The sequence below is a fragment of the Oceanobacillus jordanicus genome (genome assembly GCF_022095695.1).
In the GTDB taxonomy this organism is placed as follows: domain Bacteria; phylum Bacillota; class Bacilli; order Bacillales; family Amphibacillaceae; genus Oceanobacillus_B; species Oceanobacillus_B jordanicus.
Genome location: NZ_JAIFZM010000002.1, coordinates 57502 through 115172, shown reverse-complemented (window position 1 = coordinate 115172; position 57671 = coordinate 57502). Strand labels below are relative to the sequence as shown.

General features: G+C 37.4%; 43 protein-coding genes and 1 pseudogene (2 of these 44 only partly in view). 16 read left to right on the top strand and 28 right to left on the bottom strand.

Annotated elements, in window-relative coordinates; all coding sequences use genetic code 11:
* The 4 genes from K3T81_RS02665 to K3T81_RS02650 all read right to left on the bottom strand — a co-directional run.
* Window positions 1-103, bottom strand: the start of a protein-coding gene (locus tag K3T81_RS02665; RefSeq protein WP_238018070.1) for a hypothetical protein. 314 nt of this gene lie to the left of the window's left edge; 103 of the gene's 417 nt are visible here — the first part of the coding sequence; it begins with the start codon at window positions 101-103; its stop codon lies off the left edge, out of view.
* Window positions 104-336: 233 nt separating this feature from the next.
* Window positions 337-1299, bottom strand: a complete 963-nt coding sequence (locus tag K3T81_RS02660) for a formylglycine-generating enzyme family protein (protein WP_238018069.1) — start codon at window positions 1297-1299, stop codon at window positions 337-339.
* A gap of 17 nt (window positions 1300-1316) precedes the next feature.
* A complete protein-coding gene (locus K3T81_RS02655; RefSeq protein ID WP_238018067.1) occupies window positions 1317-2702 on the bottom strand; it encodes a sulfatase family protein in 1386 nt (461 codons plus the stop codon).
* A gap of 145 nt (window positions 2703-2847) precedes the next feature.
* Complete coding sequence (locus K3T81_RS02650) at window positions 2848-3579, bottom strand: WecB/TagA/CpsF family glycosyltransferase (RefSeq protein WP_238018065.1); 732 nt, start codon at window positions 3577-3579, stop codon at window positions 2848-2850.
* 354 nt (window positions 3580-3933) lie between these two features.
* Here K3T81_RS02650 and K3T81_RS02645 point away from each other — a divergent pair, with 354 nt between their 5' ends.
* Window positions 3934-4986 carry an LCP family protein gene (locus K3T81_RS02645; RefSeq protein ID WP_106897945.1) on the top strand — a complete coding sequence of 351 codons (1053 nt, stop codon included), beginning with the start codon at window positions 3934-3936 and terminating at the stop codon, window positions 4984-4986.
* 124 nt (window positions 4987-5110) lie between these two features.
* Here the strand turns inward: K3T81_RS02645 and K3T81_RS02640 are convergent, their stop codons facing one another.
* The gene (locus K3T81_RS02640; protein WP_106898578.1) at window positions 5111-6154 is read right to left on the bottom strand and encodes a glycosyltransferase family 4 protein; all 1044 of its coding nucleotides are present in this window, start codon (window positions 6152-6154) and stop codon (window positions 5111-5113) included.
* 27 nt (window positions 6155-6181) lie between these two features.
* A complete protein-coding gene (locus K3T81_RS02635; RefSeq protein WP_238018064.1) occupies window positions 6182-7291 on the bottom strand; it encodes a glycosyltransferase family 4 protein in 1110 nt (369 codons plus the stop codon).
* Window positions 7292-7503: 212 nt separating this feature from the next.
* On the opposite strand from K3T81_RS02635, the gene K3T81_RS02630 reads away from it, so the two are divergent.
* From K3T81_RS02630 to K3T81_RS02605, 6 genes are all read left to right on the top strand, one after another.
* Window positions 7504-8766, top strand: coding sequence for an O-antigen ligase family protein (locus K3T81_RS02630; RefSeq protein WP_238018062.1), 1263 nt, complete (start codon window positions 7504-7506; stop codon window positions 8764-8766).
* Entirely contained in the window at window positions 8756-9811 is a 1056-nt protein-coding gene (locus tag K3T81_RS02625) for a glycosyltransferase (protein WP_106897948.1), read from the top strand. The genes K3T81_RS02630 and K3T81_RS02625 overlap by 11 nt, the downstream gene beginning before the upstream one ends.
* Window positions 9812-9880: 69 nt before the next feature.
* Window positions 9881-11014 carry a polysaccharide pyruvyl transferase family protein gene (locus K3T81_RS02620; protein ID WP_238018060.1) on the top strand — a complete coding sequence of 378 codons (1134 nt, stop codon included), beginning with the start codon at window positions 9881-9883 and terminating at the stop codon, window positions 11012-11014.
* Window positions 10977-12134: a hypothetical protein gene (locus K3T81_RS02615; protein ID WP_238018058.1), complete on the top strand. Its 1158-nt coding sequence runs from the start codon at window positions 10977-10979 to the stop codon at window positions 12132-12134. Before K3T81_RS02620 ends, K3T81_RS02615 begins: the two co-directional genes overlap by 38 nt.
* Window positions 12135-12157: 23 nt before the next feature.
* Window positions 12158-13573 carry a lipopolysaccharide biosynthesis protein gene (locus tag K3T81_RS02610; protein WP_238018056.1) on the top strand — a complete coding sequence of 472 codons (1416 nt, stop codon included), beginning with the start codon at window positions 12158-12160 and terminating at the stop codon, window positions 13571-13573.
* Window positions 13574-13616: 43 nt separating this feature from the next.
* Window positions 13617-14336: a glycerophosphodiester phosphodiesterase gene (locus K3T81_RS02605; protein ID WP_238018055.1), complete on the top strand. Its 720-nt coding sequence runs from the start codon at window positions 13617-13619 to the stop codon at window positions 14334-14336.
* A gap of 423 nt (window positions 14337-14759) precedes the next feature.
* Here the strand turns inward: K3T81_RS02605 and K3T81_RS02600 are convergent, their stop codons facing one another.
* The 11 genes and pseudogenes from K3T81_RS02600 to K3T81_RS02550 all read right to left on the bottom strand — a co-directional run bounded on the left by K3T81_RS02600 (window position 14760) and on the right by K3T81_RS02550 (window position 33016).
* On the bottom strand, window positions 14760-15908 hold the full coding sequence (locus tag K3T81_RS02600) for a CDP-glycerol glycerophosphotransferase family protein (protein WP_238018054.1): 1149 nt from the start codon (window positions 15906-15908) through the stop codon (window positions 14760-14762).
* Window positions 15909-15938: 30 nt separating this feature from the next.
* Window positions 15939-17210: a CDP-glycerol glycerophosphotransferase family protein gene (locus K3T81_RS02595; RefSeq protein WP_238018053.1), complete on the bottom strand. Its 1272-nt coding sequence runs from the start codon at window positions 17208-17210 to the stop codon at window positions 15939-15941.
* Between the two features lie 25 nt (window positions 17211-17235).
* Complete coding sequence (locus K3T81_RS02590) at window positions 17236-17970, bottom strand: SDR family oxidoreductase (RefSeq protein ID WP_238018052.1); 735 nt, start codon at window positions 17968-17970, stop codon at window positions 17236-17238.
* 2 nt (window positions 17971-17972) lie between these two features.
* A complete protein-coding gene (locus tag K3T81_RS02585; protein WP_238018051.1) occupies window positions 17973-18659 on the bottom strand; it encodes an IspD/TarI family cytidylyltransferase in 687 nt (228 codons plus the stop codon).
* Between the two features lie 733 nt (window positions 18660-19392).
* Window positions 19393-20151, bottom strand: a pseudogene (tagH, locus tag K3T81_RS02580) (teichoic acids export ABC transporter ATP-binding subunit TagH); the annotation flags it as partial.
* A 14-nt stretch (window positions 20152-20165) separates the two neighbouring features.
* Window positions 20166-20993, bottom strand: a complete 828-nt coding sequence (locus K3T81_RS02575; RefSeq protein WP_238018050.1) for an ABC transporter permease — start codon at window positions 20991-20993, stop codon at window positions 20166-20168.
* Window positions 20994-21029: 36 nt separating this feature from the next.
* A complete protein-coding gene (locus K3T81_RS02570) occupies window positions 21030-22547 on the bottom strand; it encodes a glycosyltransferase (RefSeq protein WP_238018049.1) in 1518 nt (505 codons plus the stop codon).
* Window positions 22548-22582: 35 nt separating this feature from the next.
* On the bottom strand, window positions 22583-23794 hold the full coding sequence (locus K3T81_RS02565; protein ID WP_238018048.1) for a CDP-glycerol glycerophosphotransferase family protein: 1212 nt from the start codon (window positions 23792-23794) through the stop codon (window positions 22583-22585).
* Between the two features lie 121 nt (window positions 23795-23915).
* Window positions 23916-26036, bottom strand: coding sequence for a bifunctional glycosyltransferase/CDP-glycerol:glycerophosphate glycerophosphotransferase (locus K3T81_RS19555; protein WP_238018046.1), 2121 nt, complete (start codon window positions 26034-26036; stop codon window positions 23916-23918).
* Between the two features lie 572 nt (window positions 26037-26608).
* Window positions 26609-29743 (bottom strand): peptidoglycan recognition protein family protein, encoded by a 3135-nt coding sequence (locus tag K3T81_RS02555; RefSeq protein WP_238018044.1) that lies wholly within the window; start codon window positions 29741-29743, stop codon window positions 26609-26611.
* A 78-nt stretch (window positions 29744-29821) separates the two neighbouring features.
* Window positions 29822-33016 (bottom strand): GW dipeptide domain-containing protein, encoded by a 3195-nt coding sequence (locus tag K3T81_RS02550; protein WP_238018043.1) that lies wholly within the window; start codon window positions 33014-33016, stop codon window positions 29822-29824.
* A gap of 416 nt (window positions 33017-33432) precedes the next feature.
* On the opposite strand from K3T81_RS02550, the gene tagD (K3T81_RS02545) reads away from it, so the two are divergent.
* The 7 genes from tagD (K3T81_RS02545) (at window position 33433) to csaB (ending at window position 42600) form a co-directional block, all read left to right on the top strand.
* Window positions 33433-33837, top strand: coding sequence for a glycerol-3-phosphate cytidylyltransferase (gene tagD / locus K3T81_RS02545; RefSeq protein WP_036578379.1), 405 nt, complete (start codon window positions 33433-33435; stop codon window positions 33835-33837).
* 121 nt (window positions 33838-33958) lie between these two features.
* Window positions 33959-35011 (top strand): CDP-glycerol glycerophosphotransferase family protein, encoded by a 1053-nt coding sequence (locus K3T81_RS02540; protein ID WP_238018041.1) that lies wholly within the window; start codon window positions 33959-33961, stop codon window positions 35009-35011.
* Window positions 35012-35215: 204 nt separating this feature from the next.
* Complete coding sequence (locus K3T81_RS02535; RefSeq protein ID WP_238018040.1) at window positions 35216-37300, top strand: S-layer homology domain-containing protein; 2085 nt, start codon at window positions 35216-35218, stop codon at window positions 37298-37300.
* A gap of 39 nt (window positions 37301-37339) precedes the next feature.
* Window positions 37340-38074, top strand: coding sequence for a WecB/TagA/CpsF family glycosyltransferase (locus K3T81_RS02530; protein WP_238018039.1), 735 nt, complete (start codon window positions 37340-37342; stop codon window positions 38072-38074).
* The gene (locus K3T81_RS02525; RefSeq protein ID WP_238018038.1) at window positions 38071-39642 is read left to right on the top strand and encodes a putative polysaccharide biosynthesis protein; all 1572 of its coding nucleotides are present in this window, start codon (window positions 38071-38073) and stop codon (window positions 39640-39642) included. Before K3T81_RS02530 ends, K3T81_RS02525 begins: the two co-directional genes overlap by 4 nt.
* Window position 39643: 1 nt before the next feature.
* Entirely contained in the window at window positions 39644-41503 is a 1860-nt protein-coding gene (locus K3T81_RS02520; RefSeq protein ID WP_238018037.1) for a DUF5693 family protein, read from the top strand.
* Window positions 41503-42600, top strand: coding sequence for a polysaccharide pyruvyl transferase CsaB (gene csaB, locus K3T81_RS02515; RefSeq protein WP_238018036.1), 1098 nt, complete (start codon window positions 41503-41505; stop codon window positions 42598-42600). The genes K3T81_RS02520 and csaB overlap by 1 nt, the downstream gene beginning before the upstream one ends.
* Here the strand turns inward: csaB and K3T81_RS02510 are convergent.
* The 7 genes from K3T81_RS02510 to K3T81_RS02480 form a co-directional block, all read right to left on the bottom strand.
* Complete coding sequence (locus K3T81_RS02510; RefSeq protein ID WP_238018035.1) at window positions 42597-43973, bottom strand: ArnT family glycosyltransferase; 1377 nt, start codon at window positions 43971-43973, stop codon at window positions 42597-42599. The genes csaB and K3T81_RS02510 overlap by 4 nt on opposite strands.
* A 3-nt stretch (window positions 43974-43976) precedes the next feature.
* Entirely contained in the window at window positions 43977-44318 is a 342-nt protein-coding gene (locus tag K3T81_RS02505; protein WP_238018034.1) for an EamA family transporter, read from the bottom strand.
* Window positions 44315-44686, bottom strand: a complete 372-nt coding sequence (locus K3T81_RS02500) for a DUF2304 domain-containing protein (RefSeq protein WP_238018033.1) — start codon at window positions 44684-44686, stop codon at window positions 44315-44317. The genes K3T81_RS02505 and K3T81_RS02500 overlap by 4 nt, the downstream gene beginning before the upstream one ends.
* A 3-nt stretch (window positions 44687-44689) precedes the next feature.
* Window positions 44690-45412, bottom strand: a complete 723-nt coding sequence (locus tag K3T81_RS02495; protein ID WP_238018031.1) for a glycosyltransferase family 2 protein — start codon at window positions 45410-45412, stop codon at window positions 44690-44692.
* Window positions 45413-45427: 15 nt separating this feature from the next.
* Window positions 45428-46600, bottom strand: coding sequence for an acyltransferase (locus K3T81_RS02490; protein ID WP_238018029.1), 1173 nt, complete (start codon window positions 46598-46600; stop codon window positions 45428-45430).
* A gap of 80 nt (window positions 46601-46680) precedes the next feature.
* Window positions 46681-47730: a glycosyltransferase family 4 protein gene (locus tag K3T81_RS02485; protein ID WP_238018027.1), complete on the bottom strand. Its 1050-nt coding sequence runs from the start codon at window positions 47728-47730 to the stop codon at window positions 46681-46683.
* Between the two features lie 139 nt (window positions 47731-47869).
* A complete protein-coding gene (locus K3T81_RS02480; protein WP_051558093.1) occupies window positions 47870-48598 on the bottom strand; it encodes a glycerophosphodiester phosphodiesterase in 729 nt (242 codons plus the stop codon).
* A gap of 179 nt (window positions 48599-48777) precedes the next feature.
* Here K3T81_RS02480 and tagD (K3T81_RS02475) point away from each other — a divergent pair, with 179 nt between their 5' ends.
* Both tagD (K3T81_RS02475) and K3T81_RS02470 read left to right on the top strand, forming a co-directional pair.
* On the top strand, window positions 48778-49170 hold the full coding sequence (gene tagD, locus K3T81_RS02475; protein ID WP_238018025.1) for a glycerol-3-phosphate cytidylyltransferase: 393 nt from the start codon (window positions 48778-48780) through the stop codon (window positions 49168-49170).
* On the top strand, window positions 49163-50317 hold the full coding sequence (locus tag K3T81_RS02470) for a CDP-glycerol glycerophosphotransferase family protein (RefSeq protein WP_238018023.1): 1155 nt from the start codon (window positions 49163-49165) through the stop codon (window positions 50315-50317). Before tagD (K3T81_RS02475) ends, K3T81_RS02470 begins: the two co-directional genes overlap by 8 nt.
* Before the next feature lie 139 nt (window positions 50318-50456).
* Here the strand turns inward: K3T81_RS02470 and K3T81_RS02465 are convergent, their stop codons facing one another.
* The 4 genes from K3T81_RS02465 to gndA form a co-directional block, all read right to left on the bottom strand.
* On the bottom strand, window positions 50457-51917 hold the full coding sequence (locus K3T81_RS02465) for an APC family permease (RefSeq protein ID WP_161463856.1): 1461 nt from the start codon (window positions 51915-51917) through the stop codon (window positions 50457-50459).
* Window positions 51918-52255: 338 nt separating this feature from the next.
* Window positions 52256-52477 carry a hypothetical protein gene (locus tag K3T81_RS02460; protein ID WP_238018021.1) on the bottom strand — a complete coding sequence of 74 codons (222 nt, stop codon included), beginning with the start codon at window positions 52475-52477 and terminating at the stop codon, window positions 52256-52258.
* 132 nt (window positions 52478-52609) lie between these two features.
* On the bottom strand, window positions 52610-56383 hold the full coding sequence (locus K3T81_RS02455) for a S8 family serine peptidase (RefSeq protein WP_238018019.1): 3774 nt from the start codon (window positions 56381-56383) through the stop codon (window positions 52610-52612).
* Between the two features lie 333 nt (window positions 56384-56716).
* Window positions 56717-57671, bottom strand: the 3' portion of a protein-coding gene (gene gndA / locus K3T81_RS02450; RefSeq protein WP_238018017.1) for an NADP-dependent phosphogluconate dehydrogenase. The gene runs 455 nt beyond the window's last position; 955 of the gene's 1410 nt are visible here — the last part of the coding sequence; its start codon lies off the right edge, out of view — the gene reads right to left on this strand; it ends in the stop codon at window positions 56717-56719.

Genomic DNA, 57671 nt, shown 5'->3' with positions numbered 1-57671 from the left:
AGTATTCTATATCATTTCGCTTTGCTTTTAATTGCAATTCTAGACGATAAAGTGTTTCCTCTATCGCGGAGATTTGTCTATTAATTACTAAAAGAGAACTCATGTTTACACCCCATCAAACTAAGTTTCTATTGTGATTGGTTCTATTCCCCTCATTATAAGGGAGGTATCTTTGTTTGATAAGAGCATATATTACTGAATTTTCCCTCATATTCTGCAATATGGGGTAGAAAATTGTAGGTATATAGAATCATATGCTTCATATATAGGCAAGAGCCAAGGATCTCTTGGCTCTTTGTTTATTATGCTTGACTCATAGGGATAATCTGCATTATCTTATACATCCATTACACAACGAAAACCAATATTCCCTGTCGAGCTATCAGGGCTATTCGCAGTTCTGGCGGCAACCCGGTAGCGATTGCAATAGCTCTCATGACATAGATAAGAGCCGCCGCGCATGACTTTGTTAGTCCCCGTACCTGCGCCTGATGGATTATCCTTTCCACCACGCTTATGGATATTAGTCGCAAACCAATCGGAACACCATTCCCATACATTCCCTGCCATGTTGTATAATCCATGGCCATTTGGTGGAAAAGAGGCTGCCGGGGCTGTTCCTACATACCCATCTTCTTCTGTATTTTCTTTAGGAAAATCTCCTTGCCAGATATTACATTGATGCTTTCCTTCTGGAGTAAGCTCGTCTCCCCATGGGTATGTTTTCTGCACGAGACCACCTCTGGCGGCGTACTCCCACTCCGCTTCTGTAGGAAGTCTTTTCCCAGCCCACTCACAGTATGCCATGGCGTCGTTCCAGGAGACATGGATGACAGGATGGTCCATACGATCGGCTATTCCCGATCCCGGCCCCTCTGGTTGATTCCATGTTGCTCCTTCTACAACAAGCCACCACGGTGTCTGCGCAACTTTTTGTTTCACTTTTTCTGCCGTGGTCTCACTAACCAGTTTATAAAAAACGAATGACCACCCATATTGCTCCGCCTCTGTTCGATAACCCGTTTCTTCTACAAATCTAGCAAACGATGCGTTCGTTACCGTTTGGGGATCGATATAAAAAGAATTCACCTTGATATTACGAATTGGCCCCTCCCCATCCTCTGGAAACCCTGCCTTTTCCTGTGTTCCCATCAAAAACTTACCGCCCTTAATGAGGATCATGTCCTCCTGGGGAACAGTACTGCCTGTTGTCCTGAAAGGCGTAAGGACAGGATCCGACTTTTTTATACTTTCCCCTCTAGATGCTGCACAGCATCCGCGAACTTCTGTATTCTTCATTTATTTCACCTATCCTACTAGACCGTTTCATTATATTGTTCTCTTAATCTCTTAAGCTTGTCCTTCAATTCGATTACCGTCTCCGCGTATGCCGAATTATCATACTCATTTTTTAATTCAAGCGGATCTTTCTCAAGATCAAACAGCTCCCATTCCGGCTCCATTGGTTTTGGAACTGCTCCAATGACATCAAGTGGATCACCATAATAATAGATAAGCTTGTACCGATCTGTTCGTACCCCATAATGGGCGGTTACATTATGAATCGTTAAATGTTCCCAGTAACGGTAATACACTGCATCGCGCCAGTCTTCTGGTTTTTCACCTTTGGCAATTGCTCGGAAACTTTCCCCCTGCATCTTCTCTTTTGCCTCCACCCCACAGTAGTCCAAAAAGGTTGGCGCAAAGTCGTTGTTAATAATCATGTCCGTCGATACCTTACCTGGCTTAATCTCTTGCGGATAGCGCATTACAAACGGCATTTGCAAAGATTCCTCAAACATAAACCGTTTATCATACCACCCATGCTCTCCCAAAAAGAATCCTTGATCAGAGGTGTACACCACAATCGTGTTTTCTGAAAGGCCTTCTTCATCAAGATAGTCGAGCAGACGGCCAACATTATCATCGATCGATACGACACAGCGTAAATAATCTTTAATATAGCGCTGGTATTTCCAATCCTTTACCTCTGCAGGAGTGAGCCCCTCCGGTGGTTTTCCTTTTACATCCTCTTCATTCAAGTCTTCAATGCGCATGTCCGCAATTTTTGCTGCATTTGCTCGGTTAGCATAATCATCATGATACGTCTCTGGTACTGGAAACTCCCTATCGGCAAATAAGTCTTTATATTTCTCAGGTGGATTCCAAGGTCGATGTGGCGCTTTATGATGCACCATCATCATGAAAGGCTTTTCATTTTTTTGTTTACTTAGCCATTCTAATGAGAGATCGGTCACAATATCTGTGGCATATCCCTCTCTCTTTTTATCTTCCCCCATTTCGTTCATAACAGGGTCGTAGTAGTCTCCCTGATCCGGAAACACATTCCAGTAATCAAACCCCGTTGGATCACTATACCCGCCTTGCCCTAAGTGCCATTTGCCAATAATGGCTGTTTCATATCCGTTTTCCTGTAGGAGCTTCGGAAACGTCTGCTGTCTTCCATCAAACGGCTCTGACAATCCGCGCACCCCATTTTCATGGCTATAATTGCCTGTCAAAATTGTTGCCCTGCTTGGCGCACATAGTGAATTGGTACAATACACATTGTCAAAACGCTTGCCCTCACTCGCGATACGATCAATGTTTGGCGTCTCAACTATAGTCTTGTTGTACGCACTAATTGCTTGTGCCGCATGGTCATCACTCATAATGAATAAAATATTCGGTTGTTGTGGCATGTATATCCTCCTTTTTTGTAAACGATTACATATTAAAATAAAACAATACGCTTCCCTTAATATGTTAGCACAGTTTCATACTCTCTTTAAGTAATTAATAGAAAAAACCTGCTACAAAACTTACAGCAGGCTCTCTTGAAATTACTTATTTTTTTAGATAAAAACGAAATATAAACTCAAACACTTTAATAATTCGTTTAAACCGATATGGCTGCTTTATAAGACGATATAGCCACTCCAGATTCAACTTAATTATCCAATCAGGTGCGCGCTTTACATTTCCTGCTAATACATCGAAACTTCCACCAACACCCATAAACAACCCTTTAGAAAATTCATCAATATGCTTGGAAATCCACTCCTCTTGTCGTGGAAGCCCTAAAGCAACAAAAATTATATCTGGATTGCTGTCTTTAACTTTTTTCACAATAGCAGGGTCCTCTAATTCAAAATAACCGTGATGATGCCCTGCAATTTTGAGGTTAGGATATTTCCGCTCCGCTTCTAGTACAGCTTTTTCATTAACATAGTCCTTCGCTCCAAGAAAAAAACAACGTAACCCTTGGACTTCTGCAAAAGAAAGAAGGTCCATCATAACGTCCAAACCAGAAACCCTTTCTGGAATCGGCTCTTTTATATGCTTTGCTGCTAGTAAAATCCCCGCGCCATCTGGAATTACATAGTCAGCAGAAAGCACGATTTGCTTGTATGTAGGATCTTCCCTTGTTTTCATTACAATTTCCGGATTTCCTGTCACGATAAAACATTTTTGTTGTTTGTTGAGACGTGGGAATATGTAATGATGCAAAGCATCCTTTTTCCTCTTATTCAGAAAAGGGATATCCATTATTTTCACAAAATCCTTCGAATCTACCATTTTATGTGCAACCTTTCATCCCTATTTAACGTCTAATACATATAACTTACAAAATTGTAATACAAATGTTGTTTACTAAACCACGTATTCATAGTAAAATTAAGCTTAGTTTTGTAATTAACTAAAGTGCGTATTCAAAAAGGAGGATAAAAAGGACCGAGAAGTTCGAGGCGGCGTAGCTTTGAGTACCGGAACGTATGCAATTAATACGTGAGGAACGGAAAGGCAAGCCAACGAAGAAATTCGATGTGTCATTTTTACCGGATTTTTTGAACAACAACTAAAATTCTTAATAAAATTATGATAACATTAAATGTTACGTTTTTCTATTTTAAAATAAGGGTGAATAAAAGTATGTCACATAATAAAACAAACCAAACACGTGTGGTAAGAAGGACGAAGAGGAGAAGACTAAAAAAGCGTGCTTTCTTTATCCTCATCCCTCTCCTCGTTATTCTTGCAGGGGTATCCTATGCATCTTACTTGTATATAAAGGCAGACAGTGTATTTTCAAATTCCTATGAAGATGATGGAAGAGAAAAGTCAGAATTAAGGGAAGCAGCCGTAGACCCTACAAAAGATAACGTTTCCGTGTTAATTATGGGTGTGGATGCTAGTAACATTCGCCAAAATGCAGACAACTCTCGTACCGATACATTAATGGTTGCTACACTAAACAAAAAGAATGATAGTGTGAAGTTGCTTAGTATTCCGCGTGACTCTTATGTCTATATTCCGGAAATCGGCCGGGAAGACAAAATAAACCACGCTCATGCTCGTGGAGGAACGACGGCTACGATTGATACAGTGGAAAATCTATTAGAAATCCCGATAGACTACTATGTGAAAGTCAACTTCGAAGCCTTCATCGATGTGGTAGATGCGGTAGATGGTATAAATGTAGATGTCCCTTATGAATTAAAAGAGCAAAATTCTAAAGACCAGGCAGGAGCGATTCACCTACTTCCAGGCGAGCAGCAACTGAACGGGGAAGAAGCACTTGCGCTTGCTAGAACAAGAAAGCAAGATAATGATATTGAACGTGGAAAAAGACAACAAGAAATTATTAAATCGGTAGTAAGAAAGGCAGCTTCTCTTAACTCCGTATTGAAATACGATGATGTGATCGATGCTGTGGGAAGTAACATGACGACGAATATGACCTTCAGTGAAATGAAGAGCTTTATATCTTATGGAACAGCAGGAAAAAACTTGAATTTTGAAACGTTAAGTCTTGAAGGAAATGATTACCAACCAGGAAACGTTTATTATTGGCAGTTAGATCAAGTTGCTTTGCAAGAGACAAAACAAACATTACAGAGCCATTTGGGCATAACCCCAAGTAGCAGTACAGTCAACAGCACAGACGGTACGACGACTTCGGAGGAAAACTCGAGTCCATATTAAAGAAAACTCCCATTCGCTCATCAAGCGAATGGGAGTTTTCTTATTTCGTCGTTGCTTTCTGGCCTAAAGACATTTAACCATGTGAAAAAGGAGCTGACAGCAACAAGGCTGTCAGCTCCTCTGTTTATTTTTGCCGAAATCCTTTAAATAAATTTGTTAATGGCTTGTAGTCACTATTTATTAGTTCCAGATTTTCTATTAACGCCTGAAGGGTTACCAGAGCGACGGTAAAGATTAGAATTGAACCCCATACTGTCGTCATGGAAAACAAAATGGCTGCCAAGCTGAACATTGCGCTTAGCGCATAAATAAACAGTACGGTCTGTTTGTGTGTCATCCCGAATTTCACGAGACTGTGATGTAAATGAGAACTGTCCGGGCTCGACATCGGTTGTTTATTAATATACCTTCGTACCATGGCAATTAAGGTGTCCGAAATCGGAACCCCTAATATAAATATCGGGATAATAAAAGAAACAATCGTGACATTTTTAAACCCTAATAACGCCAAGACAGAAATCATAAATCCGAGAAATAAAGCCCCAGTATCCCCCATAAATATCTTCGCCGGGAAAAAATTATACCGTAAAAAGCCAAGAACACTAAAGAAAAGAACTAAAGCCACGGTCGCTACATAAAGATGCCCCATCATGACTGCCATTACCGTGATAGTAAAAAGCGCAATGGATGATACACCTGCTGCAAGTCCGTCTAGCCCGTCAATAAAATTAATCGCATTTGTAATTCCCACGATCCAAAAGATCGTAATGATTGTACTTAAAATACCGAACTCGATCTGCCCACCAAATGGGAGATTAATAAATTCAACCTGTAGCCCTCCCCAGAAGACCACGATACAGGCTGCGGCAATTTGCACGATAAATTTCAACTTTGCAGAAAGATCAAAGATATCATCCAAAAAACCTAACCCTACCATTAGCGAGGCTCCCACAACAATAGAAAGATGGTATTCACTTATTGGTTGGAGAATAACCAACCCTATTAGAAAGCTCATATAAATGGCTAATCCACCCAATGTTGGGACAGGATCCGTATGTACTTTACGGTGGTTTGGTTTATCGGTTGCATTCAATTTTTTCGCGTATTTAATAACAATTGGTGTTATGATTAACGATAGCAGCGTACTAATAAAGGCTAATAGCACTATTTTTACCACTTAGCCCACCTCTTCTAGTCAGTCTATTTTTTTCATGCTTAGATATACATTATATATGTTTTCTGCTAACTTCTCCAATGTAAATTTTTGTGCTGCGTGAGATTGTAGCTTCGAACCTATTAAAGGTAACATTCCCTTTCGATACATAAATAATGCATCAAGCAATGCTGCGTGTAGTTCTCTGACGTTATTCGGCTTAACCCGCCAACCATATGACTTGTCCATAATAAGCTCCCCAATTGCTCCAACATCTGTTGCGATAACAGGTGTTCTGGCCTTAGCAGACTCCAATAATACCAAGGGAAAGCTCTCACTAAAAGAGGTAAGCATGGTGACATCTGCCATTTCATAGAAACAATCAATATCTTCCCGATGTCCGACAAAGTGAATATGCGATGCAATGCCCAAATCAATCGCCTGTTTTTCCAACTTCGCTCTTAGTCCCCCATCCCCTGCAAGCATTAAGTGACAATCATTGTTATTAAGTAGAAGCTTTGCGAATGCCTTTAATGCCAATTCATGTCCTTTTACGGGCTCAAGCCTTGCTACCATCAATAACAGAAAATCATTCTCTGGTATACCAAATTCTTTTTTCGAATATGTATTTCGATCACATTCACTAAAATCAATGCCATTTAACGTCGTTACAATTTTTCCTGGAGTAATACCAATCTCAGATAAGCTCTTTTTAAAATTATCCGATATCGCAATTAGTTTATCTGCGCGTCTCACTGCATTTATATGTACGCGCGAGAGCAATCTACCATACATTCCACGCCCCATAAAATCGTGAAGTGGGTGACTATGTATTGTCGTAATCCACTGAAATGGCACTAACCTTTTTAACATGTTGGCATAAACATTAGCTCGCGGTCCGTGTGTATGGATAAACGTTATTTCTTGCTCTATGATATATGCTCTTATCTTACGTATTAATGGCAGACTAAGCCTTGTATTACAAGTAAAATAAACGGTATTTATACCTTCTTTCTCCGCTCTCTCCAATAACTCGCCACGTTCTAATACTCCTAGTATAAACTGATCTCGATTTAATTCCTTCATAAGCCCAAGAATATGATGCATACCTCCGCCAGTTTCATTCCCAGCGTTTAAATGTAACACCTTCATGTTAATAGCCACCTCTGTTGAGTTATTAATACATCAATATAACCAACTGGTGGAAGAATTATAATGGCGCTGAATAGAAACGTGAAAGTTGACCATTACTGTATGGAGGGCATATAGCATGCAAGCGTGTTTAACTTTGCACATTTGGTATGAGCTTGATTACGTTTACCTTAAAAATATTGTTTAAAAAGATTATAGCTGAGGACATGAAAATGAATTATTTCCCAATAAAAAAAGGTTCGATAAACCAAGTGCTGTTTATACTTTTTCTGATCCAACCTTTATTAGATTTGATGACAGCCTTCACACAAGAATTACCTATTTCCGTTGGTGCATTTGTACGAACTTTACTTATGGCTGGACTGTTCATCATGCTGAGCATTTGGCATATAAAAAGGGGAAAAAGCCAACTTCTTTTATTTCTCCTGCCTTTTACTGTAATCCTAATCAGTCTCTTGATTAACTACCTATATAAGCCCCAGATGAATTTGTTTCAGGAGATTAATTTTGCAATGAAGACTTCCTATTTCCTGACAATGGCAACAACAGCAATCTTGTTAGTAGGACTTTACATATCTAAACAGAACTTATACCGCGTTTCTGAACTTATCAGCCTTATTATTGGCATCGCTTATTGGTTAGCTATTATCACGAATACGAGCCGGGAGAGCTATAATTTCACAGGAGAGGGGTACGCTGGCTGGTTTTTTTCGGCAAATGAATTAAGTGTCATTATTCTATGTTTGCTAGGTATCCTGTTAACTAAAATCACACATTTCAAGCCAAAAGCTATAACCTGGGTTGCCTTCATTTTGCTGCTTGCCATGGTACCGACTATTGGTACGAAGACAGCCTTTTTAGGAGGAATTGTCTTAATCGTAAGTGCCTTCCTTTGTATTATGAAAGAAAATATTAGATTTTGGCAGGATAGAAGGCATCTTCTGCTATTGTTTCTATCTTTCTTACTCATTGTACTGATTCCGCTCAGTCCAATACGTGAAAATACCGAGCAGATAACAGGGCCAAACTATCAAGAACAGCCTCCCCTGCAATTGGAGCAATCAGGAAATAGGGCTGGTTTGCTGAATCGAATACTGAGCTCACGTGATATTTACCTTCGAGAAACCTATCAGGATTTTAAAAATGCCAGCCACATAAGACAAGCATTTGGCCTAGGGTATGCGGGAGATTATGAGGAAGGAGCTGCTAAGTTGGTCGAAATGGATCTATTTGATCTGTTTTTCGGCTATGGGGTGGTAGGCAGTATCATCCTCCTCATTCCTTTTGCGTGGTTGGGTTTCATGCTGGTAAAACGTTTATTCCCTGTTCGTGCACCATCTTTTTTATTAGCAGTCACAATCTTCCTGTGTTTGGGTATTTCTTTTTTGGCAGGGCATGTTCTACTAGCACCTTCTGTTATATCCTATTTAACCATTGTCATTATTCTGCTGGGAGCTGAAAAAAATGTCTCGTAACAATGTGGTAAGTATTATTGTCCCTGTATATAATGCTGAAAAGGATCTGCGTTATTGTGTGCAAAGCATCTTACAGCAATCTTATAAGCAAATTGACGTTATTCTTGTGAACGATGGTTCGACAGACACTAGTGGAGAAATATGTAACGAGCTTGCAGCAAAACATTCCCAGATTTCCGTTATTCATCAACAAAATAAAGGACCTTCCTCTGCCCGGAATACAGGTATCAGTATGGCTAGTGGGCAATTTATTCAGTTTGTAGATGCAGATGATTACATTCATCCGACGATGACAGAAAAGCTGGTTGAGTGTGCATTATTAGATACTGATCTTGTCCTTTGTGGCTACCATGCTCAGTTAGGGGGGAAAAAGCAGGTAACTATTCCTCATGTGCCTGAAATGGAATGGAAATTCTCTAAATCCGCTTTTCTGCAACATTTCGGAGTATTATATCGAAAAATTCTGCTCCCCTCGCCATGTAATAAACTATACGTTCTTTCGATCATACACGAGCATGCAATCCGTTTTGACGAAACTATTAGCATGGGGGAAGATTTACTGTTTAATCTGGATTATCTACAAGTCTGCTCGTCTGTCTACATACTCGCCGATCCTCTATATACTTACGTGTCACACGGAAATACGTCGCTGTCTAGAGGGTATATTGACGAATTCTACTCCAAACAGCAGTTCCTTCAAGAAAGAATTCGGGAATTTTTAAAGAGGCAAGAAAAATACACAACCGAAAACAGATTAGAGCTTAATACGGTCATGACTGCTACTTCAATTAATGCATGTAGTAATCTATTTCACCGCCACAGTCCCTTAAGTAAACAGGAGAGAAAAAAGCAACTTCGAGTCATTATGAAAGAGAGTGTGGATCATGGCATCATCCAAGATGATCAAGCATGGAAGGTGAAAATTTTTCTATATCTTGTTAAGAACCAGTCATTAAATGGGTTGTATTATCTATTCTTTATTAAAGAGCTAACCAGGTATCTGCCCTCCCCTTTCCACACCCTATTTCGGATGGTAGCAAAGTAAAATAAATGACTTTATAAGGTCTAAACTGTTCACTATTGTGAAAGGATATTATTAGAGGTGCGATGTAGGATGAAAAAAATAAGAATCTATGCATATACATACGGGAATTTAGGGGATGACTTATTTATAAAAATTATATGTGAACGGTATCCTGATACCATGTTTGTGTTGTATGCTCCAAGGCATTACCGAACTACATTTCAGAATTTACCAAACCTGCTCATTGCTCCAAGTGATTCCCTTATGTACCGGATTGCCAACCTTCTCGTTCGAAAATTCAACCTCTATTTCTTATTGTACAGATGGTTGAACAGAGACTGTGATGCGTCCGTGCAAATTGGAGGATCGTTATTTATACAGGGGGAACAATGGAGGAAGGAATTACAGATAACAAAAGCAATGCGGAGGAAGAAAAGACCTTTTTTTCTATTAGGTGCTAATTTTGGTCCGTATGATGACCCTGACTTTTATACAGAGCATAAAAAGATTTTTCAGCATGATCAGGACATATGTTTTCGGGAAGAACATAGCTATAAGTTGTTTCAAGATTTAAAGCCTGTTCGTTTAGCCGCTGATATTGTCTTTCAACTACCAGCGAAGAAGGCGTTAAAACACAAAAATGTTATCTCGATTTCTGTGATTAAGCCCTCTGTACGTAAGCATCTGGCTGACATGGATACCATCTATTATACAAAAATAAAAGACATAGCGCTCTTTTTTATAGAACAAGGATATGAGGTATTGTTGCTATCTTTTTGTGCGTATGAAGAAGACCCCATTGCAATCAAGGAGATTGTGAGCAGGATACCAGAAACTGCTCGAAAGAAAGTGAAGACGAGCTATTATAAGAATAATCCAGAAGAGATATTGCAACAGTTGGCCGATTCTGCAGGCATTATCGCTACACGATTTCACGCCATGATTATTGGCTGGATATATCAAAAACCTGTTTATCCCATTCTCTACAGCTCTAAAATGCTCCACGTAATGGAAGACATCGGATTTACTGGACACTATACAGACTTCGCACAGTTACATAAGCTTCATCCACTCGATGTCCAGCAAAGCATGGAAATGGCAGCACCTGAGATTAGTAAAGAAAAAGTCGATTCAGAAAATCATTTTAAAGAGCTAGACGTGTTTTTAGGCAGGAAGAGGAATCAAGATGATCATTTACAAACCCGAAGTAGTTCAGATAAATAACACTGCAAGGTTGCAGGCAAAATTTGAAATAGAGAACAAGCAAGAGTCCCTTTGGTTTAGCGTTCCGGTAGACTATGAGCAATACTTATTGAAAGAGCGAGCTGATTCCTTTTTGGTAGGGCTGTTACCTTTGGCCATGGAGCGTGGGGAAGATATATTTCTTAAGGCACCAGTATCAGAAAAACTGTACTACACCATAACAACGTATCTCATAGGGGCGCTTTGTATTGCACTACCGCATTTAAATAGGATATCGATTAAAGCAGAAACTCTTATGCCCAACCCGGTCAAAACTGCAAATGCGGTCGGTACAGGCTTCTCAGGTGGTGTTGATTCCTTCCATACCATTTACGAGCATCTACATAGAGCCTGTCCACCATCTTTTAGGTTAACTCATTTCACCTTCCATAATGTCGGGTCGCACGGTGACTTTGGTGGACAGGAAGCACGCGACCTTTTTCAAAAACGCATCCAGCTGATTCGCCCATTTGCCGAAGAGCAAGATATCGATATTATTGAAGTTGATTCGAACCTCAGTGAAGTATTGAAGATGAATTACGTGCAAACTCATACATTAAGAAATGTAGCGGCTGTGCTGACCATGCAAAAGTTATTTCGCTACTACTATTATTCGTCAGGCAGGCAGTTCAAAGATTTCCAATTAAAAACAAAGGTCGCTGGATCCTATGACCTGCTTACTCTAACAATGCTGTCGACAGAGTCTTTAAGTTTTTTTTCATCAGGTGCTAATTACTCTAGAGTGGAAAAGACACGTCACATAGCCGAGTATGAGCCAACACACCGTTACTTAAATGTATGTGCCGGGGGAAGCTCTGCAAACTGTTCTCGTTGTGAAAAATGCCTCCGTTCCATGCTAACTTTGGAGATCCAAGGTAAACTCGATTTATATCATCATGTGTTTGACCTGAATGTATACCGTCAAGAAAAAACCAAGTATATTGCCAAAGTCCTTGCAGATGTTAAAAGAGATGCTTATGCTGAGGAAATTTATAATGAGATGGGAAAGCATGCGTTTCCAATCTCGGCTTCTTCTTATTTATTAATGCCATATTATAAAGTAAAACATGGCTTAAAGAGATTGATCATGCAGGGAAAATAGTAGAATAGAATGGAAGGATGACAATGACCAATGGAAAAAAGCTATTTAAAGATACAATCATCTATGCTATTGCCAACTTTGGGTCAAAACTCCTCATCTTTCTTATGTTGCCACTATATACGCATTATTTCACTTCGGCAGAATACGGCACGTGGGACTTGTTGTGGACGACTGTTTCCCTTATCGTCCCTTTCATTACATTTGAATTAGTTGCAGCAGTGTATAGATGGTTATTAGAAGAAGAGCAGCCACAAGAACGGGGACGTATTATTACTACTGGAACGCTCACTATTCTGCGCAACCTACTTATTTTTAATGCTACCGCGCTTGCTGTCATGCTTTTTGTTGACTTTCCCTATCATTGGGAACTTCTGCTACTAATTAATTTCACGGTAACTAGTAGTTTCTTACAGCAATGTGCCCGCGGACTCGGGTTTAATAAATTATTTGCGATGCTGGGTATTATACAGACAGCCTTCTCCATTGGATTTATTCTCATTTTTATTTATGTTTTCGACCTTAGGCTATTGTCCTTTTTCTATTCTTCTATTCTAGCTGCAGCATCTGTCACCATCATCGCATGGTGGATACTAAAGTTTCACCGCTATATAGGATGGAAGGGATACTCTAAAAGCTTACTAAAGTCCTTTTTAACCTATTCTATCCCAATCATTCCTGGTGCGTTAAGCTGGTGGATACTAACCATGTCTGATCGTTATGTTATTCTAGCATTTCTTCATTTAGATGCTAATGGTATTTACGCGGTCGCTAATAAAATTCCTGCCTTACTACTTATGGTCAACACCATATTTTTTCTAGCGTGGAAAGACAGTGCAATTACGTCCTTCCATTCAAAAGAAAAAGATGCTTATTACTCTATTGTTTTCAAACATTATGTAAGGTTAATGATTACCACAGCCATTCTCATTATTTTAGTAGCCAAACCAGCCATGGAAATTGTCATTGCCGATACGTTTGGCGAGTCCTGGAAATACGTTGGAATTATGCTAATCGGTGCCTTATTTAGCTCGCTTTCTCAATTTTGGGGTGCTGGCTTTCATGGCGCAAAAAAAACAAATAGTCTTTTCCTTACTTCTTTGATGGGAGCACTGCTTAATATTTTGTTAAACCTTGCGCTCGTCCCATTTATTGGTCTATATGGCATTGCAGCTTCCACTTTATTGGCATTTCTATGTATGTGGTTATTCCGAGTTACTGCTTCCCATAAGTACTTTACTATACGAATACAGTGGAGAGAATTGGTCCCCTTATTTGCTCTCCTTTTCCTCTCCTTAATCTTGCCCTTTATTCTAGAGGACAAAGCATTATTTATAAGTATTGCTATAGCCGGGATGCTCTTTCTTTTTGTAAATAGAGAGTTGATTGGGCTTTTATATAGGACAGGAATGGCATTCTTCCATAAGCAAAATGCAGAATAGTTGTGTTATCCTGTTAGTAATATGAAGAACGGAGATGATGTATATGGTACTAAATTTCGCTCATCGCGGGTCTTTAACAGAAGCACCAGAAAACACACTACCCGCCTTTCAACTAGCAATCGAACACGGCGTGAAGGCAATGGAATTAGATGTCCAACTAACCAAAGACGGGCACCTCGTTGTCTGTCATGATCATAAATTAATGCGTTTTAATAAAAATGCTGGCTTGATAAAAGATTATACATTAGAGGAAATAAAGCAGATTGATATTGGGGCTTCATTCGATGAAAAATATAAGGGTGTGGTTCTCCCTACCTTAAGTGAAGTACTGGAGTTGTGCCCTAAAGACCTTTTATTAAATATTGAAGTTAAAAATATCCCTGTTATTTACCAGGGGATTGAAAAGAAATTAATTGATTGCCTTAGAGAGCATGATCGCTTATCTAATGTTATCCTGTCTTCCTTTGATCATGTCGCCTTAAAAAACATTCAAGAAATCGACCCTTCTATACCATTGGGCATGCTTTTTTATTACCGAATATTAAATCCATGGGAATACGCAAAGCAAAGTGGCCTCAACATCACTAGCATTCACCCAAATAACGTGTATACCGATAGAGAATTCGTCAGAGAGTGTAAAGGTTTTGGCTACAAAGTATATCCATATACAGTTAATGGAATGGAGAGATACGAACAGCTTGTGGAATACGGCGTGGATGGCGTCTTCTCAAATAATCCAGAAATCTTTGTGAGAGAAAACTAACAAGGTTTAAAACTGAGAATGGGACAAGTTAACAAAAGAGTACAAGTTATTGCTTATTCGGCGCTACGGAAAATACTCGCTTTCCGTGGGCACGGCCTTAGCCTCGGGCCAACAGGATGTTGGTCACGAAGGCGTTGCCACAGGATGTGGCGCTTTTAGCCTTTGTTCCTTGCCCTAGCTTCCGGGGTACTTCGGACTCGTGCTGTTCCCACTGGACAAGTAAGGCTTCGTCAGCGATTCATCGCACGCAGAAAGAGCGAATGCATTTTCAAGGAGTCTACGTATTTTCCTCCGCTAAAGTGGAGTCTTATACTGAAATGTTAAAAAAATTGCCGGGCGATTCAATCTATACCTAAAATAATTGATTAATCGCCCGGCTTTTAACAAAGGTCTTTAGTCCTAGCCTCTATTATTAAGGGCTATTTATCTACTGAGGATATCGGCAGCAATTCTTTCTGTTGCTCTTCCATCTTGATAGTCAAAGAAGCGGTCTTTAAATTGCTTTATCTCGTGATCATCTGGTAGATTTACGATTGCCTCGACCAGAGATTTTGTATCCATTACCATAGGACCGGGTATCAGTTTCTCATACTCATAATAGAAGTCTCGCTCTTTTTTATAGTCTTCCAGATCATAGGGAAAAAATATAATGGGCCTTTCTAGAATACTAAAGTCAAAGAATATGGTAGAGTAATCGGTTATCAATACATCCGTCAGCATTAGAAGTTCCTGTATCGTATACCCCTCTTTAATATAATAAGAAAAATCAGTATCAGCTGCATTAACCCCTGCTTGCATATACGGATGTAGATGAACAAGCAACACATATTCCTCTTGCAGCATTTTCTCCATGAAATCTATATCGAAGGGGATGGCAAACGCCTCTTGATAATGACTTTTCCCTCTAAAAGTAGGAGCATATAAAATTATCTTTCTACCTTTTAAATCAGGGAAATCGCTATAAAAACCCTGTTCTAACAAACGGTTATCATTATAAAAGTAATCAGTCCGCGGAATGCCTAATGGAAGGATATTCTCTTTAGGCATATTGAAAGCCTCAGAGAAATAAGGAATGACTTCTTTTGAGCTTACATAGGCCTTGGTATAATTCCCGTGAATGGGGACGTGTTTTAAATAACTTCTACTCGGGCCAAAACTCTTCCCAACTGTACTATAACCAAATTTTTTTAGAGCACCCGCACTGTGCCAAAGTTGGATAATCTCCAGATCCCTCCTAGGTTTAACTACATAAATGGGGAAATAATAATCATCCACAACGAAATAACGTGACGTTGCTAAATGAAAACAAGCTTTTACCATATGAAAAGTATAGCTAAGCTTTCCATACAAGGAACTATCCAGTTTTTTAAATAGATAGGTTTGCTTTATCTCTGGATAATTAGCTCGCATTTCTTCACTAAGATAGGCTAGATTATCTTTAATTTTGTTTGACCTGTAGGAAGCGAAAGTCATTTTATTCTCATTTTGCTTAAACATTATGAGAAATACAACATACAAAGAGACTAGAAAATATTTTACGATTATAGTAGGTAGTAACCTGATTTTTTTCATACTATACCTACTTTCTCTATAGATTAATGATCAAGACAAGCGGTTTAAAACATGTTCGTAAATATACGTTACCTGTTTATCTAGCACTTCTCGTTGGTTATCCTGAGAATAAAAGATATCCAATACCCTTTTTCTTTCATCCCGATAGAGTTCTGGGTATGCAATTGAATTTTCAAGCACTTCGATAAGCTCTGGAAAGGTATTAACTTTAGGACCCGGGGTAACATCAAAGTAATTAAAATACATATCATTCGATTTCTTTAAATATAAATCCAGATCATAGCTATAGAACAAAACGGGTCTATCCAACAGTAAGTAATCTGTATAACAACTGGAATAATCCGTTAGTAACACATCCGAGTACTTTAATAACAATTGTGGGTCATATGGCTTCTCACTAATATCTATAATATTTTTAAATCTAGTAGGGACGTTGCCGCTACTGTACATATGCCTTTTCACTAGAAAGGTGTAACCCATTTCTTCACAGAACTGATCTAATCTTTCAAAATCAAAAACTGAATTAATATCAGTCTCTAGCTTTCCAAAACTTCGGTGTGTCGGCATATACAAAATGACTTTTTGTTTCCGAATCCATTCAGGTATGTCTTTATCTTCTTCTGTTTCTTTGAAAAAGACGTCATTTCTTACTTGGCCAAGTTGAAGTACATTTTCCTCATGAACTAAAAAGGTCTCCGGGTAATAAGACGAAACAGCTTCGCTTGTTGAGACCACATAGTTTCGTTTTGCTAGATTTGTTTTCACAACAAATTTACCAAAGTATCGTTTTAATTTACTCCTTTCGTGCAGGACTTTGTAGGAGAATGTATTTTTATTAGCTCCCCATACCTTTTTCAATCCTACGCCATGCCACGTATTATAAGAGATTGCTCCCCCAACAAAAGCTTTGCTAAAATCATCATTAATTGAATGGGAATGAATAATCATCCGTGCTTTTAATTGGTGATAAATCCCTTTTAATGAGTTATGCTTATATGCTTGAAAGCCTTTCTTTGTTAAAGAGGAAACAACCTCACTATTTCTAGAAATCCATACGCATTCAAGTTGTTTATCCTCATTCATCTTTAAAAATAAGTATTTAGTGTTCCCGCGAAACCCTTGCCCGTTTTCTCCACCGAAAACAACGAGTTGATTCTTTTTAGGAATTAACTTTGATAGAGAGTGAACAGTTACTACAACCGTTCTTTTAGCAATTAACCTTCCCTTTTTCAATAAAGGGCGATTAACTGACAGAAGTATTAGTACAAGTAGGACTATTTGTGTTATATCGATTTTATTCATATTGTATCGCCTCTATTATCAGTAATTAACTCGTTTGTTTGGAAGGACTTTTCACTTGTTGTACTTGTTTCCTGACTACTATATTTTGCCCATCTAAGCACACCCCATTATCGGAAAGAAGCTGTTGCACGACCTCTCCTACATGTTCTGGTTGCATGATGGTTGAAGGGTCCTCATCAGGAGCAAGGATTCTTCTTAACTCCGTAGCACATCTACCTGGAGAAATACAATAAACAAGGATACCATAACCTGCAAGCTCTTCCGATAACGTTTGAGAAATGCTTATAAGCGCCGCTTTTGAAGAAGCATAAGCCAACCAACCCGGACGAGCAGAACTACCTGCAGTGGATGCTACGTTAAGGATTTTACCACCAGACTGTTTCATATATTTGACTGCTTCTTTGGTTATATTAAATAAGGAATGGACATTAACTTGATATGTTTTTTCCCACTCTTCAATAGACGTTTCTAATAAGGATTGTGGGTTAGCATAGCCAGCTACATTGATTAACATATCAATGGCACCATATTTTTCACCTATCTCGGCAATCATCTCGCGCACTTCACTATAGTTTCCGAGATCTAAAGCATAACAATGAGTGTTTTTCTCCCTATTCATTAAAAGGGTTGTTTCTTCTAGTCCCGTTTCCGTCCTGGATATAAGTATAAAATTAGTAACATCCTCTTCATAACTCAGTGAAACTGCAATAGCTCTCCCAATACCACGACTAGCACCTGTAATAATACATGTTTTTGTCATTTTTAGTCCCCCAATAATATAGTTTCTTTATAAATGGCCTCGGCAAGAATACGATCAATTGGTTTCGTAATTTTAATGTTATATTCCGAACCTGGCAATACAGCTATGTCTGAGCGGAAGTAATGAAAATAAAGACTTGCATCCTCTGTAAAATTTAATCCATCCTCAATAGCACATTGATGTGCGTACAGTAGCTTTTTGGCATTGAACTTGTGGGGTAATTGCACATTCAGCAGCTCATCTCGCTCCAAATTACCTTCCACAACCTCGCCTCCCCGTAAGACTGTAAAAGGAATGTCCAATCCAAAGATAGCGTTTTCATTACTTGTTTCAATTAATCTCATAAAATCTTTCTCAGAAACGAATGGGCGCACCGATTCATGAATGATAACATTATCGTAATCAGCTGCTTGCAATCCCTTGAATACGGATTCCTGTCTAGTCCCTCCGCCTTCAACACATTTTATTGGTGTTGTAAAACCATATTTATTAATGATCTCTACGGTCTTCTCAATAAACTCGGATGGGCATGGCATGATAATCTCTTTTACTACTTGTAACCTATCTACCTTCTCCAACACGTGCACAAAGAGCGGTTTACCAGCAAGAAGTAAAAACTGCTTTGGCATATCTAATTTCATTCTCTTACCTACGCCACCTGACAATAACACCAGACTGTATTCACCCATGACTTTCCTCCTAAAAAAATTTACGTTTAATTTACATTATAACGGTAAGTCGGCCTATTGTTTGTCGGATAACGTCGAATATATAAAGAATTTTTCGACATCTAAAAATAAAAAAACGCGGGATGCTAACCTCGCGTTTTTAAATATGAATAATTTAGTCTTTCTTCTCTTGTAAGTGGCTATGATGAATCCAAGCACTTTTTTCTTCAAGCGCCCCATAGTACCAAAGGTTTTTACCAATCTTAACCGTCTTATTCACATTAAAATCAGTGTTCTTAAACTGTTCTAGATCATCATAAATAAGATTTTTCTTCCCACCCCATGGTCGATTATATGCTTCGCCAGTTCCTTTTATTAGAAACTGTTTTGCGTCTTCATCTATAAGCACTTCATTATGGCTAGATACATCCGGGGATTTCATCCAGCCAACTGTGCCTGTTGAAGCACTTGGCTGTTCACTTAATAGAAAATATAACTCATTATTAACACTTGCTTCCTTTTTAATATAATATACAAGGTTATGATATGAATCAGAAGGGATCTTTTTACTACTTCCCTTTAGATTAGAATAAATATAACTGGAATTGGATTTAATATGCCCCATCTTACTAACAAGATTTTCACTATACTTGGCTTCTTTATCGAAGGGATGGTCTTCATCTATTATAGCTTGAACAAGATCACTTTCCTCTTCTCTTGTTACTTTTTTGGGATCTAGGTCTAACTCAAAGTTCCGATATATTTCTCTTTCTTCCTTTGACATCTTTTGCCAACGCTTTAAAAAAGCTTCGTATTTAGGAATAACCTCTTTAACCGAACCATATTCCTTTACCATTCCAAATTCTAGCCATAGAATTTTTTCGCAAAACTTTTTCATTTGGCCAATGGAATGACTTACAAATATCATCGTTTTCCCTTGCTCTTTAAATTCTTTCATCTTGTTCAAGCTTTTCTCTGCGAAGGCTTTATCCCCTACAGACAATGCCTCATCAATAATTAATATATCTGGATCTACTGTAACGGAAATAGCGAATCCAAGCCTCGATTTCATACCGCTTGAATAGGATTTGACGGGTTGGTCGATAAATTTCCCTAACTCTGAGAACTCAATAATATCTGGTTCTAACGCTTTGATTTCTTCTTTATTAAACCCAAGCATAAGCAACTTTAATTCAATATTATCTCGTCCTGACAGGTCATTCTTCAATCCAGAAGACACTGCTATTAAGGATGCCTGACCATTTACCTCTAAAGTTCCAGAAGTTTCTGGAACTACCCCCGCAATAATATTAGAAAGTGTAGATTTACCTGAGCCATTCACTCCAATAAATCCTACAATGTCTCCCTTATCTGCCTGAAAGTTAACATCTGTCAAAGCATAGAAGTCTTCCCCATAGCTCTTTGGAGTCAACAAATCTAACAACCGTTCTTTTGAGCCATTATACAATTTATATTTCTTTTGGATGTTTTTAGCTATAATTGCTTTTTCCATATCATCACAAACCTTTATATATAATCTATAAAATGTCTACGGAACTTTACATGTAACGTAGAACCTACTAGGAAAAGCACGATCACAATACACCAGAAAACTAAACTGTATTCCCATTCTATAATAAAATGCCATTCTGTACCAAATAGTGCTGCACGATAACCTTCAACCAAGTAATAAAGTGGATTAAGTTTTAATATCTTCATAATTACTTCATATTGGCCTACTAAAATAGCTAGTGGCCACAAGACCCCCGACAAATACAAAAGCATCCTCAACGTTGAATTTAAAAGCATGTGGATATCTCTAACAATTGTTGACAATGTTGACGTTATAAGTGATAGAGAAAAGATCAAACAAAACGCCGCTAACATATAGTAAATCAATTGCAAGTAATAAATTGATATAAAATGCCCGTTTATATTCAATATTATGATTGCGATAGCAAGCATAATAACGTGTACATAAAACTGAGAAAAAATAACATAGCCTGGGATTATGCTCATAGGGAAGTTCATTTTAGAAAGCATCCTAAGACGTGTATAGATGGACTTAGAACCCTGAATTGTAGCCTGATAAAAAAAGATCCATAAAAAGAATGCTGCTAGTAACCAACTGAAAAACTCAATTTGTTGGCCGTCAACTAATTCAATTGGATTTTTTTTCCTTATAGCTGAAAAAACAAACCAATAGATAACTATTTGTATAGAAGGGTTTAAAAATTCCCAAAGGATACCTAAATAGTTATTTTTGTTTTTGCTTTTTAATTCGTATATAGAGAGCCTTCTAATCAAATAAAAATTCTCTAATTGTTCTTGAGCAACCTTTATTGCTGATTTCATAGTATATCCTTTCCAGTCGGACTTTAGGTTAAGCCATTAAGGTTTCATTTCATCCAACCAACTCTTTTCAAACTTATCCTCACTAAATCTTTCTCTAGTTATAGCAGTGTTTAAGGATAATTTGTTACGATAACCTTTCTCTTCCATCACCTTAATTATTCTATTCGCAAGTGCTTGCTTGTCACCTTGTTCTACTAAGCAACCATTAATTTCATTATTAATTATATCCTCAGGTCCATATTTTATATTATACGCTATAACAGGTGTGCCTACAGCCATACTTTCCGTAATCACCATTGCAAATCCTTCCTGCTTAGAGGTCAAGATAGAGCAAGCAGCCTTTATATATATATCCTTTGGTGTGTCAGTATAACCTTTTAAAAATACATTTTTCTGCAAATTAAGCTTTTCTATTAAGTTTTGAAGGTACTCTTCTAGTGGCCCATTACCATATATATAGTACTTAGCATCCGGGATTTTTTCGACTACATATTTAAAAGCTTGAATCGCCTCATCCAACCTTTTGTCCTCGTGATAACGAGCTAAAGTTACCGCTAGTTTAGGATTATAGTCATTACTTTCACCCACGCTTTCACTGTCTACCTGACACGAATGCGGTATGACTGTAAAATTTTTGCGTTGACCATAAACTGACTCTACATCTTCTTTTTGTTCGTTTGTCAAAAAAACAACTTTATCTAACTCATCAGCATGTTGAAAAAGTTCCTTATAACTTTCCTTAATCCTTTTTTTATCGTTAAAGGGGGCTTTTAGATGATTTGTATGCACCACTTCAATCTTTTTGGCCTTATCATGTTTAACTTCACGCAAGATTTTGTGTAAGCCCCGAAGTTCACAAGTAATTACCGGATAATTAATTCCTTGCAAAAACGTATTAAACCATTCTTGTTGAAGGTTATGTAATTTTTCATATTCCTGTGGATTTGTAACAAATCTAGCAGCTCTTCCTTCTTTCCCTGTACTCGGATTAACATGCACACTTAAGTAACAATTTCCTTTGTAATCAAAATATTGATCTAATCGGGGTTTATTAGTGTTTCTATCCATTTGGCGAGTACGTACTAGGATTCCATGTTCATCAAATTCTTCCCTGCGTATTCTATGTCTGCTTGCGTCCATATAATCAATGAATTTTATAGAACCATCCTCATTAAAACTTTTATATTTCAAATATAGACCATCTTTATAATACCTATAGCATAATTCTTTCCCCTTTTTTTTGACAGGAAATTTAATAAACCCTTTTTCATCAACAAAATGCAATTTTTTTTGTTTCCTGGAAATCTTTAATTGCTTTTTGACTGGTTTTAGATCCTCAAAAAAGTTTACAACCCTCACGTTTTTTTCTAATAAACTTTTATCGTAGAACTCTTGTATTATTTTTTTGTAATTCTGTTGGAATAAAAAAGTGACAATTATTACTTCTTTATGCTCTTTTGCTAATACGTTAGCTCTTTTTACCGACGCTTTTGTCACTCCTCCTCGTTTAACATTTAAAGACCTAACCATAATGACAGGGGTTATTTTTTTCATTCTTTTTACCTCCAAAAGATGCCGAATCTGATACTTTATGAATGATTATCTTTCTGGTCTAATAAATTTGTAACTACTCGCTTAGTTGCTCCACCATCTTCCAAATAGCAATATTTATTGTAAAAAACCTTGAAAGAAGAGGGAAGTTGGTAGCTGCCTTCACTAATTCTCTTTAAATATTTCCGTATCTGTTCATTGTTTTCTAAAAGGGGACCTGGTGCCTGCTTTTCCAAATCGAAATAAAATCCTCTAAGTTCTTCCCTATATTCCTCAATATCATAAGTAAAAAAGAGTATTGGCCTTTGCAAATTGGCATAGTCGAAGAAAACAGAAGAATAATCTGTGATTAATACATCGGATATCAAATATAACTCATTTATATCATTATAAGTAGAAAGTTCATAGACGAAGCCTTTAAACTCATTCAATTCAAAGTTCTCAGCTACTAGATAATGCATTCTAAGTAATACAATATATTCGTCTCCTAATTCTTTTTTTAGTGTATTTAAATCTAATTTCAGGGAAAATTTATACTTTCCCTTACCATAATAATCATTATCTCTCCAAGTAGGGGCATATAATATAACTTTTTTTCCCTTCGGCAAGTTTAATTTGCTTTTAATCTCTTCTATGTTCTGCTTATTATTGTGGGTATACAAAAAGTCATTTCTAGGATAGCCACTTTCAAGAACAGTGTTATCGAACCCAAAAGAACGTTTGAAAATTTCTGTAGAATATGAATTTGCTGAGATTAAATAATCCCACTTATTCGATTCATAAAGGAAATTTTTCTTGTAAGTAACTGTATCAGTACCCGGCATCCGCACCTCTTCGATATCAATACCTAATTTCTTTAAAGGTGTGCCATGCCATGTCTGAATATAAATCGTGTCTCTTGGTTTAGGTATCCATAAAGGTAATCTACAATTCACTACCCAATAACGAGAAGTAGCCATTAAAAATATCCACTTAAAACTAAAACGAAAGGCGTAATTCAAATTCTGATGTTTAAAATTACTGTAGTAATTTCGATCAATACTCCAATACAATTTATAGTCGGGATACTCTTTTTTTATATACTCATAAATCGCCTTTGGGTTATCACTGTATTGTTTCCCAAAAAAACTTTCAAATATAATTGTATTTTTACGACTAGGTATTTTCCCTACAATATAAAACAATAATTTTAAGCAATATTGAATGTATTTACTTTTCTTTGTTTTTTTTATTATTTTATTTATATTCAAATCAACTCACCTCAAGTAAAACTAAGAACATATATACTCAATATATCACTTTATTTGGAATCTGAGAAAGAAAAACATGGATCTCTCTTGAATCCATGTTTAAAGTTTATTTAAGTAATTCTTAGTTATGAAATACAGCTTTTACTGTTTTCTCAGATGCCTGACCATCATCCCATAAGCAATACTTATTATAAAAGTTCTCATATTTATCACTATATTTTTTACTGACTTCATTAATATTTTCCACTGCATTTACAACTTCGTCCGTTGTCATTAGCAAAGGCCCAGGTACCTCTTGCTCCATGTCAAAGTAAAAACCTCTTAATTGATCTCGGTATTTCTCTATATCGTAAGTGTAAAACAATATTGGCCTTTTTAAATGGGCGTAATCAAAGAACACCGAAGAATAATCAGTTATTAAAATGTCTGAGACTAAATAAAGTTCGGCAATATCATCATAGACGCTAAAATCGTAAACAAAACCTTGATAATCAGAAACATCTAATCGATTTGCTATGTGATAATGAGTTCTTAACAAGATAATATAATCGTCACTTAAATTTTCTTGCATTTTGTCTAATTCTAATCTCAATGTAAACTTATAATTGCCCCTGGAGAAAAATTCATCATCACGCCAGGTTGGGGCATAGAGTATAACCTTTTTATTTAAAGGAATCTGTAACTTCTCTTTCATTTCTTTTATATTACTATCATTGTTTTTTTGATAGAGAATATCGTTTCTAGGATATCCAAATTCAAGCATTTCTTTCTCAAACTTAAAAGCACGTCTAAAAATATCAGATGAATACTGGTTTGGTGAACTAAGGTAATCCCATCTTCTAGATTGTATATAAAAATTCTCTTTATATTTAGGATCAGCGGAAAATATATCTTTCTGGTCTAGAACTAGTGTCTTTAAAGGTGTTCCATGCCATGTTTGTAAATATACATTACCTTCTCTTTTATTCAAAGACTTAGGCAACCTAATGTTACTTACCCAGTATTTCGCCCTGGCTAGATAATAAAAATAACGCAGACTGAATCTCTTGACTTGAATCGGATTTCCTGGAATATCCTTAGTTTCTCTCACACTCCATACACACTTATAGCCCAAATTATTATTTAACAAATACTCATAAATATATTTTGGGCTATCAGAATAAGATTTACCAAGGAAACTTTCAAAAAATACTACATTTTCTTTAATTGGTAATCTCATAAATACTCTTCTGTATAAAAGAACAAAAAACTTCCTTCTTGTCTTTAAACCATCTTTTATATCCCTTAATAATTGGTGAAGAGAGTTCATCTTTTTATACTTCCTCTTATCCCCTTTTAGTATCGTCTTAATTTCTCTCCTCAAAATTACCCCATAACGATTTAATACATTTTGTTCCATTTTTTCTACACTGCTTGACAGATCATCAAAAAACTGATCTACACCATTATTTTCTTTAAAATAAGTAACAATTGTCTTTCTGTAAAAATTCAAAAACTGTACGTCCAGATAATTATTTACTTCTACGTCTTCGTATTCATCTTTTAAATGATTATACATTGTGATGAAATCTTTTATTCTATACTCTTTGTCAAGTTGAATTAAAGAAGGATTTAAAACTGGATCATTTCTATTTCTTTTAAAATATATAGCTTCTTTAAGGTATGGAACTACTTCTGCTTTTTGAAAAGCAGGTACTATAAATTTTAGATCTGAATATATCTTATTTTTCTCTGAAAAATTAAGTTTTTCATTTAGGACGAAATCTTTCCTTATTAAAGTATTTAAAACAGATTTGTTTTTTAATAAATTATATTTTTTATCACTATATAATTTGACCTTAAATAAACCTTCTAATATTATAGCTATACTTTTACTAAAATTGGTCTTTTTAATTCTGCCACGGATTAGTTTATGATCTTTTATATTATTTACTAAGATCTCTAGTGTCTTCTCTGGAAGATAGTCATCACTATCTAAAAAGTAAAGAAAGTCCCCTGTGGATTTCTCAATTCCGAAATTACGAGCCGCCCCTGTTCCCACTCTTTTATCAATTTCATAAAGATGAAGCCTATCGTCTAATTTGAGTAACGATTTAAGATAGGCAGTACAAGATTCATTACTTCCATCATTAACTAAGATAACCTCTAGGTTTTGATACGTTTGTTTTAATACAGAAGTGATGCAATCTTTTAAGTATTCCTCAGTGTTATATACAGGTATAATGATTGAAATTTTGTTCACTTATAAGCACTCCTTATTGGCCATTAACAACGTCTACATATGTTCAATGACAATTACTATTGTAATATACTGCAGAATTTTGTTGAAAAATACTATGACTAATTAATCTTTTTTAAGCAGGTGATATTATTAGCTTGTTAACTTATTGGTATCTGCTTTTTTCCATACCTCATCTTACCTCTAATTTCTGCTATTCATTTCTCCACTATACCACAAGGATATTTATTATTATTTCGAGAAGACACTTATCATACAATTTTCAAGTATCTATTATATAACATTTGTTTATAAATCTACAATATGTAAGCGAAAACCACAAAATATTCTTTTATTTTTATACCATTAATAGGGTTGCAATTTTTATTGCATAAATTTAATTCTAACAAAATCAAAGTGTTTTCAATAGGTTTTCATGGCAGGATTAATAACTTTTAAATTCTGTATATAATAAGTTTATTGTCTCTAATGGACTTAAAAGATGATAATCCCAAAATAGAAAGTATAATTAAAAAGGTAATTGTAAAAAATTCTACCCTAATAAAACAACTAATAGAGTAGAACTTTTATACATTTTATTTTAAGTAAGAACTATGCAACCAAATTCTTTTTCCATTTAATTCCCCACGATACCAAGTATTGTTCCCTACTTTTTCAGTTAAATGAACATTAAATTTTACACCTTTATATGGTTCTAAGTCTTGAAAAACTTCATCCTTTGAGCCTCCCCATGCTTTACTGTACGAGCTCCCTATCCCCTTTAATATAAATGTTTTCTTCTTCTTATCTAAACCAACATGAGTATGTGTTAATAAATCATTTGCATTAACCCATCCTAATACGCCATTAGTTATACTTGGCTCTCGACTGACAAGGTAGAAAGTATGCTCGCCCAAAGTTGCTTGCTTTTTTATATAATACACTTTATTTATGTGATCCTTTCCAGCTGTATTTGATGCATTATCACCTAAAGTATTGTAAATTTTCACTTCACTATTTCTAATGTGTCCTAAGCGACTAATACTACTTTCTACCTTTTTTGTCAGGTAACTTGAATGTAGCCAGATAGTTTTCCCTTTAAAATTTCCTCTATACCAAATATTGTTGCCTATTTTTTCTGTTAGGTGCACATCAAATCTCTCATGGGTGTAAATTGACATATCCTCATAAACCAACTCTTTTGCTCCACCCCACGCTTTACTATACGCTCTACCCGTACCTTTGAAATAGAATGTTTTTGTTGTTTTATCAATACCATGGTGTGAATGAATAGACATGTCAGTTTCTTTAACCCATCCTATTGTTCCAATATTGCTGCTTGGTCTTGTACTTATTAAATAATATATTTGACCGTTTAATTTAGCCTGTTTTTTAATAAAATACACTGTATTTGTAAGCTTGTCACTCGCTTCAATAGCTGTACTGATCTCACCTAACTCTTTATAGATCTTTACTTTTTCATTGCGAATATGACCTAACTTACTTGTGACGCTTTCTTTTTTTGTCGTCACATAACTTGAATGTAGCCAGATAGTCTTGCCTTTAAATATACCTCTATACCAAATGTTATTACCTACTTTTTCTGTCAGGTTAACATTAAACTTTTCATTAATGTAAGGAGACAAATCTCCATAAAGGACGTCCTTACTCCCTCCCCATGCTTTACTATAAGCAGTACCGTTTCCTTTAATATAAAATGTCTTCTTATTCTTATCAGCACCGACATGTTTATGGGTTGATAAATCTTCTGCTTTCACCCAACCAACTACTCCGTACCTTGGTTGTGTGCTAATTAAATAATACATTTGCCCTTTTACATTCGCCTGCTTCTTAATATAGTAAACTAAATTGGTGTACTCTTTTCCGGCTTTAAAACTATTCAAGTTATCATATAAATTTAAATATATATTTACATTTCCATTTATTATATGTCCTAACTTGCTTGTATTATTTTCATCTATTAAGTAACTGGAATGTATCCATACTGTTTTTTCTTTTAGTGTTCCTCTATACCAAACGTTACTTCCAACTGATTCAGTAAGATGGACATTAAATGTTTCTCCTGAGAAGTCAGATAAATTGTACACTAAATCTTTGGGACCACCCCACGCCTTCTCGTAAGCTTTTCCTTTACCTTGTATTGTATAGGTCTTCTTTTCTTTATCTATCCCATTATGCTCATGAACTTTTAAGTCTTTGGCTTTCACCCAACCTACTTTACCTTTTAAAGTACTCGGCTCATTACTAATTAAATAGTAGAGGTCTCCCTCAATATTTGCTTGTTTTTTTATATAATAAACTTTATTAATATTAATGCTACCAGCTTTAAAGGAATCTGATTTATTATAAATATCATTTAAAATTACCCCATCACTATTTCGTATATGCCCTAACTTACTTGTGTTATTCACGACTATTTTAGAAACATAACTAGAATGTATCCATACTGTCTTTCCCTTAAGAATTCCCCGATACCAAGTGTTGTTTCCTACTTTCTCTGTAAGGTGGATCCTAAATTCCTCTCCTACAAAATCTGATAAATCATATACGAAGTTATTAGCACCGCCCCAAGCTTTATTATAGGCGTTTCCATTACCATTGATCACCATTTTTTTAGCATCTTTGTCCACTCCTTTATGGACATGCGAACTAATATCTTTTGCTTCCACCCAACCAATTGTTCCCTGTTTACTACTTGGTTCTCTACTCAATAAATAGTAGTTAGCATTTTTAACCCGAGCTTGAGATTTAATGTAGAAAACTTCGTTAGTGTTTTTTGAACCAGCTTTACTGTAATTTTGCTGATCAATAGGGTTGTTATATATTTTCACATCAGTAGATTTTATATGACCTAATTTACTCGTATTAGCTACTTTTTGTGTAATTAATTTATTATGTTTTTCTGTTACTAAACTGACAAATTGGCTCCAATTATAACCATACCTACTAAAATACCCATGGGGATCAACATGGGTAGTACCTCCTAGATGAACACTTACGGCTTTGTGTGACCACAGACTGCCCTTCCCACTAGATTCTGCATCGGTGATACCTAAATTATATTTATATTGAATATTAGCAATATAATTAGCATAATTGTTTATGGAACGTGCGAATTGATCGAATGTATTTACACGCACTAGTTCGACATGCACAAACCTCTGATTTGCATATCTGCCTGCTCCCCATGCACCGTACTCTAATGGATGTATTTCTATTATTCTATTATGATCTATAAATGCATGTACAAAAGCATTCAAATGATTTTTGGACATATACGATATTTCGCTCTCAATGGTAGAATTGTCGTTGGCAGTTTCATGGGCCACAACTCCTTCTACTTTTCCATATCCATTTCGATAATTAAATTTAGTAAAGAAATCTTTATAATCATATTCTACTTTTGGAACAACTATGTTCTCTATATAATTGTTAACAGAAGGGTATATTGCTCGCATTAGTAATCTATTATTTTTTTCTTGAACATGCTCACCTTCAACCACACCATCCCTCCAACCCTTAGGTACATATTGAAGTTCTTCCTGGGTTAATTCACTAATATCTTCACCGTACACTTCGGTTCCTTTTATTATTCCATACTCATTATAATTCTCATTTTGCGAATCATCGCTATCTAATTTATCTGCATAGATTTGTATGGGCATACAAAAAAATAGTACTAACATAATAAACCCTGTAATTTTTTTCATAAATTTAACTTCAACTCCTCAAAAAAGGCGCCTTGATTCAATTTAATTTCTGGAATCAAGACGCTTCTAAAATTTCCACTAATTATAAGATGGTATATCTAAAAATATATTATAAATCCCTATATCTTGGTATAAATTATACATTGTATAAATTTGCTTAGAAGCCCAGCCAATATCAGTAGCATATTGGTGGCTTGCCTGTCCACCTACTGCCATCGCCTCGGGATTCCAACGCATTTTGTATAGTGTGTTTTGGCCCTTATTCACATATGATTCACCTATGAATTTTGCGCCGCCAATTATAGCTTCTTCAGCAGAAAACCACTTTTCTTTATATGCACGAATTGCTCCTGCTTCTAGCGCATTCCCGTCTACTGCTCCTATACCAAACATATTATAAGTCTTCTTTATACTAGATAAACTATTTTTGTTAGTGCTAGTTACTAATACATAGTTACCGGATTTATTTATCCCGACTTCTACTCCGTTAGCTAACGGCGAACTTCCATGACCAGTTTCGAGCAATGCATGGGACAGAAGGTAAATATCATTGACACCATGAGCAAGTCCTGCCTCAATAAATGTTTCTCCCTTCCCTTCCAGGATCCCCTTGCCTTTAAGATAATTGTCTATTACTCTAGTTGATGTTCCGCTAGTTCTTGCTAAATCCAAAAACTGAAATCTCTGTTTTTCATCATCTACAAAGTTTGTTGGATCTAGGTAATATAATACATCCTCTTGACTAGCGTCCACCCATTGCCCACTAGTATACTCGATTTGGTACCAACCATTTACTTTACTGATTATATTTACTTTTTCCTTGTACTTAAGAGAACCGACAATTTTTTTAGATCCTCCCGGTCCAGACCTAACATTTAGTACGGATGCGGTTACTTCATTTTGATTATTTATATATTCAGCAGATACATATGCATACTTCTTATCTGTTTGGGGTGGCGAATTAAGTTCCATTTGTAACTCTAAAGCTTTTGATAGTTTTAAATCATAATTTGAATAGTTTGTGTAATCTGATAATAGGTAGGAAGAATGTATCCATACTATTGTCCCATCCAACAAACCTCGATACCATATATTACTCCCAACTGATTCGGTTAAATTCACCTTAAAAGTTGAACCCTCATATGAGGAAAGGTCTTTATAAATTAGATCTTTTGATCCACCCCAAGCTTTTTGGTAAGCACTCCCTTTACCATTTAAATAAAAGATTTTAGACTCTTTATCAACCCCCACATGAGTATGTACTGCTAGGTCAGATGCTTTCACCCACCCTATAACCCCTTTAACGCTACTCGGCTGATTACTAATCAAATAATAAAACTCTCCATTAATTTCGGCTTGCTTCTTAATATAATAGACAGCATTTAAATAGTTGATAGTGTTTAGACTTGAAGACACGTCTCCAATTTCCTCATAAATCTTGGCACCTGACTTAAGATGTCCCAAGAGACTAGTATCGCTCTCTTCTTTGGTAGTTAAATAGCTTGAATGTAACCATATTGTTTCCCCGTTAAATTCCCCTCGATACCAAGTATTCGTACCTACTTTTTCTGTTAGATTAACAATGAATTTTTGCCCTTTAAATTGTGCCATGTCATCATAAACTAGGTCTTTGGATCCACCCCATGCTTTACCATAAGAACTGCCGTTTCCTTTAAAGTAATAACTTTTTATTTTTTTATCTATTCCAACATGGTCATGTAAAGATAGATCTGATCCTTTAACCAAACCTACAACACCTTTTGTGCTACTCGGTTCGGTACTTATTAAATAATAGCGTTTATTCTTAAAGTCTACCTGTTTTTTAATATAGTAGACAGAATTTGTATACTTCGTACCAGCAGTCCATGAAGAAGAAAAATCATTTTTGTCATATATTATAACTTCTTCACTACGGATATGCCCTAACTTACTAGTTGATTGTTCTTCGGCGCTTTCTACATATGACGAATGTAACCATATCGTCTCTCCATTAATGTTGCCTCTATACCATGTATTATTTCCAACTTTTTCTGTTAAATGAACTTCAAATCTTTTTCCTTGGAATTGAGACATATCTTTATAAATTAGATCTTTGGAGCCACCCCATGCTTTACTATAAGCACTGCCAGTCCCTTTGAAATAAAATGTCTTATCCCTCTTATCAACACCAACATGAGTATGAGTTGATAAGTCGGATGATTTGACCCAACCAACTACCCCCTCTACACTGCTTGGCTTCTGACTAATTAAATAATAAGTTTCCCCATTGAAATTTGCTCTTTTTTTAATATAATAAACAGCGTGTAAATAGTCATTACCCTCGATTGCTGATGAAGGGACTCCAATTTCCTTATATATCCGAGCTTGGCTTTTAAGATGGCCTAAAAGGCTGGTCTTACTTTCTTCTATTGTTGTTTTCTCGATTGCTGTTAAATAACTCGAATGTAGCCAAATAGTTTCTCCATTAAGATTTCCTCGATACCATGTATTATTCCCTACCTTTTCAGTCAAATTCACTAGAAACTTTTGACCAGTAAATTCCTCCATACTTTTATAAACTACATTTTTCGAGCCACCCCAAGCCTTATTATAAGAACTCCCAGTTCCCTTAAAGTAAAATGTTTTGGCTTCTTTATCAACTCCTGTATGGGTATGAAGAGATAAATCTGATTCTTCAACCCAACCTAAAAGCCCCTTTGTACTACTGGGTTCCCTACTAAGTAAATAATAAGTAGAACTATTTGTCTTTGCTTCTTTTTTAATGTAATACACTTCATTTGTGTTAGCCTCATCGGCCTTGAACGAAGTCGATAGGTCGGTTAAATCCTGAAAGATAACCACATTTGCACTTTTTATATGACCAAGCTTGCTAGTAAATTTCTCTTCAATACTTTCATTAGATATAGATTGAAGAAGTAAAGTATTTTCTTTTGTATCCTGTTTCTCATTTACTATATCATTTGATTCAGTCGGTTCCATTTTTTGGCTACTATCATTCTCTAAGTTTTCATCAGAGTAAGAGTTAACCTCACTGTTAGAAGGTGGGTTATTATAATCGATTCCTTCCTCAACATCAGCCTCGTCATTTATATCTTTTTCTTCTATAGATTCGTCATTCTCATTATTTTGAAGATCGCTTTCTTCATCCACTTGATTCTCTTGAACTACTTCCCCATTATTCAATTCATTATCCCCGATCATAGCTGAAACATCATACGGGATCATTGAAACTAGAAGTAATAAACACACTGCTGTTATGATTATTTTTTTCATTTATACCCTCCGTTATAACTTTATTTAAAATTTTTTAAATTTTACCTTTTTAAAAATCGTGGTGCCAAAATTTTTCAGGCTCTCTAATCATATATCGGAAAAATAGTCAAAAATTAAAGACCTTATCGAAAAAAATTATATTCTATGTGATTTCTATTTTATGGTGAGGTTAAATACATATATACAAAACTATCAAATTTAGAAGTAATTTATCTCCTCCAGGTGATTCGAGATAATTATACAAAGATTTTATAGGAAGATAAATCTCTTTCAACAAATAAATTGCCATTAACTATTTCTATTAACCTCGTTTCATAGTATAATACAATGTAGATTTATTGTTAAGAGTTTGTAAATTGAATGTAAAAGGAACATAGTATAATACAGATTATAAATACTAATGGAGGTTTTTTACAATGAAGAAAGTAATAACTTATGGAACATTCGACCTGTTGCATACTGGTCATATAAATATATTACGTCGCGCAAAGGAATTTGGGGATTACCTAATTGTGGCGATTTCTGCTGATGAATTCAATGCTTTGAAGGGTAAAAAAGCTTACTATACTTTCGAGCAGCGTAAAGCTATCTTGGAAGCGATTCGATATGTTGATGAGGTTATTCCTGAGTATACGTGGGAACAGAAAGTGGAAGATGTGCAGAAGCATGATGTTGATTTCTTTGTTATGGGAGATGACTGGGAAGGCAAATTTGATTTTCTAAAAGATCATTGTGAAGTTATTTATTTGCCAAGAACGGTTGGGATTTCCACAACAAAGATTAAAAGTGACTTAAAACTAAACACAGCTAACAATGGTTAAAGAGCTATTTATAGCAATCTACCTTTTTGTTTTCCGTATCGTCTTTAACTTGTTCAAATTATTGCCCCAAAAGAAGAAAACCGTTTGTGTAGCTTCGTTTGGGGATAATATTTTTTATTCAGTGGATGCCTTACGTAGTATTTCAGATGAGGAAATTATCATCTTAAAGGATGCTTTGTGTAGGTACCCTTTTGATGCTTCCAAAAATACCTTACTAGCTTTTGATCTAAAGCATCCCTTCTCTTTTTTGAAATCTATGTATCATCTTGCTACAGGTTCTACTATTTTAATAGATACCTATCACCCGTTTCTTTCCGTTACCAATTTTAAAACGTCTACGGTTTGCATTCAGTTATGGCATGCAGCTGGTGCTATTAAGCATTTTGGGTTAATGGACCCTACGAATGAATATAGATCTGATAAGGCAATAGAGCGTTTTAAAAACGTCTATGATTCCTTTACTTATGCAGTGGTGGGCTCGGAAAATATGGCAGATACGTTCAAGGATAGTTTTGGCCTGACTGATTCACAAATTCTTCGTACTGGCATACCGAGATCAGACGTTTTATTTGATAATAAGAAGAAACAGGAAGTTTATAAAAAGATCGTGCAAGAAAATCCTTGGGTTGCGGACAAGAAAGTTATTTTATATGCTCCGACTTTTCGAAATGACCAACTTTCAAATTTCCAGCTTCAGCTAAATATAGAGCAACTTTACGCATCGCTTTCTGATGAATATGTTCTATTTATCAAACCACATCCAGCTGTCTCTTATGAGATAAAGGAAATGTTTAAGGAATTCGTTTTGGATGTCTCTTCCTTCTATGACACAAATGAATTGTTACTTGTCACAGATATTCTAATCAGTGACTATTCTTCCATTCCTTTTGAGTTTGCTATATTGGAGAAACCAATGATTTTCTTCGCTTACGATATGGATGAGTATAAGATTACAAGTGGTTTAATAGACAACTATGAAAATCAAATGCCTGGACCTGTTGTCTTTTCAACTGAAGCGATCATCTCATCGATAAAGGAGAAAAACTTTAACTATAAAGATATCAAGGACTTTGCTAAACGTTATAATGCCTACTCAGATGGTAGCGCCAGTTTAAACCTCGCAAAATTCTTGACCAAAACCGACGAAAGACAAAAAGAAAAAGTTTCGATTTAACACCTCATTTTTAAAAATGGGGTGTTTTTTGTGTCTGATTTTTTCTTAAATCTAGCATATCACAACCTGCCAGGTTCGCTTGTTAAGTTTCAGTAAATAATATTAATTATCTGTAAATTATACTGTTTTTCCTTACAAAATGTACTACTATTGAGTTGGCATTTCGTCGTGAAGAAATTGACTAAGAGGAGCCATGCAATAGAGATGAAAAAAATACATAAACTATTATGCGTACCTGTGATCGCCGTGACAATCAGTCTCCCTCAAACAGCATACGGAAGTTCAGATCTTAAAGGACATTACTTTGAAAAGAGTATGCTATCACTGATCGAAAAAGGAATCATCGATGGGTACAGTGATGGCAGTTACCGCCCTGATCGTCTTATAACACGTGCTGAGTTTACGATGCTTCTTGTAAGGGCGTTGCATTTACCAGTGAAAAATACAACGAATCCTTATCAGGATATTGCACAAGATGATTGGTATTACGAGGCTATTGTTACCGCCACTTCTAACAACCTGATTGGTGGGTATCCTGGAAACGTGTTTCGACCTAATAAAAGCATCTCCCGTCAAGAAATGGCAGCGATGATTAAGCGTGCGCTTGATATGAAAGGTGTGGAAGCTGAAAAGGCCTCCCTTCCCTTCACGGACACAGCTCAAATTAACCAGATGTTTATCGGTGCGATAGAAAGTCTTGTAGCACTTCAAATTGTCGCAGGAAAAGAAAAGCAAGGTGATTTATATTTCGCACCATTGGACCATACGACTCGAGGGGAAATGTCAGCGATTTTTAATCGTATGTTAAAACAACTTGATGATGAAAAACTCACAATCTCTTATACAGAATATCCTTATGATTTTAAACAAATGATAGATATTCAAGTAACGCGAACACCAAAAGTGGATGGTGCAGGTAACTTTATTGCTAGTCGTTCACTTGTTGAATATTACGCTAATCCAAGCAACTTCTCTCCAAACTCGAGTGATTACTTGCAATTTCTCGACTTGTCCAAGCAAACACTTTTAGATACGAACGAAATCAATTCTAAAGTGTTAAACAATAAAGGTACATTATCCGGACAAGCAGCAGCTTTTATTAAAGCAGGCAAGGCATATAATGTTAATGAAATATATCTAATGGCACATGCTCTGCATGAAACTGGTAACGGCACATCAACACTCGCTTCAGGCATTCCAGTTGATGGGAAAGGAAATGTGGTTGCAAAGGAGAAGGCAACTCGAACAGTCTACAATATGTATGGCTATGGTGCTGTAGACAGTAACCCAATTAAAGGCGGGGCAAAGTATGCCTTTCAAAATAAATGGTTCTCACCAGCAGAAGCCATAATTGGTGGCGCAAAAGACATTGCCGACAACTATATTAATGATGGTCAAAATACACTTTATAAGATGCGTTGGAATCCTGACAGTCCCGGTTATCCTCAATATGCAACACATGTTAGGTGGGCTGTTTTACAGACAAGTAAGATGCAGGAGATTTACAGTTTACTGGATTCCTATGTTTTGCATTATGAAGTACCATCTTTCCAGAAACAACCTAAAGCTGCTTCTCTCCCTTCAGCTGAGGAACATTACGATGTGAACACAAATCGTGAAGGGCAAACCATGTACACAACAGCTAATCTAAATCTGCGAGTAGGGCCGACTACTTCCTTCAACATTATAAAAACACTGGCAAAAGGGAGCCGGGTTAGCATTATCGGAGAAAACGGTGGCTGGTACAAAATTTCTGTAAGTGGTAATAGTGGCTGGGTTTCTGGTAGCTATTTATCAAGTAATCAATACAGCATTTTTAATAGAAACATAGACTCTCAACCAATAGAAGTACCGATAGTAAACTCTGCTGATCACCTTTTCGGCCAACTAACAGGTCAGCCTCCTATCTTATATAAGGAACCAACTATCTCGGAAGACAACATTGTTAAAGTACTGCCTTTGCAAACACGTATTGCAGTCCTAGAAGTAAAGGATGACTGGTTATTGGTAACAGATCAGGAGAACGAACAAGGTTGGGTTCAGAAAGACAACGTGACGCTTGGTAATCTTTTCAAGGTACAGGACATTGATACGAGGTTGCATATTAGGGAGAACCCAAGCCTTGAAGGAAAGATAATTGGAAGCCTTAAGCCAAGCACTTATTTGGTAGGTAATACAACAAGTGACGGGAAACCGATCAAAGAAGGCGCATGGTATCAGGTATTTTACGATGGAGCTCAAGGATGGGTTCACGAAGACTATGTCCTATTCCAAGACACCCTGAACTAGAATACACTCTTCGTTGACATCAAAAGGAGCATATAAGTCATGAGACATATCACCATAATGAACGTTCCATTCCTGTTTACGACGCAGAAGTCTTTTAGTAGCCTTCTGGCTGAACGGATTGAAAAGAAATTGAAGACCTTTGTTATAACAGCTAATCCAGAAATCGTCATGATGGCAAAGGAAAATCCAGCTATCAAAGAGAACGTAAAGCGTGCAACTTATGTCGTTGCGGATGGAATTGGCATTATAAAAGCTTCCCAAATCTTAAAGAATCCGTTGCCAGAAAGAGTCACAGGCTATGATACGATGATGCAGTTATTATCAATCGCTGACAAAAAGTCTTACAGGATATTTCTGCTTGGAGCACAGCAAGAAACACTAGAAAAGACAGAAGATGCGTTAAAAAAACGCTATCCTTCTATTCAGATAGTTGGAAAACACCACGGTTTTTTTGAAATGACATCCAAACATGTTACCGAACAGATTATGGAGGCATCACCTGATATAACGTTTGTAGCGCTTGGTGCTCCTAGGCAAGAAGAGTGGATCGCTCGAAATTTATCTGCTTTACCAAATGCCTTATATATAGGAGTCGGGGGATCATTCGATGTAATAGCTGGAACAGTTAAACGCGCACCAGTTATATTCCAAAAATTAAACCTTGAATGGTTCTACCGTCTTGTAAAGCAACCTAGCAGATGGAGAAGGATGCTGGCATTGCCTCGTTTTGCCGTACATATCCTGAAGGTGAAGTTTACGAGGAATCCCTTATGAGTTCGTCCACCTTTATTAAAGGCACCTTAATATTAACGATAGCTACTCTGTTTTCTAAAGTTTTAGGAAGTGTATTTCGAATACCGTTACAAAACATCGCGGGCGATCAAGTATTAGGTATTTTTAGCCTTGTTTATCCGGTTTACATGGTTGCACTCACTTTATCTGTTGCGGGGATACCTATTGCTATTTCAAAGATAATCGCCGAGGAACGGGCAAAGAGAAACACCGATTCGATAAAAGAAATATATGTCACGGCAAGTGTATTAGCCATTTTGTTTGGAATCGGGAGTTTTATACTCATTTACTGTTTTTCAGAGCCGATTGCGAACGCACTTGGAGGGCAATCTACAAGGTTGGCGTTAATCGTTGTTGCTGCTACCTTAATCATTGCTCCATATATGGCTGTATATCGGGGTTATTTTCAAGGATTTGGGGATATGGCTCCTACGGCTATTTCACAGGTTATAGAACAATTTGTACGGGTCGCACTATTATTGACTATTGCTTTTCTCTTTGTAAAAAGTGGGTTGCCTGATGAAAAAGTTGCAGGAGGCTTGATGGCTGGTTCTGTATTTGGGGCATTATGTTCATTTATCTATTTACGTTTCCAATACGACCGTTCCCCTCTTAAACAAACTAGCAGCAGAGTATATTCCAGTGCTTCATTTACTTATTGGAGCCGCAAAATTTTAAAACTATCCATTCCCATTGCGTTTGGCGCCATTACGATGGCCTTAATCAATTTTGTTGATTCGTTCACCATCTCGTATAGCTTTCAAAAAATGGGGTTAGACGAATCAGACATTAACTATATGTATGGACTTTACGGACGGGGCCAATCCCTGGTGCAAATCGCTACTGTTCTAGCAACATCTCTTGTATTACCGTTAATTCCTTTGCTTACTACTAAATTAAAGGATGGAAATAAAGAGCAGGTATCCCAAATTATTGGAAAGACGAATTGGCTGACACATTTGGTTTCCTGGCCGGCAGCTTTAGGATTACTCGCCTTAACGTTACCTATCAACCTCGCCTTATTTACGGACATACAAGGGAGTTGGGTGCTAGCTGTAATTGGGTTCAGCTCTATCTTTACTTCATTAACCGTTCTAAGCACCGGGATTCTCCAAGGGATGAACGCAGCCAAAATGGCTGCTGTCATGATTCTAATTGCTGTTGTTTTAAAAGCTGTAGTAAACATCTATCTTGTTCAGGCTTTTGGTCTATTGGGTGCAGCATTTTCTACATTGGCAATTTACATTATCTTATTTGTTTTAAATACGTTCGCTATTTATAAAAAAGCGAGGTTCACGCTAGAAAAAACATCTGTCATGAAAATAATGACAGCTTCCGTTTTCATGGGTGCCGTTATTGGTATCCCAACACTCTTTCTGGACATCGCTAACTGGTCAAGGTTCCAGGCGCTGTCCTATACGTTCGCAGGGATTGTCATTGGTACCGTAATTTATATAGCATTATTACTTCTTCTAAACGTCATTAGTCAACAGGATATAAAGCGCACGCTATCAGGTACTCTATCCGCTAACAGGAAAGGAAGGAATTAACATGAGAAAAAACCTATGGATCTGGATCGTCATCATCTTATTACTTATTGCTTCCTTCCCCGGTCTTTTACAAAGAAGCATGACCGAGCGTGAAAATAATACATTTGAATTAGCCTTACCATTTCAGGAGATAGACCAATTAAGTACAGCAAATGACGAATGGAACGTTAATGATGTCCTTTATTCACTGAAGGAAGCTGGTTTAACAACAGTAAGCATTACCCCATTTTCATTAAAATGGATGGAACAGAAAGGTATTGTTTCCATCTACAGTGATAAAACACTACAGCAAGCCCTAAGATTCAGTGAAACAGAGTCAGATATTAACCCAGATGACAAGGGGTACTATATCAGCAAACCTGTAAGTGAATATTATGAAGAAATTATAGAGGAAACATTTCATCCAGAAGTGAGGTCAATTGGGGATGAATCGCTATTTTTTATTAAAGAAGATTCTCAAGCACTCTCTCGTAGTCTTGGATACAATCAGGAAACAATAAAGCAAATCCAGCAACATGACCTAAACATTATTTATCGCATGGAAAATCAAGAAGGCCTTACCGAAGAATCGATTAGTCAGTTAGTTGACCTTCATGATGAGAAAGCCTCTGGGGTTCTTTTTACAGGGAATGAAGTTGTTGGCTATCCCAATATAAATCTTGTAAAGACATGGTCAGACCAGCTTACAGAGGTTGGTTACCATTTTTACTTTATTGAATTCAGTATGCAGCGTGGCATGCAGACCATTGCTAGAGACACAGATTATAACACGGTACGAATGCATAGTATTCATCTAAATAACAAAACATTGCCTGAGAATATTGATCAAGCTGTAAGAGCAGTTAAAGAGCGCAATATCCGATCATTATTCTTCCATTTGCAAACTGTGGAACCTGAAGAAACACTGGATAATGCTGTTCAATTTATATCAGAGGTTAACACGAAACTGGAACCACAATTTCAGAACGGGACCCCATCTCCCTTTCAGAAAATCGAGACACCATGGTGGACAATCGCCTTGCTTTTGGCTGCCGGTATTTTATTTACCTATATTGTTGCGGAACTAATGAAATGGAAAAAGATCCAATGGTGGGCCGCTATATTTATGACGCTAATCGCGATCGGCTACTTTATTACACAAAAGCTTCTATTGTTACAGGCATTCGCACTGCTAATAGCCATGGCAACTCCTATTTATGCCATTCTCTCTACTAGAAAGATGCGAGATGCTAAAATGCTCACGATTAGCCTGCATTATGGAAAAGCGCTTGGCATTAGCGCTATTGGCATATTGGTTATAGTTGGGTTACTAAACGGCAACGCATTTATAACAGGGTTTGAAGCATTTCGTGGGGTGAAACTTGTCTACCTTGTACCGTTAGTATTCACCGTAGGCTATCTCTTCTGGAAAGAAGGATACCAACTCTTACAAGTAAATGTAAAGTACTGGCACATGCTGCTTATCGTGCTATTAGGTGCAATAGGTTTCTACTATATCGCCCGGACAGGAAATCATAGTACCGTTAGTGAGATTGAACTTATGGCACGGAGATTTCTTGAAGACCTCCTTTATGTTAGACCGCGAACAAAAGAGTTTTTAATTGGGTTTCCTTTTTATATCTTGGCCCTCTATGTAATCAGACATAACGCGTTTATAGGTAAGCTTCTTTTAATACCTGGGATCATTGGATTTCTATCCATTGTAAATACATTTACACACTTGCACATTCCATTACACATTTCGTTATTGCGTACGGGATATAGCATTTTGATTGGGTATCTTATAGGTGTCTTGCTCATCCTCCTTCTAAAAATATGTATTCCTTTGATTCATAGATTACTTGAAAAGAGGTCGGTCTAATGCATATTGTAATTTCAGGTTATTTCGGTTTTGACAATGTAGGAGATGAGGCAATCCTTTATTCTATTATCGAATCCTTAAGAGCTGTTAAGCCAAACGTCAACATAACCGTTCTCTCCAACAATCCTGCGGCCACTAGTAGGACGTACAACGTTCAAGCAGTAAACAGGCGGAAACTCAAGGAAATCACACGAGCAATTCGTTCCTCAGATGGACTCATAAGTGGAGGAGGAAGCCTGTTACAGGATAAAACAGGGATGTTAACCATTCCTTATTATACTGGTGTTATGAGGATAGCCAAGTTTTTAAATAAACCTGTATTTATATATGCACAAGGTATGGGACCGATAAGCAGTAAGCTGAATAAATGGCTTGTAAAAACAACCTTAAACAATGTGAGTCAGATAACAGTAAGAGACAAAGCCTCCAAACAATTACTAAGTGATATTGGCGTTACAAATCCTGCTCCGATTGTACCAGACCCGGTTCTTGGGCTCGATCAAGCTTCCTTCAGCCATAATTGGAAAACGAGTGAGCACTTACGCCCTTTCATTACGGTAAGTATACGAGATTGGCCAACAAAGCAAGCTTACCATAAGAAAGTGGCCACTTGTCTAGATGACCTCGCACAAAACGGCTATGACATTGTATTTGTCCCAATGCATGGGAAACAGGATGCTGTGCAATCTAAGAAAACAGCTGACCTAATGAAAGAAAAGAGCTATCTATTTCCTTCCAACGCTTCCATACAAGAAAAGATTGCTATTATTGGAGATTCCCAATTACTTATAGGAATGCGACTCCATTCGCTTATCTTTTCAGCAATATGTACAACGCCTTTTGTGGCAATATCCTATGATCCAAAAATTGATGCGTTTGCCAGCCTTTGCGACCAGCCTGTAATAGGCCATGTAGAGAAAGACAATTGGGGATCGGATGATTTGTGGGAGACCATCAGGCGGATACTTTCGATGGAAGAATGGAAACAAGCAGAGTTAAGGCGCAAGGTTAGCGAGCACCAGCAAAACGCAAAAAAAACACCTGAAATGGTGTTCGAAACTTTCATCCAAGAGTTAAAATGCGAACAAAGCTATTAAGCTTTGCTCGCATTTTTCATTTGGTCATATCGTTTTATAATGAATCGAGAACAGGTACTAAGAAGAACTACAATTCCGGCAGCCGTGATAATGCAAAGAACGGGGATAATAAAGAATCCATACCGAGGAATGGTTAAAAATAAATTAGAAAGCCCGATATACATGAAGGCCACAGAGGCTAAAGCCAGTACTTCCTTTTTTCGGGTTAGAACTGCAACAACACTTGTTATCAAAGCTCCGTTCACGATGATATGGTGTGTCCACTTGAACACATCCATATATGATAGAGATGTGTAATAATAAATAGCATCAGGAATTTTAAATAACTCGTATGTCTTTCCAATCGTGAACCAGGACAGCCATAGACCAAAGTTCTCCTGGAAGCCTTCTTTTATTTTCATTATCGCATAGTCTTTTGCTTCCATCCCAAGTTCATATCGTTCTTTCCAATACTTTGAGAAATCATACATATTGAACGGGTTGCTTCCTGCAAACCAACTATTCCCAGAATGAGTAGAGAACAGAATAAATTCGCCGAACGCTATATAATTCCTTATTAGCCATGGCAAAATCACAACGGATGCACCGATTCCCCAAAATATAGCGACTGAAAAGAATTGCTTATACTGATGGCGATGGCGAAATGCTATAACAGCAAAGCCAATCAGCACAAGCGGTGCAATTACGGGTCTTATCATGACACCATAACAAAATACGATAGCAAAAAGCATATGGAATATTTTTTTATTTGTATGTAAAGCTATAAGAAATACATAGATAGCTAGACAAAAAGAGAAGATCCCTGGCGTCTCTGTTAACGCTGTTCGAAAATAGTGAAGTGGCGTAAGGTAGAATGTATATAATCCAGCCGCTACAACTCCCACCCACCGATTTTTAAAGATCAGTGAAGCAATTAAATATAACAATAGAACGGTTCCAATACTCAGCACCATATTAAAGAGCTTCACCATCGTCATCTGTTCTACCTGGAATAGATCTGCAATATGGAAAATTGCTACAAGCAATAGTGGATGACCTGGTGTTACAAAAGCATTTTTTATAATTTCTCCAGTATTGCGGGTGTCGTATCCGTAGACGCCATGCTCGATAAGCTGGTTTGCCATGTTCGTGTATAAGTATGCATCCCTGCTACCGTATTTCCATGTATGCTCTCTTAGTTTCGCCACACTTTCGGTTATTTCCTCATTTTCCAGCTGCTCTTGAATTTGCTCATCTGTAGGTTCCACAAAATTGCTGCCAGGATGCTTTATTAAAAAATATGTATGCATGATTGTCGATATGAGTAAGAGAATTATGAGCATGTATACTGGCGCCTTTTTATGTAAATGTTTTAGACCGAACTTCTTTTTCATAGATTACCTCGCTATCAGGTATACACCAAAAACAATGACGGCTGCGCCTGCCCATTGAATAGGTGTGACCGTTTCTTTAAATAAGGCGAAGCCAATAAAGATTCCTAATACATAGGCTAAACTTTGAAATGGATAGGCAATACTAAATGGCATTCTAGTGAGCAAATACAACCAGATTCCAGTCGCCAGCACATAAATGAGTCCCCCACCAATGATGTATGGTGACTTTACAACATGCAGTATCGTATGTAGTCCCACTGGGGAAAGATGAGCCATGCCCGTTTTCCAAAGCATCTGACCGCTAACTAACAAGAGAATATTGATAACTAATAAAATGTAATTCATATTTTCTTTTTCCTAACTTCATTTTTGTCCTGTTTCATTCTTTCTTGTTCTTCCTTAAGCAACGCGAATTCTTGTGTAAGGACCGTAACTTTATTATTTAATTTCGAAATACGTCTCGTTAAATCAAAGATCATGATAATGGTACTAATGAGACCAAATAAGAACAGTAAGCTTGGAGCATAGGCAATCCCAAGTATATCTGCAAGGTAGGCAAGTAAGTCTCTGGACAGACTTAACACACCAAGCACCATACAGGTAAAAATCCAAATGAGCGAATCCCTTGTTTCCAATATTCCTCTACGCACCGATTCCATCACGATAATGAAAAATAAAACAATAATAAAAAATGACATCCAGGTAATATCCATACGTCAATACTCCTTCACAATCGAAGACATTAAAATAGAGAGCGTTACCTTACCAAAATAATAAAAACTCTTCCATGTTGTAATCGATGAGGCCCCTCCCTGTCTGGATTGCATATTTGCAGGGACTTCCTTTATCCGCATCCCTTTTCTACTTAAATGCATCAGTACTTCTGGTTCTGGATAGTCCCTCGGATAATGATGAGCAAATAATTCTATTACCGCACGATTGATGGCCCTGTAACCTGAAGTTGGGTCTGTGAATTTTTTTCTAGTCAGAAGTTTTAATACTAGGTAGAAGTAATAAATACCAATTCTCCTGACCCTGCTCCCTCGATAATCTGTCTTTTGTAGGAATCTAGACCCTATAACCATGTCCTGTTCTTGGTTCATAATCGGCTGGATCAAATTAACAAAGTCTTGAATGTTATGCTGACCATCTGCATCAAATTGCACGGCGATTTCAAAGTCATGATTGCAGGCATACTTATAACCTGTTTGTACTGCTCCCCCAATTCCAAGGTTCTGCGGAAGGTTGATTTGGACAACCTCAAATGTTTCTACAATTTCTTTCGTTCTATCTTGTGAACCATCATTCACCACACATATTTCGACATTGTCCAGTTCATTCTTTAACGCCATTAATCCTTCCAATGTTTTGGCAATATTGTCTTCCTCATTGTATGCCGGGACGATAATTGCCGTTTTAGGTACGTTTTTTATATCCATGGTTCTCCCCCTTTTTTATCCCGTTTTCGTTTCTTCCACTTTTTTCGTAGCATGGGGCTGAGGCATTTTCCCAAATACCATCCAGCTAAATGGAATGTATGTTGACGTTAGTCTGACAACCAGCCAACTTAACAGACCTACTAAGATAAATGTGATAATTTGCCAACCATGGTAAACCAGTGGTGAACCAGATGAAACGAGCTGCCTGAACACCATTAAAAATAAAGGGTGAATCAAATAAATCCCAAAGGACGTTGCCCCAATTTCCATAAAGAACTGTTTGGTAATTGGCTTAAATACCCTATTTGCCAAATGGGCGAGATAAAACAGTAAAACGCCTGCAAACAAAGCATGAGTAGCCCAGGTAAACTCTCCTATGTATTTGGTTATGATTTCAGGGAGGTTAACTGCAATGGAAGGGAATACCCCAATTCTAGCGGTGTACATATAACCGGTATACAGTATGAGTAGTACGCCGTAACCAACACTTAATGGGATAAGGATACGATCTTTTATGTATTTTTTATTAAAGCTTGCTTTTATGTCATCATAATAAATACCAAGATAAGCACCAATGAAATAAAAGGACAGGTATGAAAAGGACACAGACCCTTTCCATTCGATATGAAAATAATGATTATTTAAAACAACCCATCCCCACTGCAATACTAACCCGATCCAAATTGCGTGCTTTCTCAAGAAATGAATTTTCTTAAATAGATATAATAAGAATGGAAACAGAATATAAAGCTGTACACTGATAAAAACAAAATATAAATGTGTATGCGCCTTCCCAACTGCTAGTAGGGTAAGAAACCGTTGGATGGCGTAAGATATGCTGGGGTAATCATAGTAGACATACATTTTTATCACGAAATACAGAATGGAGAATAAAATGTACGGAATTAAAATATACTTCAATCGCTTTGTGTAAAATCGCTTAATCAAATCCCCATTGATCTGCCGAGGATAGTAATTGTAAAAAAGAACAAAGCTACTTAGCATAATAAATGTTGGTGTACCGAGTTTCCCTGCAATGTTAAGGAAATTATAGACAGGAAAAAGAATTGAATCGGTTTCAATGCTCGTCACACCACTTGAGCTTGAATGAACAGTCAGTACTGCTAAAATAGCAAATGCCCTTGCAAGCTGTATTTCATCTAAGGCTCTTCTTTGTAAACGCTGCACTTCATCACCACATTACTTTCTATTTGTTTTTACTACGATCCTATTAATCTCAGGAAATAACACCTAATAATCAACCAGCACTACTTCTTATATTTACTCGTTTCAATCCAATTTAATATAGGTCTGTATCGTTCACTAATAATCCCTGTTACTTCTACAATCAATTCCACCATCATTAAAACCGTGACCAACACAATTGTTGTTCCCCATATAGCAGACCTGGTCAAAAGGACAGCTGCAAGGCTAAACAACCCACTTAACGCATACAACATGATGACAGTTTGTCTATGAGAAAAACCTAGCCTAATAATACAGTGATGCAGATGCAGTTTATCCGGTGAGGATAATGGTTTCTTTTGGATGATTCTACGTACAATCGCAAAAACCGTATCTAATATCGGGATCGCCAATATAATGATGGGCACCATTAGAGAAAATACCGCTACATTTTTGAATAGGCCTAGCACTGCAATGACAGAAATCATATAGCCTAGGAATAATGAGCCGGTATCCCCCATAAATATTTTAGCGGGATAGAAATTAAATACTAAGAAGCCAAGCGTTCCCCCTAGCAATAGTAAAGATAGCAGCGCAATCGGTATATTACCCATAGCTCCTGCAACCAGTGAGATAGTTAGTAAAGATATCGAAGAAACACCTGCAGCCAGCCCGTCCAGTCCATCAATTAAATTAATTGCGTTCGTAATGGCGACAATCCAGATAATTGTAATCGGGATAGCAGCAGCACCAAATTCTATTCTGTCACCAAACGGCACGGTGATGAACTCAATTGTGTACCCGCCCATTACCGGAATGCTGGCAGCGATCAATTGCCCTATCAGTTTTATTCGTGCAGATAATTGATAGAGATCATCCAATATCCCCACGAGCACAATAATTGTGGCGCCAATTAATATCATCCAGCCACCTGCAACATCCTTAAAAAATACGAGGTAACCGATTAAAAAACTGATATAAATTGCAAGCCCTCCCATTCGGGGCATGGGTTTATCATGTACCTTGCGTAAGTTCGGCTTATCCACGGCTCCCAACTTAATTGCGAGCTTTTTTATGAATGGTGTTAAGATAATTGCTATAATAAAGCACAGTAATATACCACTATAATTCACAGTAAATCCTCCTACTTCCCTTCAACTAATATCACGAAATAAGGACCAATCTCTTGCTCCTCTACAAAACTTACAAAATAAAAATGCCCTTAAAGAGCATTATCCATTTTGTTGTTTACACTCTCTAAAAATCTAACTATTAGATGATGACTTGTTCTAAATTGTCAGCATAAGTTGCGTTATATGCTTTATATTTCTCAAGTTCATCTGTCGTAATTAAAATGGAAGGGAATTTTTTTAAACGCTGCATTTGTTCAATACTATTTACTGTCCAAGCAACCACCTGTACGCCCATTTGCTCGCATTTATTAATATATTTCTCGTTTAGACCATCAAATTTCACAGCGATATATTCTGCATCCAGCTTCTCAATTAAGCGTAAATGTGACCTTTTCATCTTTGTAACCAATGGTCCAATTTTAATATCTGAGGAAAGTACTCTCATTTTAGCAAGGGATTTATGATCAAAAGAAATCACATATACTTCTTCTTCCATTTGCAGCTTCTGAACGATACGACATACTTTCTCTTCCACTGCGTCATATAATTTGGTGTTTTTCATCTCAATTGACACATGAATTTGACCTTTAGCTAAGCGTAAAACCTCTTCTAGGGTCGGAATTTTCTCGAACTCACCAACATTAAATTCCTGCAGCTGGTCCACCGTATATTCTCTAATTTCCCCACTGCCGTCTGTCATTCTGTCAATATTATAGTCGTGCATCACAACCGGGACCCCATCCTTACTAAGATGAACATCCAACTCAATATGTGAAAATCCTAAATCAATCGCGGCTTGAAAAGAAGATAACGTGTTTTCTGGATACTTAACAGGGTAACCTCTGTGGCCTATCCCTCTAATATTCATTGAGCATTTCTCCTTTTTATTCCGTTTTTATCGAGTTGTTGCCTACCTCCTCGATTACTTTCATTATAAACGGGGATTATTAAGTGCATATTAGGTAGAAGTAAATAATTTGTAAATTCATATATTATGTACGTAATTCTTAACTGAAAAAGCGATACTTATTAATGGAGGTTTATAAAATGAAAAGAGTCATCACATATGGAACATTTGATATTCTACATCCTGGCCATATACGTTTACTAAATAGAGCAAGACAGTTAGGAGATTATTTAATTGTCGGGATCTCTACTGATGAATTCAACACGATGAAAGGGAAAACAGCCTACTATACGTTTGAACAGCGAAAAGACATTTTAGAAGCACTACAAGACGTTGATAAAGTAATACCAGAAAATACATGGGGACAAAAAATAGCGGATATCGCATCTTACTCTATTGATACGTTTGTAATGGGGAATGACTGGGAAGGGGAGTTTGATTATTTAAAGGAGCATTGTGAAGTTATATACCTCCCAAGAACTACCGGGATTTCAACAACGCAAATTAAGAAGGACTTAAACAAAAATGGGTAGAGAATTCCTCATTTATGTGTACCTTCATGTTTTTCGCTTTTTCTTTACACTCTTTAAACTGTTTCCGCTACAGAAAAATAAAACGACCTTTATTGCTTCGTTTGGGCAAAATGTCTGGTTTACACTTCAGCAATTGGGCAACAGTCCTGACCAAAAATGCATCATATTACAAACAGCACGGTGTACCGAGAACCTACACGGCTATCCTTGCGAAAAAGTGATACCGTTTAAGGCAAAACACCCCTTTAACTGGTTCCGAGCTATTTACCATTTAGCTACTTCTCGAATTGTATTTGTAGATAACTACTATGGTATTCTTGCCGCTTCTACGTTCCGTAAAAGCGTATACTGTATCCAATTATGGCATGCAGCTGGGGCAATTAAACGGTTTGGGTTAAAAGATCAAGCGATTAAGGAGCGATCCCAGCCCACGTATCGGCGCTTTGTGAAGGTATATAAAAGAATGGACTTCGTAGTAGTAGGCTCTGAAAAAATGGGGTCGATATTTTGCTCCGCCTTTGGTTTGGACAAGCGTAATCTGTTACGTACTGGTATTCCGAGGACAGACTTTTTCTTTGATCAACATGCACAGGCAGAGGTAGTTGAAAACATAGTCGCCAAATACCCCGCTGTGCAGAATAAAAAAGTTCTTTTATACGCCCCAACATACCGAAACGGTCCCTCGGGAGAACACTTGAATATAGATCTATCGGCTTTATATAATGCTTTTTCGCAGGAATATATGCTCTTCATCCAAACTCACCCTACCGTTCAATGGAAAATCGACCAGCATTATGAAGGTTTTGTTTTTGAAATCACCAATACTTCTATCAATCATATGCTATGTGTCACAGATATTTTAATAACGGACTATTCTTCTGTAATATTTGAATATGCTTTACTTAAAAAGCCAATGGTGTTCTTTGCGTACGATTTAGAGGAATATGCAGAGGAAAGAGGGTTCTGGGAGGATTACACCTCACTTGTGCCCGGTCCAATTGTCGAGAACACTTCAGAACTAATTTCATGTATCAAACAGTACAATTATCCGGTATCAAAAATTGAAAAGTTTGCTGAGGAGTGGAATCATTATTCTAAGGGGGAGTCCAGTAAGAATTTAGTAGACTTATTTTATCCGAAACACTAGCATTCGATCGTCTTTTAGTGAATACGTATGTTTCTTTATACTTAAAACATCAACATTTTAACTATGGCGTAATTGCTTCCTATCACTTATTTAACGCGTAAAAAAACCTAGTGATATGCCACATATCACCAGGTTTTTATTATACCCGATTCTTCGCTTCAATTTCTTTTGAACCGGTAATGAGATAATTAAGTTCTTCTTCTGGTATTTCGTTAAATTCTTTCCGTTTTACAAGGTAGAAGATTAGACCCAGTACAATCCAGGCACCTAGCGCGATTCTAGACTCAATTCCAAGGAAAGCTGGTGACCCTGGAATTAGTAGCAAACCGAGAAATACGAGGCTTGCTAGCATCCCAATAGCAGCAATTACCTTTTTCAACGGTGAGACATTGTGTTTTTTCTCGTTAAAGGTAGCGTCTTTCTTTGTTTTAAACAAGGAGAACGCAGTATAACAAGTATAGAAATAGGCAATGGTTACCCCGATAGAAGACATGTCCACGACCCAAAGCAATGCTTCACGGCCAAACCATGGAGCTAGCATAGCCACAATTACTGTGAAAATAATCCCAACATATGGCGTTTTGTGCTTTGGATGAAGCTTTGAGAATGCTTCAGGTAATATTTTCGCACGAGACATTGCGAACAGTAATCTACTTGAAGAGATGATGAAACCGTTAAGTCCGGTGAACACACCCATTGTCAAGGCAGTTACCAGCAGGACAAGTCCCATCGTTCCTAATAGTCCTTCTATAGCTGCTGCCGTCCCCCAGACATGGGATTCCGAGACAAGTTCTTGCCAAGGGCGAATCATAGCCGTAGCGATGATCATCAAACTATACAGCACTGCTGCAAAGAAAATAGCTAAAATGATTAATGAGAAAGCTTTTTTGGAGGAAAAATGAAATTCTTCCGCAGCCTGTGGGACATTGTCAAACCCAACATATGCCCACGGCGCAATTGCTACAATCGAAATAATTGCCGCAAATGCTGTAGTATCAGATGGGAAAAATGGCTGGACATTGGACAGTCCCGCTCCTGGTTGCCCTCCCACCATAAACGTTATGGCTACAATACTAAGAATCATAATTGTACAAAAGACAAACTGCATACGACCAGATATACCACTACCACGGACGTTAAAATAACCAAATGCGCCTAATGCTACGGATGCAATAATAATTTCCATTCCATAAACATCCCAGCCCGCAATTTGGTATAAATGAAGATTTTCTATAAGTGCAGGAAAAACAAATTTAAACATTAACGCAAACGCTGAAGCATTTAAAGCTACAATACATATGTAACCAAGCGTTAGAAACCAGCCGCTGATGAATGCGTGGGTTCTACCAAGACTAATAAAAGCATAAGCGAACTCCCCGCCAGATACTGGAAAACTTTTAATCAGAAAACCGTAGCTTACAGCGATCAACATCATTAAAATAGCACCAATTCCAAAGCCGAGGATAACTCCCATCGGGCCAGCAGTGGTCATCCAGGTTGTAGGCTGTACGAATGCACCCCATCCGATTGACGAGCCAAGCGCGATTGCCCATACCCAATGTGCCTTTAATGACTTTTTCAGTGTCGTTCTTTCTTCCATAATTGGTCTCCTTAAATATATTTTGGCAGTTACAAGTTTCGTCTACCATCTAAAAAATTATACCAAACATATAATTTCTAAGCTATTTCCGCATAAGTAAGCATGAGACAGTATCAAATAACATTTAAGGGCATTTTAATTTTGAATCTTCACCAGTGTAAATTACAAGCAATTTTATTTATATTTGACTGAATTTAAAATATTCGCCTCCCTAATTGCAGAATTAAGTGGTGAATAGATGGAGTAGAAGTTGATTAAGTGGGCGATTTGGTTGATTGGTTGTGCTTCTTGGTCGATTGATCATCCGATTTGATCGATTTATGGTGCTTCTTAATCGATTAATCATCCGATTTGATCGATTGAATGCGCTTCTTAATCGATTGATCATCCGATTTGATCGATTGAATGCGCTTCTTAATCGATTGATCATCCGATTTGATCGATTGAATACGCTTCTTAATCGATTGATCATCCGATTTGATCGATTGAATGCGCTTCTTAATTGATTGATCCTCTGATTTGATCGATTGAATGCGCTTCTTAATCGATTGATCCACCAATTTGATTGATTGGCTCCCCGATTTAGTCGATTAGCCTCCTCCACTTTGTCGATTCGCTCACCTCTCTGGCCCTACTATCCCCAAATAAAAAACCAGCATCCAATTATACGGGATGCTGGTTTTCATATTTACTTATCCAAAAAGATTCCAAAGTTTGCCGATAAAGGAGAATACTCGCTCAAAGATATATCCTACTAAATCATACTTATCTTCGTCTTTATCTTCCTCTTTGTCTTTCCCTGGATTCTTTTTCACTTGCTTTGTGATCACGACTTCTTCCACTGTCTCATGCCCGGCAAGGTCTACTACTTTAAATTCAAATACATTCTCTCCATCCTCTAGATTGAGTTCAATGTCTTCGATTTTCTCTTTAAAGCGTTTTTTACCATATGGTGAAGAGAGGTCGTGGCTAAATACGTGATTGCCATTCACATAGAAATTAATATCATCAAAGTTATCTTTGATGGTTGCTGAAACTGTTACGCTATCTTCTTTTGTTTTCTTAGGAGCTTTTACTTTAATGGTTGCTTCTGCTGTATCGACAAAGTATCTTCTGCCAATTTCCGTTTCATTACCGGCATTGTCTACCGCCTTAATGTGACGGAAGTAGAAGTCATCCTTTTTGTGTGAAAGGGTTAAAGAGAAGTCATAACGATCTTCCTCTTCGTTATAAACAAGCTCTGCTTTTTTCCCATCAACTGTTACTTCTTTTACACCAGATGCATCTGTTACATAACCGGAAAAGACTACGTCTCTTGAATCATATGCCTCTAATAACTCCGGTGTTAGTAAGTGTAAATCTGGTACAGTTGTATCTGCAGGCTCTTCTACTACTGCCTCTTCTTCTTGCTCATTGCCTGCATAGTCTGTTGCCACTACAGTCACAGTGCTATCTTCATCAAAGTCTGTTAACTCATGCTCTGTTACACTCTCTGTATATGGTGTTTCCAGTACAGATTTACCGTCAACCAATACATCCCATGTAGCTAGCCCACTTCCTTCTCCATCATCAACAGCAACAGTTAATACTTCGCCATTCTCGTCAATGGTCGCATCTACTTCTGGAGCCGTTGTATCAAGGAGTACTGGCAACTCTAATGTTTGCCATTCAGCGTCTTCATAGTCAATGACTGCTGCTGCCTGTAGATAGTATTGTCCATCTTCAGCTAGCTTGTTGTTGATCTTTCCATCCCATGCCCGGTCTCCAGACAAGGAATATTCAGGTGCTGCTCCACCGTCATAATAGTTTTTACTAAGATCTGATTCCAAGCGTATCGTACGTACGACCTTTTTATCTTCATCAAGGACGTTAAATTTTGCTTCCTTCGCATTTCTCAGGAAGGACAAGATGAGCAATGCGTCATCCTGGACGCCATCACCATTTGGTGAGAAGGCAATCTTTCCTGGGTCTGTTTCGCCGGTTTCTAGGTTTTCACCAAGGAATCCATAGCTATCGTCCCCAGTATTCGTAACAACTCCTGTCATGCCATAGAACGTCATTGCATCCCATAGTGGTGTATCAAAGATTGGTGCATCATCCCAAGAACCTCTGAACCCAACATAAGGAACGGTTAATTCTGGATTTGTGTCAGTAGGATCTGTAAAGGTAACAAACCCTTCTACCCAATACCCGTTTGTGAAAATTTCTGCTAGTGAAGCATCGACTTCACTAAGATCAACGCTTACTTCAAGGCTTACTTGTCCATTAGCTGGCACCTCTACGGTTGATAAGGCTTCGCCGTTTACTGTAGCAATGTCGCCAAGATCATTTCCACCAAACATATTTGGTGCAGTGACAAGTACGCCACCACCATCAACAGGTGTATCTGTCTGTGCATTTGCAGAGACATCATACGTTACTGCTTCATCTGAATAGTTTTCTGCAGTTAATTCAAATGTTACTTCATTACTATTAATCTCTTTTAACGCTACTTTCGCTTCATTCGATGCTGACTCTGTTACCACTACTGGTGTTGATAATGCAGCATGGATTTGCATCAATCCTGCACCTTGACGTCGTGGTGATACAGGCGCACCATCAAAATCAACTGGTTTGGAAGTATTTAGCATTAGGTTTTTCGCTTGGTTAACGCGGTTTGCATTTCCATAACCAAATTCCTCATCTACACGCTGAAGTACAAGCGCACTTCCGCCTGAAACATGTGGTGCTGCCATGGAGGTTCCACTCATCAATCCATATTGATTGTCATTTAATGTAGAAAGAATTTGACCACCTGGTGCTGTGATTTCTGGTTTAAAATCAAGGTTTGGAGTTAATCCCCATGAAGAAAATGCACTCATTTTCCCAGCATCTGGATTATCCATTTTTGTCATTTCTCCATCAAATGAAACGGTCACAGCTTGTCCATTTTGAACTGCTTCTGCAAGTAGATCTCCATTACTTTTTAGCATAAATAGATATGGAATTGTGATAGAAGGGTCTGAGGCCATATTTACAATTCCATCTGTGTTGTTGTAAACAATTACCCCTGCTGCTCCTGCATTTTGAGCGTTAAGTCCTTTTTCTGTGAAGGCAATCTCTCCACGCTGAATCAAGACATATTTACCTTCAACATCTTTTCCTTCAAAGTCCTCTGGAAGCCCTAGCCCAGCTTCTACAACTTCATATGCTTCTCCGTCTGTCGAAGGGAAAGTATCCCCTGCAGATAGAAATGCCGCTGTACCTGCTTCTTCATCAATGCTATATTGTAATGCGTCTACTTCCATAAACGTGTTTTCATAAGACGCTACTTGTGTGGAATCATTTGCCACCCCTGGAGAGCCACTTACTCCGTAATCAGGATTGGAGGCATATGGATAAAAGAAACCTTCTGCAAACAATGCTGAGTTACCAGCAGAAATGGACATTAAGATTCCATTGTCTACTGCACGGGATACGGCGCGTTGCTCAGGAGAATCCGCATCAACATAACCTGATGGTGATCCAAGACTCATATTTAATACATCGGCACCAAGCTTGATAGAATCGTCAATCGCTTTAATGTAAATATCACCATAGGTTGTTTGTAGCTCCGGATCATTGCCGAATACTTTTAATGCAAGCAATTGTGCTTCAGGAGCAATCCCTAGAATACCACCGTTATCCTCGTCGCCATTCGCAGCAACAGTTCCGCCTACGTGCATTCCGTGATAGCTTGCCCCACTATGGATTTCACGCACTTCATCATTTTCATCCATGTAGTTATAGCCATATGGCACTTTTTCTGTATAATATTTTCCAGGAAGTCCTTCGTTATTGATTGTGTCCTGAACAAATTCTTCTGACAGTCCACCCTCAACATCTTCAGAAAGAACCATATCCTGATGAGTATAGTCAATGCCAGTATCAATAATACCGACTACCATACCTTCCCCTTTATAACCATAATCTCGCCAAGCTTTTTGTGCTTCTACGAGTTCTTTACTGTACTTCATTTCCGGTTGTACCTTTGGTTGTTCATACTCTGTCACGATAGAAACCGTTTTAACATCAGGAAGTTCTCTAATAAGCTCTAGATCGCCCTGCTTTACTTCCGCACTAAAACCATTGACGACCGTAGTAAATTCTTGTAAGTATTTTGCTTCTACTTTCTTTTTCTTCATCTCTTCTTTTACTGCCTTTTGTTTTGATTTGGCAGCTTTCGTTAATTTCTGCTTCTCAGATTCGCCCATTGTATTAAACATAATACCTTTTTTAGTAGCCTTTTCAATTGGCGCTTCGTCATCCATTTCTACGATGACCCGAACTTGCTTATCAGGGTCCTCTGTTTCCTTCATTTCTGTTGTTTTGGCCTTGTCCTTTTTATTCGCATTCTGTGGCAACGTTTTTTCCGCTGCACTTACCATCGCGAAATTACTAAAGACCATTAATACCGCTAAAAATATAATGGCAATTTTCCTACGCATTTCTCTCCCCCTCTAAAATAGTAATCTACTAAATAAAAAGTTCCTCCTTCTCTGAATGTTTCGTGACATAATATTCAGATATTAATATCATACAGAAAACAAGACTATTGTAATAGCGCCAATAGTCCTGGGTAAGAAGTCTGTTTATTTAAAATTTAACTACAATTTTCCCTCGTTACCTGTTCATTATGTATTAAAAAAGGAAGTCCAACTATTTAATTGAACGCACAGCGTTGCTCCATCTAAAGGACTATTAACGGAAGATAGACAATCAAAAACCCGACAGCTGCACATTTTCACAGTTGTCGGGTTTTGTATCTCTATCTAATTGCTTTAGAACCAGCTATGGTGGAATACGCCTTCTTTATCTTTTCGTTCAAAGGTATGGGCACCAAAATAATCACGCTGTGCTTGGATAAGATTTGCTGGAAGATCCTCACTACGGTAGCTGTCAAAGTATGCAACAGCACTAGAAAGTGTTGGAACAGCAATTCCATTTTTAATTGCAACGGCAACCACTTCACGAAGTGCTGACTGATAACCTTCAACAATTTCCTTGAAGTATGGATCAAGCAGAAGATTTTTCAATTCAGGATCACGGTCATAGGCATCTTTGATTTTTTGTAGGAAATGTGCACGAATGATACAACCTCCGCGCCAAATCATGGCAATATCGCCATAGTTTAAGTCCCAGCCATTTTCCTCAGACTGTGCACGCATTTGGGCGAAGCCTTGAGCGTACGAACAAATTTTACTCATATATAAAGCTTTGCGAATTGCTTCAATAAGCTCTTTCTTGTCCCCTTCATAAGCTTTAGGTGTTGGTCCTGAAATAACACCGCTAGCATGAACGCGTTCTTCTTTTAATGAGGAAATGTAACGAGCAAATACAGATTCTGTGATCAATGGAAGTGGCACCCCTAAATCAAGGGCATTTTTACTTGTCCATTTTCCGGTACCTTTTTGGCCGGCTTTATCAAGGATAACATCAACCATTGGTTTGCCTGTTTCTTCATCATTTTTCGTGAATATATCCGCGGTTATTTCAATTAAATAACTGTCAAGCTCGCCTTTATTCCATTCGGTGAATACCTCATGTAGCTCCTGTGCATCCAAGCCTAATACATGTTTCAGAATGAAGTAGGCTTCTGAGATTAATTGCATGTCACCATATTCAATTCCGTTATGCACCATTTTCACATAATGGCCGGCACCGTCTGGCCCGATGTACGTGGTACAGCTGTCGCCATCTACTTTTGCTGCAATAGCTTCAAAGATTGGTGCGACT

What these genes read in the sequence shown, in the direction of transcription:
- K3T81_RS02660 (WP_238018069.1), bottom strand. Translation starts at nt 1,299, where the DNA reads ATGAAGAATACAGAAGTTCGCGGATGCTGTGCAGCATCTAGAGGGGAA.
- K3T81_RS02655 (WP_238018067.1), bottom strand. Translation starts at nt 2,702, where the DNA reads ATGCCACAACAACCGAATATTTTATTCATTATGAGTGATGACCATGCG.
- K3T81_RS02650 (WP_238018065.1), bottom strand. Translation starts at nt 3,579, where the DNA reads ATGGTAGATTCGAAGGATTTTGTGAAAATAATGGATATCCCTTTTCTG.
- K3T81_RS02645 (WP_106897945.1), top strand. Translation starts at nt 3,934, where the DNA reads ATGTCACATAATAAAACAAACCAAACACGTGTGGTAAGAAGGACGAAG.
- K3T81_RS02635 (WP_238018064.1), bottom strand. Translation starts at nt 7,291, where the DNA reads ATGAAGGTGTTACATTTAAACGCTGGGAATGAAACTGGCGGAGGTATG.
- K3T81_RS02630 (WP_238018062.1), top strand. Translation starts at nt 7,504, where the DNA reads ATGAATTATTTCCCAATAAAAAAAGGTTCGATAAACCAAGTGCTGTTT.
- K3T81_RS02625 (WP_106897948.1), top strand. Translation starts at nt 8,756, where the DNA reads ATGTCTCGTAACAATGTGGTAAGTATTATTGTCCCTGTATATAATGCT.
- K3T81_RS02620 (WP_238018060.1), top strand. Translation starts at nt 9,881, where the DNA reads ATGAAAAAAATAAGAATCTATGCATATACATACGGGAATTTAGGGGAT.
- K3T81_RS02615 (WP_238018058.1), top strand. Translation starts at nt 10,977, where the DNA reads ATGATCATTTACAAACCCGAAGTAGTTCAGATAAATAACACTGCAAGG.
- K3T81_RS02610 (WP_238018056.1), top strand. Translation starts at nt 12,158, where the DNA reads ATGACCAATGGAAAAAAGCTATTTAAAGATACAATCATCTATGCTATT.
- K3T81_RS02605 (WP_238018055.1), top strand. Translation starts at nt 13,617, where the DNA reads ATGGTACTAAATTTCGCTCATCGCGGGTCTTTAACAGAAGCACCAGAA.
- K3T81_RS02600 (WP_238018054.1), bottom strand. Translation starts at nt 15,908, where the DNA reads ATGAAAAAAATCAGGTTACTACCTACTATAATCGTAAAATATTTTCTA.
- K3T81_RS02595 (WP_238018053.1), bottom strand. Translation starts at nt 17,210, where the DNA reads ATGAATAAAATCGATATAACACAAATAGTCCTACTTGTACTAATACTT.
- K3T81_RS02590 (WP_238018052.1), bottom strand. Translation starts at nt 17,970, where the DNA reads ATGACAAAAACATGTATTATTACAGGTGCTAGTCGTGGTATTGGGAGA.
- K3T81_RS02585 (WP_238018051.1), bottom strand. Translation starts at nt 18,659, where the DNA reads ATGGGTGAATACAGTCTGGTGTTATTGTCAGGTGGCGTAGGTAAGAGA.
- K3T81_RS02575 (WP_238018050.1), bottom strand. Translation starts at nt 20,993, where the DNA reads ATGAAATCAGCAATAAAGGTTGCTCAAGAACAATTAGAGAATTTTTAT.
- K3T81_RS02570 (WP_238018049.1), bottom strand. Translation starts at nt 22,547, where the DNA reads ATGAAAAAAATAACCCCTGTCATTATGGTTAGGTCTTTAAATGTTAAA.
- K3T81_RS02555 (WP_238018044.1), bottom strand. Translation starts at nt 29,743, where the DNA reads ATGAAAAAAATTACAGGGTTTATTATGTTAGTACTATTTTTTTGTATG.
- K3T81_RS02550 (WP_238018043.1), bottom strand. Translation starts at nt 33,016, where the DNA reads ATGAAAAAAATAATCATAACAGCAGTGTGTTTATTACTTCTAGTTTCA.
- tagD (WP_036578379.1), top strand. Translation starts at nt 33,433, where the DNA reads ATGAAGAAAGTAATAACTTATGGAACATTCGACCTGTTGCATACTGGT.
- K3T81_RS02535 (WP_238018040.1), top strand. Translation starts at nt 35,216, where the DNA reads ATGAAAAAAATACATAAACTATTATGCGTACCTGTGATCGCCGTGACA.
- K3T81_RS02530 (WP_238018039.1), top strand. Translation starts at nt 37,340, where the DNA reads ATGAGACATATCACCATAATGAACGTTCCATTCCTGTTTACGACGCAG.
- K3T81_RS02525 (WP_238018038.1), top strand. Translation starts at nt 38,071, where the DNA reads ATGAGTTCGTCCACCTTTATTAAAGGCACCTTAATATTAACGATAGCT.
- K3T81_RS02520 (WP_238018037.1), top strand. Translation starts at nt 39,644, where the DNA reads ATGAGAAAAAACCTATGGATCTGGATCGTCATCATCTTATTACTTATT.
- csaB (WP_238018036.1), top strand. Translation starts at nt 41,503, where the DNA reads ATGCATATTGTAATTTCAGGTTATTTCGGTTTTGACAATGTAGGAGAT.
- K3T81_RS02510 (WP_238018035.1), bottom strand. Translation starts at nt 43,973, where the DNA reads ATGAAAAAGAAGTTCGGTCTAAAACATTTACATAAAAAGGCGCCAGTA.
- K3T81_RS02505 (WP_238018034.1), bottom strand. Translation starts at nt 44,318, where the DNA reads ATGAATTACATTTTATTAGTTATCAATATTCTCTTGTTAGTTAGCGGT.
- K3T81_RS02500 (WP_238018033.1), bottom strand. Translation starts at nt 44,686, where the DNA reads ATGGATATTACCTGGATGTCATTTTTTATTATTGTTTTATTTTTCATT.
- K3T81_RS02495 (WP_238018031.1), bottom strand. Translation starts at nt 45,412, where the DNA reads ATGGATATAAAAAACGTACCTAAAACGGCAATTATCGTCCCGGCATAC.
- K3T81_RS02480 (WP_051558093.1), bottom strand. Translation starts at nt 48,598, where the DNA reads ATGAATATTAGAGGGATAGGCCACAGAGGTTACCCTGTTAAGTATCCA.
- tagD (WP_238018025.1), top strand. Translation starts at nt 48,778, where the DNA reads ATGAAAAGAGTCATCACATATGGAACATTTGATATTCTACATCCTGGC.
- K3T81_RS02470 (WP_238018023.1), top strand. Translation starts at nt 49,163, where the DNA reads ATGGGTAGAGAATTCCTCATTTATGTGTACCTTCATGTTTTTCGCTTT.
- K3T81_RS02465 (WP_161463856.1), bottom strand. Translation starts at nt 51,917, where the DNA reads ATGGAAGAAAGAACGACACTGAAAAAGTCATTAAAGGCACATTGGGTA.
- K3T81_RS02455 (WP_238018019.1), bottom strand. Translation starts at nt 56,383, where the DNA reads ATGCGTAGGAAAATTGCCATTATATTTTTAGCGGTATTAATGGTCTTT.